This is a genomic window from Parablautia sp. Marseille-Q6255 (assembly GCF_951230155.1).
Lineage (GTDB): Bacteria > Bacillota > Clostridia > Lachnospirales > Lachnospiraceae > Choladousia.
In genome coordinates this window covers 56,902-114,572 of sequence record NZ_CATNVD010000012.1, presented here as the reverse complement: position 1 = coordinate 114,572, position 57,671 = coordinate 56,902, and the positions used below count along the sequence as shown (strand labels likewise).

42 protein-coding genes, 1 riboswitch and 1 other annotated feature (2 of these 44 only partly in view) are annotated in these 57,671 nt (G+C 50.4%); of the genes, 37 read left to right on the top strand and 5 right to left on the bottom strand.

Annotation, left to right across the window (positions count from 1 at the left end; genetic code table 11):
• Positions 1-95, top strand: partial view of an MBL fold metallo-hydrolase gene (locus tag QOX44_RS10760; protein ID WP_283683138.1) — the final stretch only. Its footprint begins 706 nt before the window's first position; the window shows 95 of its 801 coding nt (coding positions 707-801); the start codon falls outside the window, past its left edge; it ends in the stop codon at positions 93-95.
• A 5-nt stretch (positions 96-100) separates the two neighbouring features.
• On the opposite strand, the gene QOX44_RS10755 is transcribed toward QOX44_RS10760, so the two are convergent.
• Together QOX44_RS10755 and QOX44_RS10750 are read right to left on the bottom strand one after the other, a co-directional pair.
• Entirely contained in the window at positions 101-1,123 is a 1,023-nt protein-coding gene (locus QOX44_RS10755; protein ID WP_283683137.1) for a calcium/sodium antiporter, read from the bottom strand.
• A 49-nt stretch (positions 1,124-1,172) separates the two neighbouring features.
• The gene (locus QOX44_RS10750) at positions 1,173-2,726 is read right to left on the bottom strand and encodes an ABC-F family ATP-binding cassette domain-containing protein (RefSeq protein ID WP_283683136.1); all 1,554 of its coding nucleotides are present in this window, start codon (positions 2,724-2,726) and stop codon (positions 1,173-1,175) included.
• Between the two features lie 207 nt (positions 2,727-2,933).
• Positions 2,934-3,040, top strand: a riboswitch (TPP riboswitch).
• A gap of 109 nt (positions 3,041-3,149) precedes the next feature.
• Here QOX44_RS10750 and QOX44_RS10745 point away from each other — a divergent pair.
• The 7 genes from QOX44_RS10745 to QOX44_RS10715 all read left to right on the top strand — a co-directional run bounded on the left by QOX44_RS10745 (position 3,150) and on the right by QOX44_RS10715 (position 10,368).
• The gene (locus tag QOX44_RS10745; protein WP_283683135.1) at positions 3,150-3,914 is read left to right on the top strand and encodes an ABC transporter permease; all 765 of its coding nucleotides are present in this window, start codon (positions 3,150-3,152) and stop codon (positions 3,912-3,914) included.
• 106 nt (positions 3,915-4,020) lie between these two features.
• Positions 4,021-5,019 (top strand): ABC transporter substrate-binding protein, encoded by a 999-nt coding sequence (locus QOX44_RS10740; protein ID WP_283683134.1) that lies wholly within the window; start codon positions 4,021-4,023, stop codon positions 5,017-5,019.
• Positions 5,020-5,087: 68 nt separating this feature from the next.
• Positions 5,088-5,825: an ABC transporter ATP-binding protein gene (locus tag QOX44_RS10735; protein WP_283683133.1), complete on the top strand. Its 738-nt coding sequence runs from the start codon at positions 5,088-5,090 to the stop codon at positions 5,823-5,825.
• Between the two features lie 4 nt (positions 5,826-5,829).
• Positions 5,830-6,690 (top strand): TatD family hydrolase, encoded by an 861-nt coding sequence (locus QOX44_RS10730; protein ID WP_283683131.1) that lies wholly within the window; start codon positions 5,830-5,832, stop codon positions 6,688-6,690.
• Positions 6,687-8,624 (top strand): SUV3 family DEAD/DEAH box RNA helicase, encoded by a 1,938-nt coding sequence (locus QOX44_RS10725; RefSeq protein ID WP_283683130.1) that lies wholly within the window; start codon positions 6,687-6,689, stop codon positions 8,622-8,624. Before QOX44_RS10730 ends, QOX44_RS10725 begins: the two co-directional genes overlap by 4 nt.
• A gap of 3 nt (positions 8,625-8,627) precedes the next feature.
• On the top strand, positions 8,628-8,891 hold the full coding sequence (locus tag QOX44_RS10720; protein ID WP_283683129.1) for a hypothetical protein: 264 nt from the start codon (positions 8,628-8,630) through the stop codon (positions 8,889-8,891).
• A gap of 127 nt (positions 8,892-9,018) precedes the next feature.
• Positions 9,019-10,368 carry an MATE family efflux transporter gene (locus QOX44_RS10715; RefSeq protein ID WP_283683128.1) on the top strand — a complete coding sequence of 450 codons (1,350 nt, stop codon included), beginning with the start codon at positions 9,019-9,021 and terminating at the stop codon, positions 10,366-10,368.
• An 8-nt stretch (positions 10,369-10,376) separates the two neighbouring features.
• Here QOX44_RS10715 and QOX44_RS10710 read toward each other — a convergent pair whose 3' ends face one another.
• The gene (locus tag QOX44_RS10710) at positions 10,377-10,886 is read right to left on the bottom strand and encodes an NADH-quinone oxidoreductase subunit NuoE family protein (RefSeq protein ID WP_283683127.1); all 510 of its coding nucleotides are present in this window, start codon (positions 10,884-10,886) and stop codon (positions 10,377-10,379) included.
• 235 nt (positions 10,887-11,121) lie between these two features.
• Positions 11,122-11,371, top strand: a binding site (T-box leader).
• 267 nt (positions 11,372-11,638) lie between these two features.
• On the opposite strand from QOX44_RS10710, the gene QOX44_RS10705 reads away from it, so the two are divergent.
• The 6 genes from QOX44_RS10705 to QOX44_RS10680 all read left to right on the top strand — a co-directional run bounded on the left by QOX44_RS10705 (position 11,639) and on the right by QOX44_RS10680 (position 20,821).
• Entirely contained in the window at positions 11,639-14,287 is a 2,649-nt protein-coding gene (locus QOX44_RS10705; protein WP_283683179.1) for a valine--tRNA ligase, read from the top strand.
• 79 nt (positions 14,288-14,366) lie between these two features.
• Complete coding sequence (locus QOX44_RS10700; RefSeq protein WP_283683126.1) at positions 14,367-14,804, top strand: GatB/YqeY domain-containing protein; 438 nt, start codon at positions 14,367-14,369, stop codon at positions 14,802-14,804.
• 43 nt (positions 14,805-14,847) lie between these two features.
• Entirely contained in the window at positions 14,848-16,032 is a 1,185-nt protein-coding gene (locus tag QOX44_RS10695; RefSeq protein WP_283683124.1) for a pyridoxal phosphate-dependent aminotransferase, read from the top strand.
• Positions 16,033-16,048: 16 nt separating this feature from the next.
• Complete coding sequence (gene trkA, locus QOX44_RS10690) at positions 16,049-17,407, top strand: Trk system potassium transporter TrkA (RefSeq protein WP_283683123.1); 1,359 nt, start codon at positions 16,049-16,051, stop codon at positions 17,405-17,407.
• A gap of 10 nt (positions 17,408-17,417) precedes the next feature.
• On the top strand, positions 17,418-18,854 hold the full coding sequence (locus tag QOX44_RS10685) for a TrkH family potassium uptake protein (RefSeq protein WP_283683122.1): 1,437 nt from the start codon (positions 17,418-17,420) through the stop codon (positions 18,852-18,854).
• A 206-nt stretch (positions 18,855-19,060) separates the two neighbouring features.
• The gene (locus tag QOX44_RS10680) at positions 19,061-20,821 is read left to right on the top strand and encodes an NlpC/P60 family protein (protein WP_283683121.1); all 1,761 of its coding nucleotides are present in this window, start codon (positions 19,061-19,063) and stop codon (positions 20,819-20,821) included.
• Between the two features lie 109 nt (positions 20,822-20,930).
• On the opposite strand, the gene QOX44_RS10675 is transcribed toward QOX44_RS10680, so the two are convergent.
• Positions 20,931-22,226: an HlyC/CorC family transporter gene (locus QOX44_RS10675; RefSeq protein ID WP_283683119.1), complete on the bottom strand. Its 1,296-nt coding sequence runs from the start codon at positions 22,224-22,226 to the stop codon at positions 20,931-20,933.
• 163 nt (positions 22,227-22,389) lie between these two features.
• Here QOX44_RS10675 and QOX44_RS10670 point away from each other — a divergent pair, with 163 nt between their 5' ends.
• The 20 genes from QOX44_RS10670 to QOX44_RS10575 all read left to right on the top strand — a co-directional run bounded on the left by QOX44_RS10670 (position 22,390) and on the right by QOX44_RS10575 (position 54,654).
• Positions 22,390-22,767: a TIGR04086 family membrane protein gene (locus QOX44_RS10670; RefSeq protein WP_283683118.1), complete on the top strand. Its 378-nt coding sequence runs from the start codon at positions 22,390-22,392 to the stop codon at positions 22,765-22,767.
• Between the two features lie 231 nt (positions 22,768-22,998).
• Entirely contained in the window at positions 22,999-24,753 is a 1,755-nt protein-coding gene (rho, locus tag QOX44_RS10665; RefSeq protein ID WP_283683117.1) for a transcription termination factor Rho, read from the top strand.
• A gap of 189 nt (positions 24,754-24,942) precedes the next feature.
• Positions 24,943-25,149 carry a 50S ribosomal protein L31 gene (gene rpmE, locus QOX44_RS10660; protein WP_283683116.1) on the top strand — a complete coding sequence of 69 codons (207 nt, stop codon included), beginning with the start codon at positions 24,943-24,945 and terminating at the stop codon, positions 25,147-25,149.
• A gap of 87 nt (positions 25,150-25,236) precedes the next feature.
• Complete coding sequence (locus QOX44_RS10655; RefSeq protein WP_283683115.1) at positions 25,237-26,394, top strand: DUF1385 domain-containing protein; 1,158 nt, start codon at positions 25,237-25,239, stop codon at positions 26,392-26,394.
• On the top strand, positions 26,391-27,332 hold the full coding sequence (gene prmC / locus QOX44_RS10650) for a peptide chain release factor N(5)-glutamine methyltransferase (protein ID WP_283683114.1): 942 nt from the start codon (positions 26,391-26,393) through the stop codon (positions 27,330-27,332). The genes QOX44_RS10655 and prmC overlap by 4 nt, the downstream gene beginning before the upstream one ends.
• A complete protein-coding gene (gene prfA, locus QOX44_RS10645; protein WP_283683113.1) occupies positions 27,317-28,387 on the top strand; it encodes a peptide chain release factor 1 in 1,071 nt (356 codons plus the stop codon). The genes prmC and prfA overlap by 16 nt, the downstream gene beginning before the upstream one ends.
• Before the next feature lie 251 nt (positions 28,388-28,638).
• A complete protein-coding gene (locus QOX44_RS10640; RefSeq protein ID WP_283683112.1) occupies positions 28,639-29,277 on the top strand; it encodes a hypothetical protein in 639 nt (212 codons plus the stop codon).
• Between the two features lie 46 nt (positions 29,278-29,323).
• Positions 29,324-30,592 (top strand): Gfo/Idh/MocA family protein, encoded by a 1,269-nt coding sequence (locus tag QOX44_RS10635; RefSeq protein ID WP_283683111.1) that lies wholly within the window; start codon positions 29,324-29,326, stop codon positions 30,590-30,592.
• A 356-nt stretch (positions 30,593-30,948) separates the two neighbouring features.
• The gene (locus QOX44_RS10630) at positions 30,949-36,372 is read left to right on the top strand and encodes a DUF4430 domain-containing protein (protein WP_283683110.1); all 5,424 of its coding nucleotides are present in this window, start codon (positions 30,949-30,951) and stop codon (positions 36,370-36,372) included.
• Between the two features lie 473 nt (positions 36,373-36,845).
• The gene (locus QOX44_RS10625) at positions 36,846-41,276 is read left to right on the top strand and encodes a DUF4430 domain-containing protein (protein ID WP_283683109.1); all 4,431 of its coding nucleotides are present in this window, start codon (positions 36,846-36,848) and stop codon (positions 41,274-41,276) included.
• A gap of 462 nt (positions 41,277-41,738) precedes the next feature.
• Complete coding sequence (locus QOX44_RS10620; RefSeq protein WP_283683108.1) at positions 41,739-43,100, top strand: DUF4430 domain-containing protein; 1,362 nt, start codon at positions 41,739-41,741, stop codon at positions 43,098-43,100.
• Positions 43,101-43,128: 28 nt separating this feature from the next.
• On the top strand, positions 43,129-46,662 hold the full coding sequence (locus QOX44_RS10615; protein WP_283683107.1) for a prenyltransferase/squalene oxidase repeat-containing protein: 3,534 nt from the start codon (positions 43,129-43,131) through the stop codon (positions 46,660-46,662).
• Positions 46,659-47,555, top strand: coding sequence for an energy-coupling factor transporter transmembrane component T (locus QOX44_RS10610; protein WP_283683105.1), 897 nt, complete (start codon positions 46,659-46,661; stop codon positions 47,553-47,555). Before QOX44_RS10615 ends, QOX44_RS10610 begins: the two co-directional genes overlap by 4 nt.
• Positions 47,528-49,222, top strand: coding sequence for an ABC transporter ATP-binding protein (locus tag QOX44_RS10605; RefSeq protein ID WP_283683104.1), 1,695 nt, complete (start codon positions 47,528-47,530; stop codon positions 49,220-49,222). Before QOX44_RS10610 ends, QOX44_RS10605 begins: the two co-directional genes overlap by 28 nt.
• Complete coding sequence (locus QOX44_RS10600; RefSeq protein ID WP_283683102.1) at positions 49,195-49,938, top strand: ECF transporter S component; 744 nt, start codon at positions 49,195-49,197, stop codon at positions 49,936-49,938. The genes QOX44_RS10605 and QOX44_RS10600 overlap by 28 nt, the downstream gene beginning before the upstream one ends.
• Positions 49,916-50,815 carry an energy-coupling factor transporter transmembrane component T gene (locus tag QOX44_RS10595; protein ID WP_283683101.1) on the top strand — a complete coding sequence of 300 codons (900 nt, stop codon included), beginning with the start codon at positions 49,916-49,918 and terminating at the stop codon, positions 50,813-50,815. The genes QOX44_RS10600 and QOX44_RS10595 overlap by 23 nt, the downstream gene beginning before the upstream one ends.
• Before the next feature lie 212 nt (positions 50,816-51,027).
• The gene (locus QOX44_RS10590) at positions 51,028-52,221 is read left to right on the top strand and encodes a COG1470 family protein (RefSeq protein ID WP_283683100.1); all 1,194 of its coding nucleotides are present in this window, start codon (positions 51,028-51,030) and stop codon (positions 52,219-52,221) included.
• A 2-nt stretch (positions 52,222-52,223) separates the two neighbouring features.
• Positions 52,224-53,234 carry an ABC transporter ATP-binding protein gene (locus QOX44_RS10585; RefSeq protein ID WP_283683099.1) on the top strand — a complete coding sequence of 337 codons (1,011 nt, stop codon included), beginning with the start codon at positions 52,224-52,226 and terminating at the stop codon, positions 53,232-53,234.
• Entirely contained in the window at positions 53,167-54,180 is a 1,014-nt protein-coding gene (locus tag QOX44_RS10580; RefSeq protein WP_283683098.1) for an ABC transporter permease, read from the top strand. Before QOX44_RS10585 ends, QOX44_RS10580 begins: the two co-directional genes overlap by 68 nt.
• Before the next feature lie 150 nt (positions 54,181-54,330).
• Positions 54,331-54,654, top strand: coding sequence for a DUF1540 domain-containing protein (locus QOX44_RS10575; RefSeq protein WP_283683097.1), 324 nt, complete (start codon positions 54,331-54,333; stop codon positions 54,652-54,654).
• Between the two features lie 293 nt (positions 54,655-54,947).
• Here the strand turns inward: QOX44_RS10575 and QOX44_RS10570 are convergent, their stop codons facing one another.
• Complete coding sequence (locus tag QOX44_RS10570; RefSeq protein WP_283682841.1) at positions 54,948-56,195, bottom strand: IS30 family transposase; 1,248 nt, start codon at positions 56,193-56,195, stop codon at positions 54,948-54,950.
• Positions 56,196-56,583: 388 nt separating this feature from the next.
• Here QOX44_RS10570 and infC point away from each other — a divergent pair, with 388 nt between their 5' ends.
• The 3 genes in view from infC to rplT are tightly spaced (at most 33 nt apart) and all read left to right on the top strand, a layout consistent with a single transcriptional unit that may run on beyond the window.
• Positions 56,584-57,078 (top strand): translation initiation factor IF-3, encoded by a 495-nt coding sequence (gene infC, locus QOX44_RS10565; RefSeq protein WP_283683096.1) that lies wholly within the window; start codon positions 56,584-56,586, stop codon positions 57,076-57,078.
• Between the two features lie 33 nt (positions 57,079-57,111).
• A complete protein-coding gene (gene rpmI / locus QOX44_RS10560) occupies positions 57,112-57,309 on the top strand; it encodes a 50S ribosomal protein L35 (protein WP_176850595.1) in 198 nt (65 codons plus the stop codon).
• Between the two features lie 25 nt (positions 57,310-57,334).
• Positions 57,335-57,671 carry the 5' portion of a 50S ribosomal protein L20 gene (rplT, locus tag QOX44_RS10555; RefSeq protein ID WP_176850596.1) on the top strand. It continues 20 nt past the right edge of the window, so only the first 337 of its 357 coding nucleotides appear in the window; its start codon is at positions 57,335-57,337; its stop codon lies off the right edge, out of view.

Below are 57,671 nucleotides of genomic sequence, written 5' to 3'. Positions count from 1 at the left end.
GAAGCGCGCGCAGGGAACGCTACTGCGCAGAGGGCAGGGCGTATTACCATGGCAATCTGTATGTGCCGGAGGATCTGGAAACATTTGAAATTTGAGAACATCACATCGTAAACTGAAACATGCAGTAGGCTCCATAGACCGCAAGCAGTACAATACCCTGTATGCGGGAGAGCCTGTTGCGGATAAAGACCGGAACGGTCAGCACGAGCATCACAAAGAACATCAGCGGGATGTCAAGCACGAGCGAAGCGTTATGCCCGGCGATCACGGAGCTTTGCGGAATGTCAAACGGAGCGAGGGTGATCGAGATACCGCTTACAAACACCAGATTGAACAGGTTGGCTCCAATGATATTGCCAAGCGAAAGGGAGCTGTGTCCCTTGATCAGTGAGGTGATCGCTGTTACGAGCTCCGGCAGCGAGGTGCCGAGTGCTACGAAGGTAAGCGCGATCACGGATTCCGGTACGCCGATCGCCTGTGCGATCAGAGTGCCGTTGTCTACGAGCAGGTCAGCGCCGATTGCGATCATCACAGCGCCGACTGCGAGAGAGAGAAGATCCACGGTAAGAGAACGTGCCTGTACACCGCCGGCAGGCGCCTGCTTTGCACAGGTCTGGTCTGCGGCTGCCTGTGTCTGCGTCTGTGGGGAAGTGTGCAGATGCTCTGTGCGTTTTGGCAGGCTGTTCCTGATCGTGCAGATCATGTAGACGGCAAAGATCGTCAGCAGTATCACACCGGAGATACGGCTGAAATGCCCGAAATGGTAGGCATAAAAAGAATAGAATACAGCAGCTGCAAAGAAAAAGAGCACTGGTATTTTCAACGAGCTGCGTTCTGCCTTTCCGGGACGGACCGCGATCGTGATGGCTGCGATCAGCGCAGTGTTGCAGATGATCGAGCCGATCGCGTTGCCGTAGGCGATCTCGCCGTGCCCCTGCAGCGCAGAGGTTGCCGATACCATGACCTCAGGCAGGGTTGTGCCGATGGATACGATCGTTGCTCCGACGATCAGCTCCGGTATGTGAAAGCGGTAAGCGATACCGGTTGCGCCATCGACAAACCGGTTGCCGCCGACGATCAGCAGCAGCAGTCCCAAAGCAAAAAGTAATACAGGAACAAACATAAATAAGCCTCCTTTTTAAAACGTTATGATGTCAGGATCGAAAAGAGCGTCAGGGGATTTTTGTCGACCATTCCTGGCAGTTCCAGACCTCGTCCACTACGTCCTGGTAAAATTCAGACTCATGGCAGATGAGCAGGATACTGCCCTTGTATTCCTGAAGCGCGCGTTTTAATTCTTCCTTGGCATCTACGTCCAGATGGTTGGTCGGCTCGTCAAGCAGCAGGATGTTGGTCTCTGTGTTGATGATCTTGCACAGACGTACCTTTGCCTGCTCTCCCCCGCTGAGGACGCGCACCTGACTTTCTATGTGCTTCGTGGTAAGCCCGCATTTGGCAAGGGCGGAACGCACTTCATACTGTGTCAGAGACGGAAATTCCTGCCAGATCTCTTCGATACAGGTCATGGTGTTGTCCGGCGCAGCCTCCTGTTCAAAATATCCAATATACTGGTAATCGCCTCTTTGGACCGTTCCGGAATACGGCGGGATCAGTCCGAGGAGACTCTTTAAAAGAGTAGTCTTTCCGATACCGTTTGCTCCCGTAAGCGCGATCCTCTGCCCGCGTTCCATGCGGATATTTAACGGCTTTGAGAGCGGTTCTCCGTAGCCGATCACGAGATCGGACGTCTCAAAGATCACCTTTGCGCAGGCGCGGGCAGTGCGGAAATGGAACTCCGGCTTTGGTTTTTCCTTTGCCAGCTCGATCATATCCATTTTGTCTAATTTTTTCTGTCTTGCCATTGCCATGTTGCGTGTAGCGACGCGCGCCTTATTTCTTGCGACAAAATCTTTCAGCTCGCTGATCTCCTGCTGCTGGCGGTTGTAGGCTGCCTCAAGCTGCGCTTTTTTCATGGCATAGACTTCCTGAAATTTATCGTAGTCCCCCGGGTAGCGGTCGAGCTTCTGATTTTCCATATGGTAGATCAGGTTGACGACGCTGTTCAGAAACGGAATGTCGTGCGAGATCAGGATAAAGGCATTTTCATATTCATTGAGATAGCGTTTGAGCCACTCGATGTGCTGCTCATCCAAATAGTTTGTCGGCTCGTCGAGCAGGAGGATATCGGGCTTCTCCAGAAGGAGCTTTGCCATTAGCACCTTGGTGCGCTGACCGCCGGAGAGCTCTGTGACGTCACGCTCCAGTCCGATATCGGAAAGCCCAAGTGCGCGCGCGACTTCATCGACTTTTGCATCGATCATATAAAAATCATGGTGCTCCAGCATTTCCTGACAGGTACCTGTCTCTTCGAGCAGACGCTCCATTTCCTCCGGAGACGCTTCTCCCATCTGATCGAACATCTGATTCATAGACGCTTCGATGTCAAAGAGAAAGGCAAAAGCAGACTTGAGTACATCGCGGATCGTCATTCCCTTTTCCAGGACCGCGTGCTGGTCAAGGTAGCCGACGCGGACATTTTTTGCCCATTCGACCGTACCCTCATCAGGCATGAGCTTTCCTGTGATAATATTCATAAAAGTAGATTTTCCTTCACCGTTCGCGCCGATCAGTCCGATATGCTCTCCCTTTAACAGACGGAAGGACACATCTTCAAAGATCGCGCGGTCACCGAAGCCGTGGCTTAAATTTTTTACGTTTAAAATCATGAGAACTCCTTTTCTAAAAAAATGTATAAAAAAAGAATACACTTTCGTGTTTTGCGCGTGTACAGCTGATCGCGCCAATGTGGAAACATTATAACAGAGTATATGGAAGGAAACGGGAAATGTCAATTGGGTATTTGCCGGGAAGCAGTATCCCGTAAGAAAGATAAAAATTATGCTTGCTGTACAAAATATTTTGTAGTATACTGAAAAACGAAAACGGGGAGGTCGTGGAGACCTGAGAGTAAACCGCACGGTTTTGACCCTTAGAACCTGATACAGATAATGCTGGCGAAGGAAAATACGTTTTCAGATGCATGCCTGGGGTATGCGCTGGTATTCTTTTTGTGTCGGCATTTTGGATTGTCGGCTTTTTTTGTGATATAAAACATTTAGCTGTTAGGAAGAATCGAGGAAGATAGGATTATGAAGAAATGGTCAAAGGCTGCTCCGGTGCTGGTGATCGCGGCGCTGCTTTTACTTTGGGAGGCAGTAGTGCAGCTGGCACAGATCCCGCTTTATGTACTGCCAGCGCCAAGCGATATGTTCCGTACTTTTTGTTCAGAGTTTCAGACGCTTTCCGGGCATGCGCTGGTGACTGTCATGGAGGCGCTTGTGGGGATGGCGATCTCCTTTGCAGCCGGGATAATGATTGGGATCCTGATGGATGCGATGCCGGTTTTTCACAGGTGTATTTATCCGATCCTTGTTGTGACACAGACAGTTCCGGTCATTGTGCTTGCGCCTATCTTCATTATATATATGGGCTTTGGATATGCGCCGAAGATCCTGACGGTTGTACTGATGTGCTTTTTCCCGATCGTTGTCAGTTTCAGCGACGGGCTGGGGGAGATGGACGCCGGATATTTGAACCTCGTGCGCACGTACGGTGGTTCCCGCGCACAGCTTTATCGTATTGTGAAAATTCCATCGGCAATGATATCGCTGCTGTCAGGGCTGAAGGTGGCAGCTACCTACAGCATCAGCGGCGCTGTCGTCGGAGAGTGGATCGCGTCGCAGAGCGGGCTGGGGTACTATCTGATCCGGGCAAAAAACGGATATATGCTGGACAAGGTCTTTGCCTGTGTGCTGATGATCATTTTACTGAGTCTACTGATGAATGCTCTTGTGAAGCTGCTCGGGTACGCAGTGCTGCCGTCGCTGCGCCGCAGGAGGAGCATACAAAGCTGAGAAAGTTTTGAACAGAAAACTGATAAAAAAGATATCTCCCGGAGCGGCAGCAGGCCGTGTCCGCACCGGCGGAATATAAAAAACGAAAAGGAAGAAGGATAAGGATATGAATCATGTATGGAAAAAGAGTATGGCCGTAGCTGCTGCTGCGGCGATGCTGGCAGGAATGCCTGCAGCCTCACAGGCGCAGGAGACAGAAACGGAATTAAAAAAGGTGACCGTGATCCTTGACTATGTGCCGAATACGAACCACACGGGAATGTATGTGGCGCTTGACAACGGCTATTACGAAGAAGAGGGACTGGATGTGGAGATCATAGAGCCGACAGACGGAGCGACAGCGACTCTGATCGCGCAGCAGAAGGGAACCTTTGGTATCAGCTATCAGGAGGATGTCACGATCGCCCTGACTTCGGAGGATCCGCTCCCGATCAAAGCAGTCGCAGCGCTGATCCAGCACAATACATCCGGGTTTGTCAGCCTTGCTGACAGCGGGATTGAATCACCGGCTGATTTTGAAGGAAAAACGTATGCAGGCTGGGGCGGACCGGGAGAGTCGGCCGTGCTGGAGGCGTGCATGACACAGGCCGGGAAGGATTTTTCTAAATTGAATATGGTGATCTCGGATGGAAGCGGCTTTGAAGCGCTTGGAACGAGCTGTGACCTGATGTGGTTTTTTGAAGGGTGGGACTGCATTATTTCTGAAATGAACGGTGTAGAGCTCAACTACATGGAATGCCGCGAGCTGGATGAACGTCTGGACTACTATACTCCGGTGATCATTGCAAGTGACGCAGTTCTGGAGTCGGATCCGGAGATGGTGGAAGCGTTTTTGCGTGCGACCAGAAGAGGGTATGAGGACGCGATCGCAGATCCGGATGCGGCAGCCAAAGTGCTTTCGGCACATGCGCCGGATTATGATATCGAGCTGCTGAAGCGTTCACAGGAGTATCTGGCAGATAAATATATGGAAGATGCACAGGTCTGGGGAGAGATGAAGGACGAGGTATGGGACAATTACTCTGCATTTCTCAAGGAGTATGGCGTGATCGAAGAGACGATACCGGCAGACCAGTGCTATACGAATGAATTTCTTCCGCAGTGATCGAAGCATGCGGCAGTGACCGGGAGATCAGAAAGCGCGCGGGCGCGGACGGGAGCAGGGATAGAATAATGAGATTGCAGGTTGAAAAATTGAATTTTTCTTATGGAACAAACAGAATTCTGAAGGATCTTTCCTTTCAGATCAAAGATGGAGAGTTTGTCAGTATCCTTGGGCCGTCCGGCTGCGGAAAGTCGACGCTTTTGAATGTACTTGCAGGTATATTAAAGCCGGATGGCGGAAAGCTTCTGATCGACGGGAGGGCGGTGCAGGAGCCCTGCGGCACATTTGCCTATATGCCGCAGGAGGATCTGCTGTTTCCGTGGCGCACGATCCTTGATAACGTCTGCCTTTACGGTGAGATCCATCACTGTAAAGAAGCCATGAGGGCAGAAGCGCTGCAAAAGCTGGAGCAGTTCGGACTGGCCGGCTGTGAGGACAAATATCCAGATGAGCTCTCCGGCGGGATGCGCCAGAGAGCGGCATTTTTGCGTACAACGCTGTGCGAGGCAGGGATTTATCTGCTGGATGAACCGTTTGGCGCGCTTGATGTGATCACGCGGGGGGATATGCAGGACTGGCTGCAGAGCCTTTGCAGTGACCTGAAAAAAACAATACTTCTCGTGACGCACGACACGGACGAAGCGATCTATTTATCCGATCGGATACTGATCCTTGGAGAGCCGGGGGAGGGGATCCGAAAGGAGATCCAGATTCAGGAGAAGGATCGCACGAGAGAATGGCTGTATGCGCAGGGAGAACTGCGCGCTGAGATACACAGGATCATCAAAGAAAAGGAGACCAGGTGAGGGTATGACGGAAGGGAAGGAACAAAGAGAGCGGAAGGAGGGAGTGCGCATGCTGGATATGCATGCGCATTTTTGCTGTGTGGAAAAGGAGCAGTCGATGACGGAGGAGCTGCAGCTGCGTAAGGAAGCAGGGCTTCGGACGTTTTTTAGCTGCGGGACGCCGGAGGAATGGGAAGCAACAAAGAAATTTCACAGCCGCAGGGAGGTGCTGTTTAGCTTTGGGATCCATCCGTGGTATGCAGACCGGTATGACGCAGAAGCATACGTGGAATTATTCCGGGCGTGCGATGCAGTAGGCGAGATCGGGATGGACAGTGTCTGGTGCGATGTACCGCATCCGGTGCAGCGCAGACAGCTGGAGGCGCAGCTGGATATCGCAGCCAGGCTTGGAAAGCCGATCGTGCTGCACACAAAGGGACAGGAGAGAGAGATCGCACAGATGATCCGGGATTTTCCCAATCCGGTGTGCGTACACTGGTATTCGGGAGACAGGCAGACACTGGAGCTGTTTTTGGAAAAGGACTGTTACTTTACACTCGGCCCGGATTTTGCCAGGCTGTGTCAATGCGCACAGGCACAGACGCAGCTCTGTCGGTACATGGCGCGGGAGATCCGGGCGGAGCGGCTTTTTCTGGAGACAGACGGGATTTCAGCAGTTGCGTGGGCGCTCGGTTCAGAGTATACTGGTCTGGAACGGATTTCGGAGGTACTCTGGGAAAATGCCGGGTATCTTGCCGGGATCAGAAATATAAAGGAAGAAGAGCTTTGCCGGAGAATGGAGCAGAACCTGAGAGAATTTCTGATGCTGCCAAAAGAGAAGCAAGGGGGCAGCGGCTGTTTTCGGGAAAGTCGGAAAAGAATATGATACAGACGAAAAAGTTAGTACAGTTTTATATTGCGCAGTATGAGCAGCAGATGAAAAAGAAGCAGAAAAAGATGGTAAGCTGCAGTGACTTTGGCGGGAAAATGGAACGGCTGCGCCGTCAGATAAGAAGTGCACGGGCATCGCGCGTCAACAGCTCTGTGCTGGAGGACTACCACCGTCAGGTCAAAAACCTGGCTGTGCTTGCATACCGCCGGAATCAGGGAAAAGCGCTGGAGGTCATCCGGGAGGAGCTTCTTCCAAAGCTTGTACAGCTTGATATGGGATTTTTGCTGCCGGACCAGAGGGAAGGGATAGACGGAGCCTTTCTGGCATGGCTTGGCCGCCAGATGCCGGGAGCGATCTGCACTAGGACGCTGTTTACGCTGTATCCGCTGTACCATCAGTATCAGATTAAAAACAAGATCCTGGAGCTTGTGCCGACAAGACCAGAGTTGGAATTTCCGGAAGCGCTTGATATGCACCGCAGATTTATCCTGCATATCGGACCGACAAACAGCGGAAAGACCTTTCAGGCGCTGGAGCGGCTGAAGACAGCGCAAAGGGGAGTCTACCTCGGACCGCTGCGCCTGCTCGCACTGGAGGTGTACGAGCGCATGAACGAGGCCGGCGTGCCGTGTACGATGCTGACCGGGCAGGAGTGCATCGAGGAGCCGGGGAGCCGCATTACAGCCTCAACGGTTGAGATGGCAGACTACGATGAGCTGTATGAGGTAGCTGTGCTGGATGAGGCGCAGCTTATGGCAGATGCGGACCGCGGACATTCGTGGACGAAGGCGGTGCTGGGACTGAAGGCGCGGGAGATCCATGTCTGCACAAGTCCAGCAGCAGTAGAGGTCCTGAAGCACCTGATCACGCTGTGCCAGGATACGTGGGAGGAGCATTATTACGAGAGAAAGACAGCTCTGGTGTGCGAGGATGAGTCATTTCGTTTCCCGCAGGATGTGCAGGAGGGGGATGCGCTGATCGTCTTTTCTAAAAAATCAGTCCTCGATGCCGCGGGGCGTCTGGAGGAGCAGGGGATCAATGCAAGCGTGATCTACGGAAGCCTCCCGCCGGAGATCCGGCGCCGCCAGGTGCAGCTGTTTGCAGGCGGACGCACGAAGGTTGTTGTTTCGACGGATGCGATCGGTATGGGGCTGAATCTCCCTGTGCGCAGGATCGTATTTTTACAGACAGAAAAATTCGACGGTACAGGCAGAAGATCTCTGCAGGTATCTGAAATCCGGCAGATCGCAGGGCGGGCCGGAAGGTTCGGCATCTATGATACGGGCTATGTGACTGCGATGGGAGAGGAGGCGCTTGCTTATATCCGGGCAAATTATGAGCTCGCGGAGCAGCCGCTTACCAGGGTAAATCTCGGTTTTTCGCAGGTACTGCTCGACATTGACGAGCCTCTGGATGAGATCCTGCGGGTATGGCATGATGTGGAGCCCTCGCAGCCGTTTGAGAAAGAAAATGTAGACGAGGCGCTCTTCCTTTATGATAAGGCATATAAGGTGCGCAACAGCATTGACGGTTTTACGAACAAGCGGCTTCTCTACCGGATGATCACCTGTCCGATCGATATCAAGGACCGGCGCGTCGTGGCGCTGTGGCTGGAATACTGTCAGACCTATTCGGCAGATATATCGCTGAAAAAGCCGCAGCTTGACCGGAGGGACCGCGGCGGTATTATGAAGTACGAGACGTATTACAAGCAGCTGGATCTGTATTATCAGTTTTCTCACCGCATGGGAAAGGTGGTTGACGAGGCGTGGCTGCAAAGGGAGCGGGAGCATACAGAGTCAAATATCATGCGATACCTGACGAAGGGAAAGACCAGCTACATCGCCCGCTGCCAGTACTGCGGAAAGCTTTTGCCGCTGACGGGCGTATACCGGATCTGCGATGACTGCTATGACAGGAGAGGATAGGAAATGGATGAGATTTCTCTGCAGGGAATGTTTTCCCTGGAGCTTGTGAAAAAGGAGCGTTTTTGCGGTTCTCATGGAAAGATGCGCTATATGCTGTGCAAGTCAGAGGACAGGCTGCAGGCTTTCGTATACCCGGAACCGTTTTGCTGGGAAGCGACTCCGGACGACCAGAAACAGTCCGAATACTTTGAACTGAGCAACGAGGGGATCGCGCAGGCGGTCGCATGGATCAACCGGAAATATTCTGAGACAACAGAAAAAAATTAGGGCTTGACAGTTTGACATCTCTGGATAAAATGGAACGTGGCATTACATGATATCGGGTGCGTGATCCCGGATAGCCGGTGTGTGCCGTGCAGGAAAATGATTTGTGAGAGTATGACAGAGGTGTGAGATGGCAAAACAATACGTATGCGACATGACGAGTGGGAATGAACTGTCGCTTCTGCTGAAATTTTCTGTACCGATGCTGATCGGAAATATTTTTCAGCAGTTTTATAACATGGTGGATTCTATTATCGTAGGAAATTATGTGGGAAAAAACGCGCTTGCAGCGGTCGGTATGACCTCATCGCTGAACTTTTTATACTTTTCTCTGTGCAACGGCTTTGCGACCGGAGCCGGTGTGCTGATGGCACAGTATTTTGGGATGAAAAATGAAAAGCGTGTAAAAGACTGTATCGGAAACTCCGTGTATCTGCTGTTTGGTATGGGGCTGCTTGTGAGTGTGATATCATTTCTGCTGGCAGATCCCGTCCTGCATATGTTACATACGCCGGAGGCAATCTTTGCGGATGCACGCGCATATCTGCAGATCGTCTGCGCAGGGCTGATCTCCGTTGTGTTTTATAACGGGATCGCGGCATTGCTGCGCGCGCTCGGAGACTCAAAAACGCCGCTTATTTTTCTTGTGGTGGCGAGTATCCTGAATGTGATCGGAGATCTGCTTTTTGTGCTGGTCTTCCATATGGGCGTAGCCGGAGTCGCATGGGCAACGATACTGGCGCAGGCACTTTCTGCGGTTGGATGTATGGTTTATGCGGTCGCAAAGAATCCGTATTTTCGTCTGACAAAGGAAAATTTCCGCCCGGACCGCATCATCATAGAGCGCTGCCTAAAGCTGGGGATACCTTTTGGAGCGCAGGGCACACTGATCGCGATTTCCTGCGTGGCGCTGCAGGGTGTGATCAACCGTTTCGGGGAGGATGTGATCGCGGCATTTGCGGCGACCTCCCGTATCGAGCAGCTTGTCCAGCAGCCGTTTAACTCACTGAGTATGGCGCTTGCGACCTTCACAGGACAGAATCTTGGCGCAGGCAACGTGGAGCGTGTAAAGAAGGGCTATCGCAGCTCCGTAAAACTCATTATCGCCTTCAGCGTGGTGATGCTGGTGGCAATGTATGTGTGGGGCAACGATTTTGTGCGTCTTTTCGTAGCGGATGAGACTGTTATCGCGATCGGCGGACGCGCAGTGCAGATCCTGTCGTGGTTCTTCCTGCCGCTTGGTTTTATTTACATAGCGCGAAGCGTACTAAATGGCGCGGGTGATTCTGTTTTTGCATTTATCAGCGGGCTGGTGGAAGTCATTGGCAGGATCGGCTTTTCCGTTGTGCTTGCCGCAATACCGGTGATCGGATACTGGGCGGTCTGGTATACGACCGGGCTTACCTGGCTGATCACTGCAGCCGTGTGCGTGGCGCGGTATGCGCAGGGAAAATGGAAAAAGATCACGCTCGGAGAGTGAGACGCGCTCTATTTCTGTGCGGACAGAGCCTGTTTTAAAATATCGGGCACCTGCTCCGGCTTTATGTTGGAATAGAGGACGTCATCAATGATAAAATTCGCAGAAGTCCGGCACTGCTTCAGACAGTTTTGTGTCTTCAGCAGGCAGGTGCCATCAGCAGAGAGGTTATTTTTGCCGATGCGAAGCTCCCTGCGGACGATCTCGGCGATCTGACGGCCGTTCTTTTTCGCACAGCGTTCACCGGAGCAAACGGTGATCACATGGGTGTAGGCGGCTTCTTTCAGACTTGGATACGTCCGGATCAGAAGGCTGATCAGCGAGAGCGGGACTTCGGCAGTCTGCGCCGCCTGTTCTTTTAGCTCCGGTGTCAGAAAGCCATTGACCTCCTGGAGCTCTTTTAACATCTGGACGATGACGTCCTGATCCTTTTTGTCGCGCTGACCGGCGTAATACGCAAAGATCTCTTTGAGCTCTGCGGCAGCGGCGCCTGATGGATCGCAGATTGTACTGGGATTCATAAAGTCAGTATCCTCCTTTTATAAAAGTAAAACGATTGAAAAGTAAGATGATTCCGGTTGCTGTTACAGGGGACAGTATAACACAGATTTTTGCCGGATTCATCTATTATTCTATCAGGTTTTCGCAGCCTGGTTTTCGCGGCGGCTGATCCCGGAGGAGGGCGGGACGGCCCGTTTTTTAAATCGGGAAATTCATCTTGACAAATATACCTGCATTCGCTAAGATACTAATCATAAAAAGGTAATGAGAAAGAGGAGTACGCATGGTGCGCCGCAAGAGAGGACGGCTCGTAGGCTGGGAGGCTGTCCGGGAAAGCAGATGCGGAAGGTAGCTTTTGAACCGAATAGCTGAAGCGCAGGACGTGTGTAGGCTGTTCCGGGGCTTCCCGTTACAGAAGAAAGAGATACGGATGCCAGATGTCACAGTTTGCCGGCGAGAGGCTGTCCGTAAGAAAAGGTGGTACCGCGAGACATTCGCCCTTTGTATATCTTCCAAGAGGATATACAAAGGGCTTTTTTGCGCGAAAGCAATGAGCCGTGCAAAATCGAGAATGGCGGCGGGGCTGCTTGCAGCCGCGGTAGCCAGACGAAGATTTTATAGGGCGAATGCCCGCGACCGAGGAGAAGCGAAGCGGATGCGAGGTGCAGCACGGCGTATCACAGGCAAAATCGAGAATGGCGGCGGGGCTGCTTGCAGCCGCGGCAGCCAGGTTGTCTGCATTCACAGAATGAATACCTACAAGGAGGAGTATATGAGTAAAGAGCTTGCAAAAACGTATGATCCAAAAGGGATCGAGGACAGACTGTATCAGAAATGGCTGGACAATAAATATTTCCATGCCGAACCGAACCCGGACAAGAAACCGTTTACGATCGTGATGCCGCCGCCAAACGTTACGGGGCAGCTTCATATGGGACATGCACTGGATGAAACGATGCAGGATATCCTGATCCGTTTTAAGCGGATGCAGGGATATGAGGCGCTGTGGCAGCCGGGAACGGACCACGCGGCGATCGCGACAGAGGTGAAGGTTATCGAAAAGCTCAGGGAGCAGGGCATTGATAAGGATGAGATCGGCCGTGAAGAATTTCTGAAGCACGCATGGGCGTGGAAGGAAGAGTACGGCGGAAAGATCATCAACCAGCTGAAAAAGCTTGGCGCTTCTGCCGACTGGGACAGGGAGCGCTTCACAATGGACGAGGGATGTTCCAGAGCTGTCCAGGAAGTATTTATCCGGCTGTATGAAAAGGGCTATATCTATAAAGGCTCCAGGATCATCAATTGGTGTCCGGTCTGCCATACGTCTATTTCCGACGCAGAGGTGGAGCATGAGGATCAGGATGGATTTTTCTGGCATATCAACTATCCGGTAGTCGGAGAAGAAGGAAACTTCGTCGAGATCGCAACGACCCGTCCGGAGACGCTGCTTGGAGATACGGCTGTCGCAGTCAATCCGGAGGATGAGCGGTATGCCCACCTCGTAGGCAAGATGCTGGAGCTTCCGCTTACAGGCAGACAGATCCCGGTCATTGCAGATGCCTATGTGGATAAAGAATTCGGAACAGGCTGTGTGAAGATCACGCCGGCGCACGACCCGAATGACTTTGAGGTAGGAAAGCGTCATAACCTGCCGGAGATCACGATCATGAATGATGATGCGACGATCAATGAGCTGGGCGGTAAGTACGCAGGCATGGAGCGGTATGAGGCTAGAAAGGCGATCGTGAAGGATCTTGAGGAGCTTGGCCTGCTGGTAAAGGTTGTGCCGCACAGTCACAGTGTCGGTACGCATGACCGCTGCAAGACAACGGTTGAGCCGATGATCAAGCCGCAGTGGTTTGTAAAGATGGATGAGATGGCAAAGCCTGCGATCGAGGCATTAAAGAATAAAACACTGCAGTTTGTACCGGATCGTTTTGATAAGACGTATCTGCACTGGCTGGAAAACATCCGCGACTGGTGTATCTCCAGACAGCTGTGGTGGGGACACCGGATCCCGGCGTACTACTGCGACGAGTGTGGTGAGACGATCGTCGCACGTGAGATGCCGTCCGTATGTCCAAAGTGCGGCTGCACTCATCTGACACAGGATGAGGATACGCTTGATACATGGTTTTCGTCCGCGCTGTGGCCGTTTTCGACGCTTGGCTGGCCGGACAGGACGCCGGAGCTGGAATACTTCTATCCGACGGATGTACTTGTGACGGGATACGACATCATTTTCTTCTGGGTCATCCGCATGGTATTTTCCGCACTGGAGCAGACGGGAGAGGTACCGTTCCACCACGTGCTGATCCACGGACTTGTAAGAGATTCCCAGGGCCGCAAAATGAGCAAGTCTCTTGGAAATGGTATCGATCCGCTTGAGATCATCGACCAGTATGGTGCAGATGCGCTGCGGCTGACGCTGATGACAGGAAACGCGCCGGGCAACGACATGCGTTTCTATATGGAGCGCGTGGAGGCTTCGAGAAACTTTGCAAATAAGGTATGGAATGCATCGCGGTTCATTATGATGAACCTGGAAAAGGCACAGGTGCCGGAGACGATCGACCCTGCCGCGCTGACCGGGGCAGACAGGTGGATCCTCTCCAAGGTCAACACGCTTGCAAAAGACGTGACGGACAATATGGAAAAATACGAGCTTGGCATTGCTGTGCAGAAGGTATATGATTTTATCTGGGAGGAATTCTGCGACTGGTATATCGAGATGGTGAAGCCGCGTCTGTACAATGATGCGGACACAACGAAGGCGGCTGCTCTGTGGACGTTAAGGACAGTGCTCACGAATGCGCTGAAGCTTCTGCATCCGTATATGCCGTTTATCACAGAGGAGATCTTCTGTACGCTCTGGCCGCAGGAGGAGTCGATCATGATCTCCGCATGGCCGGAGTTTGATCCGGCATGGGATTTTGCGAAGGAGGAGCAGGCTGTAGAGACGATCAAGGAGGCAGTCCGCGGCATCCGTAATGTGCGTACCGGCATGAATGTTCCGCCAAGCAAGAAGGCGCAGGTATTTGTCGTATCAGAGAACGCGCAGGTACGCAGCATTTTCGAGGACGGCAGGGTATTTTTTGCCACACTCGGCTATGCAAGCGAGGTGCACGTACAGTCAGATAAGAACGGTATCAGTGAGGACGCTGTATCTGCGGTGATCCCGGAGGCAGTTGTTTATATGCCGTTTGCAGAGCTTGTAGATATTGATAAGGAGATCGAGCGCTTAAAGAAAGAGGAGGAGCGTCTGACCAAGGAGCTTGCCCGCGTCAATGGGATGCTGGGCAATGAGCGTTTTGTCAGCAAGGCGCCGCAGGCAAAGATCGATGAGGAAAAGGCAAAGCTTGAAAAGTATACGCAGATGATGGATCAGGTGAAGGAGCGTCTGGCCAGCCTGACAAAATAAAAAACGGCAGACGAAAGTCTGCCAGGATCCATGCAGGAGACAAAAGGAATACGGAAACCGGATAAGGAGGAAAGACGGTATGGATATTGAATTACTGAGAAAAGATATGGTAGCAGCGATGAAGGCAAAGGATAAGCCGCGCAAGGAGGCGATCTCTTCTCTGATTTCTGCAGTAAAGAAGGCTGCGATCGACGAGGGCTGCAGGGATGATATCCCGGAGGCGCTTACAGACCGCGTGATCTTAAAGGAGCTCAAGACCGTCCGGGAGCAGATCGATACGTGTCCGCAGGAGCGTTCGGACCTCAGGGAGGAGTATCAGTTCCGCTATGATGTGATTTCCGAGTATGCTCCGAAGCTGCTCTCAGAGGCGGAAGTGCGGGCTGTCATCGAGGAGAAATTTGCCGATGTACTGGCGACAAAGAATAAAGGCCAGATCATGAAGGCTGTGATGGGAGAACTGAAAGGGAAGGCTGACGGAAAGGTGATCAATCAGGTCGTTGCAGATCTTTGTAAATAATACGGGGCGGTGACCGTGTGACACAGGACAGGGGGGAGACCGTATGATAGCGGAGAAGATGAAACCGTATCTGCAGAATAATTCTGCGATCCGGGCAATGTTTGAGGAAGGAAAAAAGATGGCGGAGACGTTCGGGGCGGACAGGGTCTATGATTTCAGCCTTGGCAATCCGAACGTGCCTGCCCCGCAGAGGATCAAAGAGGCGATCCGGGAAATATTAGATGAGGAGGATCCCGTATTTGTTCATGGCTATATGAGCAATGCGGGGTTTCCCCATGTGAGAGAGACGATTGCGGACGATCTTAACAGGCGGTTCGGGACGGCCTTTCGGGCAGAGAATCTGATCATGACAGTCGGAGCAGGGAGCGGGCTGAATGTGTGTCTGAAGACGCTGCTTGATCCGGGGGATGAAGTGATCGTGTTTGCGCCGTATTTTGTAGAGTACGGTTCTTATGTGCGCAATTATGACGGAGTGCTTGTTGAGGTCGCCCCGGATAAGGAGTCCTTTGGACTCAATCTCAGGGATCTTGAGACAAGGCTTTCAGAAAAGACGAAGGCAGTCATTATCAATAATCCGCATAATCCGACCGGCGTCATCTACACGCAGGAGGCGATACAGCAGCTGGCCGGGCTTCTCGAAGAAAAGCAGAGAGAGTACGGTCATGCCATTTATCTGATTTCTGATGAGCCGTATCGGGAGCTGGCGTTTGACGGTGTGGCCGTGCCGTTTCTCACAAAGTATTATGCGAATACGATGGTCGTATATTCCTACAGCAAATCGCTGTCTCTTCCGGGAGAGCGGATTGGTTATGTGGTGATCCCGGATGAAGTCGAGGACAGTGCGCGGACGATCACAGCTGCGACGATCGCGAACCGGATCATCGGCTGTGTGAACGCGCCGTCTCTGATGCAGCTTGCCGTAGCAAGGTGTGTGGACGAGCGGGTGGATCTGGATTTTTATGACCGCAACCGCAAAACGCTGTACGAGGGACTGACTGCATGCGGGTTTACGTGCATCAGGCCGCAGGGCGCATTTTATCTGTGGATGAAATCGCCGACAGAGAAGGAACAGGAGTTTGTAGAAGCAGCAAAAAAATATCATATTCTGATGGTGCCTGGATCTTCCTTCGCATGTCCGGGGTACGTGCGTCTGGCGTACTGCGTCTCTTATGAGACGATCTGCCGGGCGCTTCCAGAATTTGAAAAGCTCGCAAAAGAATACTTTTAGAGGAGACGTACATATCATGAAGATAATTATTGTTGGGCTTGGAAAGGTGGGACAGTCTCTGGCGCTGGAGCTTGGCAATGAAGATAATGAGATTACAGTAATAGACTGCCGGGAGGAGATCGTGCAGGAGATTACGAGCCAGAATGATTTTATGGGAGTAGTCGGCAATGGATCGACGTATTCCATCCAGATGGAGGCGGGGATTGAGTCTGCGGATCTGATGATCGCAGTCACCGGCTCAGATGAACTGAACCTGCTCTGCTGTCTGATCGCAAAAAAGGCAGGAAACTGCCATACGATCGCGCGTGTGCGTAATCCGGAATACAGTACGGAGCTTGACTTTATCAAGGAAGAGCTCGGCCTTGCAATGGTGATCAATCCAGAGCTGGCCGCAGCCGGAGAGGTAGCGCAGGCGCTGCAGTTTCCGTCCGCCATCGAAGTCAATTCTTTTGTGAGAAACCGTGTTCGCCTTCTGAAGTTCCGCGTGCCTGAAAGGTCAGCGCTTGCCAATATGCGGATCGCAGATCTGCCGTCGAAGCTGCGCAGCCACGTGCTGATCTGCGCCGTGGAGCGCGGGGAAGAGGTCATTATCCCAAACGGAAATACGATGCTTTATGCAAGAGATGTGGTATCCGTGATCGGAAAGGCCTCTGATGCGAATGAGTTTTTCCGACAGGCAGGGATCGTGACGAATCAGGTGAAAAATCTGATGATCGTCGGAGGCAGTCCGATCGCCTATTATCTGGCAAAAATCATGATAAACAGCGGTGTGCGTGTCAAGATCGTAGAAAAAAGTATGAAGCGCTGTGAAGAACTCAGCGACCTTCTGCCAAAGGCCACGATCGTTTATGGGGACGGGACAGATAAGGATCTTCTGCTTGAGGAAGGGATCGACCGATATGAAAGCTTTGCAGCTCTGACAAACATAGATGAGGAGAACATCCTTCTGTCGCTTTATGCGCGCAAGACGGGAGAGAAAAAGCTGATCACGAAGATCAACCGCATTGCTTTTGATGAGGTCATCCGGGAGCTTGATCTGGATACGGTAGTTTATCCAAAGAATATTACAGCGGAGCATATTATCCGTTATGTCCGCTCTATGAAAAATTCACTTGGAAGCAATGTGGAAACACTCCACAAGATCCTTGGCGGAAAAGCGGAGGCGCTGGAGTTTGTGATCAGAGGAAATTCCAGAGTCACAGGGGTTGCGCTGCACGAGCTCGCGATAAAAGACGGAGTCCTTATCGCAGGTATTGCGCGTGACGGAAAGGTGCTGATCCCGCGCGGGTCGGATAAGATCATGCAGGGGGACAGTGTGATCGTGATCACCCGTTACCGGGGACTGAATGACGTAGAAGATATATTGGCAAAGTAGGATAAGAGAAATGAACTATGGGATTATTATACATATTATCGGGTGGGTGCTGAACTTTGAAGCGGCTTTTATGATCCCGGCTCTGATCACAGCGCTTCTCTACAAAGAAAAGGCAGGGTATGCGCTGCTGATCACGATCTTGCTGTGTCTTGGCAGCGGCATGCTGCTGATACGCAAAAAGGTAAAAAATAAATGTATTTATGCGAGGGAGGGCTTTGTGGCGGTGGCGCTTTGCTGGATCGCTTTAAGTGCGTTCGGCGCACTGCCATTTGTGATCGCGGGAAGTATCCCCTCGTATATTGACGCGCTGTTTGAGGTGGTTTCCGGTTTTACGACGACGGGCTCGAGTATCCTTCCTGAGGTAGAGTCGATGCCAAAGTGCCTGCTGTTTTGGAGGAGCTTTACACACTGGATCGGCGGCATGGGTGTGCTTGTACTCGTAATGGCGATCCTTCCGCTTGCGGGAGGCAGTACGATGTATCTGATGAAGGCGGAAAGTCCGGGACCGTCGGTGGGAAAGCTTGTGCCAAAGGTAAAGAGTACGGCGCTTCTGCTGTATAAGATGTACGTGGGGCTGTCAGTGCTCCAGCTTGTTCTGCTTTTGCTGGGCGGTATGCCGGTGTTTGATTCTCTGACTACCATGTTCGGTACCGCCGGTACAGGAGGCTTCGGGATCAAAAATGACAGCATAGGAAGCTATTCTGTCTACCTGCAGGTTGTAGTTACGGTTTTTATGATCCTGTTTGGAGTTAATTTTAACTTTTATTACCTGCTGCTCCGAAAAAAGTGGAAAGAGGCAGCCAGATCAAGTGAAGTGTGGACGTATCTGGCGATCATTCTGGCGTCCATTATTCTGATCACAATAAACGTGGCAGGCATGTTCCCGAGCGGTGTGAAGGCCTTTCAGCAGGCGGCCTTTCAGGTCGGATCTATCATTACCACGACCGGATTTGCGACAACAGATTTTGAGCTGTGGCCGCAGTTTTCAAAAATGATCCTGGTCCTTCTGATGCTGATCGGGGCATGTGCGGGGAGCACAGGCGGAGGTATCAAGGTATCGCGCATCATCCTGCTGTTTAAGTCTATCCTGAAAGAGCTTGATTACATCGTGCACCCGCATAATGTCAGAAAAGTCAAAATGGACGGGAGACTCGTAGAGCACACAGTCATGCGCGCGGTCAACGTATTTCTGGTTTTGTATCTGTTTATTTTTGCGGGGTCTGTGCTGCTGATCTCACTTGACAATTTTGATTTTACTACAAACTTTACGGCAGTGGCGGCAACGCTCAACAATATCGGTCCAGGACTCGGGATGGTAGGACCGACAGGGAACTTCGGCATGTATTCTGATTTTTCCAAGCTGGTGCTGACCTTTGATATGCTGGTGGGAAGACTGGAGCTGTTTCCGATTTTGATCCTGTTTTCCAAAAATACGTGGACAAAGTAGTCATGCGCGCGGGGGCGGCATCCCGGGCAGGGAAAGGGCAGAAGGAAATGTGAACGATTCGTGAAAGTTCTGTAACCTGACTTTACAATAAAAATATGGTATGCTATCATAAAAGATAAATTTTAAACATGATAGCGTCAGTCTGCGAGGGACAGGACATGTCGCTTACCGCAGACTGGCGCTATACTGATATACGGGAGAAAACTATGCGAAGAAAGAGATTACTGACTGCCGCATTGTGTATGACGCTGCTCCTCGCGTCATGCACAGTCAGTAGTGCTGTAGACGAGAGCGCGGTGAGACGGGAAAAGCAGGAGGCCGTCTTATCGCCTGCATCAGCAGCAGAAAAGAAAAAGAAACCCGAAAAGCCAGCTCAGACGGAAAATGTGTCAAAGGAGACAGAAAAGCCGGCTCAGACAGAAAAGCCGGCTCAGACAGAGAAACCGGCTCAGACAGAGACGCAGCCGCCGCAGACGGAGAAACCGGCTCAGACAGAGACACAGCCGCCGCAGACGGAGACGCCGGGACAGACAGAGACGCAGCCCGCTCAGACGGAGACGCCGGGACAGACAGAGACACAGCCGCCGCAGACGGAGACGCCGGGACAGACAGAGACACAGCCGCCGCAGACGGAGACGCCGGGACAGACAGAGACGCAGCCCGCTCAGACGGAGACGCCGGGACAGACGGAGACGCAGCCAGCCCAGACGGAGACGCCGGGGCAGACAGAGACGCAGCCAGCCCAGACAGAGACGCCGGGGCAGACAGAGACGCAGCCAGCCCAGACGGAGACGCTGCCGGGAGAGACGGAGACAGAATCCGGATCGGATGAGGAGACGGAGACCGAGACAGAAGAGGAATCAGAGTCAGAAACCTCGGAGTTTGATTCCAATGAGGAGCTGATCGCGCATCAGAAGATCATCGTTCCTCCGGATATAGAGCTTGAGTTCCGGTTCACACAGGTGGAGGAAGAGCCTGCGATCGTAAAGGTCAGAGAAGGTGCGTCTGTGTATGAGGAAAAAGACAGCAGCGCCAGTGAAACGGGAAGTCTGCCGTACTATGGCTTATGCTACATCCTTGAGGATCAGGAGGATGGCTGGTACTATGTAGAGTCAGGAAATGTGCGCGGATTCGTGCAGGCAGAGGCTGTTGTGACCGGAGAAACAGCAAAGCGGATCCGGAAGATCAAGGGGGATGAAGAGCTGCCGACTGCCCGCCTGCTTATGGCAAGGACGGAAAACGCGGCATTTGCACATACACATACCACAACCGGGGAGGTACTGGCAGATAAGGTGTACGCGCTGGCTTCCGGTGAGGTGTCGATCCGTGAGCAGCGTAAAGAGTCTGCACGCGCGACAGGCGTGCTTGGGGACGGAGCGCTGTGCTACATACTGGAGGATGCAGGAGCAGACTGGCTGTTCGTAGAGTCGGGAAATGCGAGGGGATTTGTCAGAAAAGACAGTCTCATTACAGGAAATACGGCAGAAAGCGCTGTCTCCGAAAAAGGTGAGAACAATATGCCGCTGGCGCAGGTGCTGGTGGAGCCGCAGGACAATGCGGCGTGTTATTTTACCCTGACTTCTGTAAAGAAGGCATCGCAGGCGGCGATGACAAGAGAGGCGATCGTGAACTTTGCGCTCCAGTTTGTCGGCAACCCATACGTATGGGGCGGCACGAGTCTGACGACTGGTGCGGACTGCTCCGGGTTTGTACAGAGCATTTATGCAAATTTCGGATATTCTCTTCCGAGAGTGGCGGAGGACCAGTCTCAGTATGGCATGCAGATCCCGGTAGAATCGGCGCAGCCAGGTGATCTGATCTTTTATGCGCGCAACGGCTATGTCTACCATGTCAGCATGTACATCGGAGACGGACAGGTCATCCATGCAGCCGGGCGAAAGGTCGGGACGATCGTATCCGGCATCAACGGAAATGCTGTGTGGGCGACGCGCATTATCCAGGACTGATACAGGAGAAATAAAAATTCAGGAAAAATAAAAATTCCCACAGAGATCAGGTATTTAAAATACCGGTCCCTGTGGGAGTTTTTTTGCTGTTGTTTATGGTTTTTCTGGTTTATTCCTCTGTGTCGGAAGTCTCATCCTCATTCGGAGTCTCAGGAAGAACGAGACGGACGGATTCGATACGTGTTTTATCCATTTTTTCTACCGTAAGCCGTATGTTTTCCGTGGTGACGACTGATTCCTGTTCCGCAGGCAGATGATCGAGTTTTTCAATGATGAGTCCGCCGACAGAGTCGTATTCATCAGAGTGGAGCGTAAGCTCCAGGGCATCATTGATGTCATCAAGCTTTACAGAGCCTTCGATCAGATATTCCCGGTCGCTGATCTTCTGGATCAGATCCTCCTCGTCCTCATCGTATTCATCGCGGATCTCTCCGACGATCTCCTCCAGAAGGTCCTCAAGTGAGATCATACCGACTGCAGCGCCGTATTCATCAAGCACGATAGCGATGCTTACGGAATTGTTCTGCATCTCAATAAGAAGCTCAGAGGTTTTCTTAAACTCATACGTATAATACGGTTCGTACATGACGTTTTTTACATCAAAATCCTGTGTATCACAGAAGAAGAAATCCTTTATGTTCAGAATTCCGATAATGTTGTCGCGGTCATTCTGGAAAACAGGAAGCCGCGTATATTTCTCAGCGTGAAAGACGTCCTTGATCTCCTCATAGGAGGCACTTTCACTGATCGCTACCATATCGGCGCGCGGTACCATGACGTCTTTTGCCTGTGAATCGCCAAAATCAACGACGTTATAGATCATCTGGCGTTCTTCTTTTTCAATGACTCCATCCTTATGGCTGACATCCACGATCGTGCGCAGCTCCATCTCTGTCATGGTATTGAGCGAGCTGTCTGCCTCGACATGCAGAAGCTTCAAAATGGAGCGGCAGATGAAATTGATGATCACAATGACCGGAGTCAGAAGCTTCATCAGAAGCAGGATAAAGGTCGCGTACGCAAGAGAAAGTCTCTCAGAATTGACCGTAGCGAAGGTCTTTGGTGTAATCTCACCAAAGATCAGGACAAGGATCGTCACAATACCTGTCACAAAGCCAACGGAGCCATTTCCCATAAACTTGATCGCGAGGGCAGTGGCGATAGCCGTGATAAAGTTGTTGACCAGATTGTTGCCGATCAGGATCGCGCTGAGCATTTTTGAAGAATTCTCAATAGTTTTCAGTACCTTTGTCGCAGCCTTGCTTCCATCCTCCGCCATAGCCTGCAGCTTGATTCGGTTGACCGTGGTCAGAGCTGTCTCAGCAGAAGAGAAAAATGCGGATAATGCGACAAGAATGACGAGCGCCAGAAATTGTATGGCGTCTTCAGGGGCCAAAAAAATCATCTCCTTTATAAAATATTTTAATGAGAATCATACAATATTTTCAGATAAAAAGCAACATAAACTTGAACCAAAACTATAAAATTAAAATAAAAACCCAAAAGAGAGGGCGCTAGGATAAAAGAAACGGACGGAGCATATATATGAACAAAGGAGGGGATAAAGGATGGAACAGATCAGAGGCAATATGGGAGCCGCGTGGACGGTTTTAAAAAGCCTCATACTGGCAGCGCTTGTCACAGTCGTGCTTTTGCTGCTTCTGGCATTTGGTATGCTGAAGCTTCAGCCGGAGGCAGGGATCATGCAGGTGGGGATCTTTGCGACGTACGTGCTTTCCTGCTTTGCAGGGGGGATGTACTGCGGCGGAAAGTCACAGAGACGGAAATTTGTATGGGGAATGATCAGCGGCATTTTGTATTTTCTTTTGCTGTTTGTGATCTCGCGCATGAGTGGTGTGGCCGGTGCATTTGATGCTGCAGGGGCCGTCGGTGCGCTGCTGATGTGTGCGGCAGGAGGAATGGCCGGCGGCATGCTCGCGCGCTGACAAAAGGAGTACGGACTGCAGGATACCGGCGGGATGTTCGTGAAAACGGCGTCTGTGTTTTTGCAGTCCGAAAATTTTTCTTTTCTTTTTTTATGTGATATGATATGATAATAAAAATCAGCAGCAATCAGAAACGCTGCTTTCGTTTCAGTCGGTTCAGACAGTTATCCCGGTAAATGATAATTCAGGATTTAGCAGACAGACAAAACAGGAAAGTTTTATGAGGTGAATATGAGAGAAAAATATGAATCATTGTCTTTGGCAGTGTTAAAGGAGCTGGCAAAAGCCAGGGGCATGCGGGGGATTTCCACGATGAAAAAGAGTGATCTCATCGGGGCGATGCTTGCGCAGGATGAGAAGGACAGGCAGAGTGAGACAGCAGAAGCCTCTGGTCAGGCAGCACCGGATCAAAGTGACACGGCGCACGAGAACGGGACTGCGCGGCGCAGGAGTCAGACCGCAAGGACTGAGACGGAAGCAGGGCATCAGAGCGGTCCTGTGCACAGAACCGAGACAGCAGCCAGAGAAAAAAATGAAAACAGCTACGGGCACAGTTCCCGCAGAGAAAACAATGAGAATGGCTACGGGAATGGATACCGCAGAGAAAATAATGAGAATAACTACGGGAACAGCCCCCGCAGAGAAAATAATGAGAACAGCTACGGGAACGGGTACCGCAGGGAGAATAATGAGAATGGTTACGGGAACAGCTCCCGCAGAGAGAACAATGAGAACAGCTACGGGAACGGGTACCGCAGGGAGAACAATGAAAATAGCTACGGGAACGGATACCGCAGAGAGAACAATGAGAGCAGCGAGGCGCGCACGGACAGGCCGCCGACAGAGCTGTCTCAGCTTGACAGCGGGATTGTGGCAAAGGGAATCCTGGAAGTTATGCCGGATGGTTTTGGCTTTATCCGCAGCGACAATTATATGCCAGGGGAGAATGATGTGTATGTTTCACCGTCCCAGATCCGCAGATTTAACCTGAAAACAGGGGATATTATCTCCGGAAATATGCGGATACGGGCACAGCAGGAGAAGTTCGGCGCTTTGCTGTATCTGAAGACTATTAACGGGAAGACGCCTGCGGAGGCCATGCGGAGGCACAACTTCGAAGATATGACGCCGATTTTTCCGAATGAGAGGCTTCGGATGGAGCGCGGTACAAGGGCGACTGCGATGCGTATTGTTGATCTGTTTTCACCGATCGGAAAAGGGCAGAGAGGAATGATCGTATCGCCTCCGAAGGCAGGAAAAACGACTCTTTTGAAAGATGTGGCGCATTCTATTCTGGAGAACGATCCGAAGATGCGGCTGCTGATCCTGCTGATCGATGAACGCCCGGAGGAAGTTACGGATATTAAGGAGGCAATCTGCGGAGAAAACGTAGAGGTCATCTATTCCACGTTTGATGAGCTTCCAGAGCATCACAAGCGTGTGTCGGAGATGGTGATCGAGCGCGCAAAGCGTCTTGTGGAGCAAAATGAGGATGTGACGATCCTGCTCGACAGCATCACGCGTCTGGCGCGTGCGTATAACATGACGGTACCGCCAAGCGGACGTACACTCTCCGGCGGTCTTGATCCGGCAGCTTTGCATATGCCGAAGCGTTTCTTTGGCGCAGCCAGAAATATGCGCGAGGGAGGCAGCCTTACGATCCTGGCAACTGCTCTGGTCGATACGGGAAGCAAAATGGATGATGTGGTCTATGAGGAGTTTAAGGGGACTGGAAATATGGAGCTTGTGCTCGACAGAAAGCTTTCAGAAAAGCGTGTGTTCCCTGCGATCGATTTCCCGAAATCGGGTACGCGGCGCGATGATCTTTTGCTTGACCGTGAGGAGCAGGAGGCAGTCTATATTATGCGGCGTGCATTAAACGGAATGAAGTCTGATGAGGCAGTCGAGAATATCCTGAATATGTTCGTCCACACAAGGGATAACCGGGAGCTTGTACAGAAGGTCAGAAGGCAAAAATTCATTTAAAACCAGTTGATTTTTGGCGAAAACTATGCTATCATTCTCATGTTGCTCGTTTGAGCGAAACTGCAGGGACTTGCAGGGATAGTCTGGGGTATCTTGCTGTGGTAACATTTGAGCAGCATTGACCAGAAACGCAGGCTGGCATTGTGCCAGATGCAGCAGTTCACAAAATAAGAAGAAGAGGTGAAAGAAATGAAAGCAGGAATCCATCCGGAGTATTATCAGGCGACAGTTACATGCAACTGCGGAAACACATTCGTAACAGGATCCACAAAGAAGGATATCCACGTGGAAATCTGTTCCAAATGCCATTCCTTCTATACAGGACAGCAGAAGGCGGCAGCAGCTCGCGGTCGTATTGAGCGATTCAATAAGAAGTATGGTATTGAGGCAAAATAAGAGTATGAGTAAAACAAGGGTTGAGGTTGAAAAATCTCAGCCCGTTTTCGTATATTGGATAAATGAAATATGAAATGAGGTGGGGATATGAAACCATCCGGTATTGGCGGTCAGGCTGTGATCGAAGGCGTTATGATGCGAAACGGTGAAAAGTATGCAGTTGCCGTGCGCACAGCGGACGGACAGATTGTGGTAGATTCGCAGACGATCAGCAGCAGCCGGTTTCAGAAAAGCAGGTTTATAAAGCTCCCGATCATCCGGGGCGTTGTTAATTTTTTTGATTCCATGGTACTTGGTATGAAGACGCTTATGTACTCGGCCTCTCTGTTCGCAGAGGAGACGCAGGAGGAGCGGGAAGAGCGGGAAGGAAAGGCGCGCAAAAAGGCGGCGGTAAAGGCAGACAGGCTCAGAAAGCATGGAAAAGAGGCACAGGCGCAGGCAGTTCTGCAGTCGTGTGAAGAAAAGCTTGAGAAGGAAGCGGCCTGCGGCGGCGCAGGGGCAGAAAAAGACAGTACAGATCTGATGATGACAGTGACAGTCATTGTATCTCTGATTTTTTCTATTGCTTTGTTTATGATGCTTCCTTACTTTTTATCGCGGTTTTTAAAACAGATCATTTCTTCTGAGACCGTGATACTTGTAGCGGAAGGTATCGTAAAGCTTGTGATCTTTACAGGATATCTGCTTTTGATCTCGCGGATGAAGGATATCCAGCGCACGTTTATGTATCATGGTGCGGAGCATAAGTGCATCAACTGTATCGAGCATGGCCTGGAGCTCAATGTGGAAAATGTCCGGGCAAGTTCCCGCGAGCATAAGCGCTGCGGAACGAGCTTTTTGTTTATTGTTATGTTTATCAGTATTGTATTTATTATGGTCGTCAGCATCCCGCTGTTTGCGGTCATCCATGTAAATACAGCATTCTGGCGGATTGTTTTAAGGCTTGCGCTTCTTCCGTTGATCGCAGGCGTATCGTATGAGTTTATCCGGCTGGCAGGCTCTTCCGACAGCAAGCTTGTCAATCTTTTGAGCCGACCGGGTATGGCGATGCAGCATCTGACGACCAAGGAGCCGGATGATTCCATGATCGAGGTAGCGATCGCATCGGTTGAGGCAGTCTTTGACTGGAAACGCTTTGAGAATGAACAGTTCGGAACGCACTATGAGCTGGAGGATGAGGCGGACGCTTCAGAGAAGGCGGCAGAGTATGAACCGGGTGCTCTGGATGGGGCAGATCCGACATGAGGCGGTGTGACATGCAGGGCAGTCCGGGGGAAGCGGTGAAAGAGCAGCAAAATACGCAGTCCGGGGAACCTGTGCTGCGGGAGCAAAGTCTGGGTGGTATCCTGAGGGAAGGAGAGGCATATCTGCGCAGCTGCGGGATTGCGGATGCGTCAGTAGACGCGTGGCTGCTGATGGAATATGTGACCGGGATCAGCCGTGCGATCTTTCTTGCGCAGCGAAGCAGCCGGATGTCAGAGGCAGACTGCGGCCGCTATCGCAGCCTGTTGCGCAAACGGGGCAGCCATATTCCTTTGCAGCATCTGACCGGCGAGCAGGAATTTATGGGATTTTCCTTTGCCGTCAATGAGCACGTACTGATCCCGCGGCAGGATACGGAGCTCCTTGCAGAAGAAGCGCTTCGTTATCTGCGTCCGGGCATGCGGGTGCTGGATCTTTGCACCGGGTCCGGGTGCATTGCGGTCAGCCTTGCGAAGCTGTGTCCGGGAATCCATGTGGATGCGGCAGATATTTCGCAGGAAGCGCTTGCCGTAGCACGGGAAAATGCTTCCCGTCTGGGAGCGGATGTCTGCTTTGTACAAAGCGATCTCTTTCGCGCATTATCCGGGACATACGATATGATTGTTTCAAATCCGCCGTATATCCGCACGGAGGTGATCGGGACGCTTTCGGAGGAGGTCCGGCTGCATGAGCCGCACCTGGCACTGGATGGAATGGAGGATGGACTGTATTTTTACAGGAGGATCATAGATCAGAGTCCGGTATATCTAAGATCTGGAGGCCGTCTTCTTTTTGAGATCGGATATGATCAGGGAAAACAGGTCCTTGACCTTTTTGAGACGGCAGGATACAGGGAAAACAGGGTGCTGCGTGATCTGGCAGGGCTGGACCGTGTAGTTTTAGGAAAAAGAGCAGGAGGAGATATATGTTCGATAAATTAGAAGATTTACTGATACGTTTTGAAGAGATACTGAATATGCTCAATGATCCGTCTGTTATCGCGGATCAGCAGCGGTTTCAGAAACTTTTAAAGGAGCAGGGCAGCCTGCAGCCGCTGGTCGATACGTACAGAGAATATAAAAAATGCCGGCAGACGATAGAGGACAGTCTGGCGATGCTGGAGGAAGAGTCGGATGAAGAAATGCGGGAGATGCTCAAAGAAGAGCTGTCTGACGCAAAGAAGGAAGTGGAGGAGCTGGAAAAACAGCTGAAGATCCTGCTGCTTCCCAAGGACCCGAATGATGACAAAAATGTTATCGTAGAAATCCGTGCCGGTGCAGGCGGAGATGAGGCGGCGCTGTTCGCAGCAGAGGTGTATCGGATGTATGTGCATTATGCAGAGAGCCAGCGCTGGAGAGTCGAGACGATGGATGTTGAGGAGATCGGTATCGGAGGAATGAAGTACGTAAGCTTTATGATCACCGGTCAGGGCGCGTACTCCAAGCTGAAGTATGAGTCCGGCGTACACCGCGTGCAGCGGGTGCCGGAGACAGAGTCCGGCGGCCGTATCCACACCTCGACGATCACGGTAGCGATCATGCCGGAGGCGGAGGAAGTAGACGTCAAGCTTGATCTGAATGACTGCAAGTTCGATGTGTTCCGCGCATCAGGAAATGGCGGACAGTGTGTCAATACGACGGACTCAGCCGTTCGTCTGACTCATATTCCGACAGGGATCGTGATCTCCTGTCAGGATGAGAAATCACAGCTGAAGAATAAGGACAAGGCGCTGAAAGTATTAAGGGCGAAGCTGTACGATCTCGAGATGCAGAAGGCACATGATGCAGAGGCGGAGGCGCGCAGGAGTCAGGTCGGTACCGGAGACCGTTCGGAAAAAATACGGACCTATAATTTTCCGCAGGGCCGTGTGACGGATCACCGCATCAATCTGACACTCTATAAGTTGGAAAAGATCATGAACGGAGATATCCAGGAGATCATCGACAGCTGCATCGCAGCCGACCAGGCGGCGAAGCTTGCAAAGATGAATGAATAGGTAACAGACACGAAATAAATGCTTATAATAGATTCTCTGACAAAGAGGGGGAAGGGCCTGCAGGATGGTCCTTCCCCCTCACTTTGTTATGCGGTCAAAGCACGTAGTTGCGAAATTTAGAAAATTAGATTATATTTAAAATATCGGGAGCAATGCAAAACAGGATATCTGGATGCTGCCATTGTAAAATTGATATGCAGAAAGAAGAGGGTGCTTTATAGGAAACACTTTGAGACAGGAGGATACAGAAAATGAGAAAAAGGAAATTTGAGCTTCCGAATATGTATGTGGAGCTGGCGGATGGGACATTGGACTGGTATATCGGACTGCATTTTGAAGAGGATATATGTGAATCATACGACGTAGAAAATCTGCTCCGGGAGGGCGGCGTATTTCGGGGGAATTGCCCGTATTTCATCCATTATCCAGATGGAACGGTCTATAAACCTCTGGAACAAAAGGAAAATGTATACTACGAAACTCCGGTGTGGGATCGGGATCGTTTTGGGATCCTGTCCGTTGATTTTGGACAGAAGCAGATCATCCTGTATACGTATGTTCCGGGCGGGAAACCGGAGATCCTGCACAGCCTTCCTCTTGACCAGGTAAAGGACTGCTATAATTTAAAGCTGGAAATGTCGCCGTGGACGCTGGGCAGGCAGACAGAGGGAGTATATGAGATGATCTGGCCTTTGAAGAAGGAGTTTCCGATCGGTGAAAATGAAAGTCTGATCTGCAGGGATGGAGATGTGCTGTATTTTTCGCGCTGGATCGAGGATCCCTGTTATCAGGAATACGTTGTCACAGTGGATATTGCCACGGGGAAAGAGCTGTGTGTGGAAAAGGGAAGCTTATATCTGATGCCGGACGGAAGCGTCTGGAACATATAAATATTCGAAGTGCTGGCCGGAAGGTGACAGCAGGAAAGGAACTGATATGAAGGAAAAATTAAAAATTGCTATTTTGGGGCTGGGCAGCCGCGGACTGGATGTTTATGCGGCCAATATACCGAAGTTTGCAGATAAAATGGAGCTTGTGGCGGTGGCGGATCTGCGCCGGGAGCGCGTGGAGGAGGCGCGCAGGCTGTACGGGATCGCCGGGGAGAATTGTTTTTCGAGCGCTGAAGAGATGCTGGAGGCAGAGCGCATGGCGGACGCGATGTTTATCTGCACGCAGGACCGCGACCATGTAAAGCATGCGCAGGCTGCGCTGGAAAAAGGATACCATTTGCTGCTTGAAAAGCCGGTTTCTGCTGACGCAGAAGAGTGCCGCGCGCTTCTGGAGACGGCCAGACGGTGCAAGCGCAGGGTCTGCGTCTGTCATGTGCTGCGCTACACGCCGTTTTATGGGAAAATAAAAGAAATGATCGAGCAGGGCGCGGTGGGGCGCGTATTGTCCCTGCAGGCGAGGGAGGATGTCGGATATTTTCATCAGGCACATTCATTTGTGCGCGGAAACTGGAGAAATTCTGACGAGACAAGTCCGATGATCCTGGCGAAATGCTGTCATGATATGGATCTGATCGTCTGGCTGACCGGCGCCTCCTGCAAAAGTCTGTCCTCCTTTGGCACGCTTTCGCATTTTACAAAGGAGCATGCGCCTCAGGGAGCGGCTGCGCGCTGCACGGAGGGGTGTGCGGCAAAAAAAGAATGCCCTTATGATGCGGAGAAGATTTATATTTCAGATCATAAAACTGGTGTGCGTTTCACAGATGGATGGCCGGTCAATACGGTAGTGGGACATCCGACAGAGGAAAGTGTCAGAGAGGCTCTGGAAAATGGGCCGTATGGCAGATGTGTCTATCACTGTGACAACAATGTTGTGGATCATCAGGTGGTCAATATGCAGCTTGAGCAGGATATCACAGTGACATTTTCCATGTGTGCGTTCAGCGCAAGGTGTGACCGGTACATAAAGGTGATGGGCACGCTCGGAGAGCTGGAGGGGTATCTGTCTGAAAATAAGATTGCGTATACGTCGTTCGGAGGGGAAAAGCAGATCATCGATCTGACAAAACAGACGGCGGACTTCGGCGGTCACGCAGGAGGAGATACAAGAATGCTGGGGCAGTTTGCGGATTATATCCTGACGGGGGCGCGCAGCAGCTCGATCACAGATCTGGAGATGTCGCTTGAGAGTCATTATATGGCTCTGGCTGCGGAGGAGTCTCGAAAAAACGGGGGAGTGGCAGTTCATCTCGTATAGCGCTGTAGCCTTGTCGTAAAGGAACTAAGCACTTTTGCTGCCTTGACAAACTCACATATTGCATTTACAATGAAAACAGATGAAGTCGCAGGATTTTGGGCAGTGAATAAGAAAACTGCTCAGGAAGTCGGGTGAGAATCCCGCACAGGAACGCTACTGTGTGCAGGGCTTTTATGTAGATGAGGATTAGATCAGCTACAGAACAGGCGCTGCGAGTCAGATCTATCCTGCGATGGATGCACAACTCTTCGGACTCAGGAGGTGCAGTGATCTGTTTTTTTGGTCATGCTGATAAGTTCGGCATGGCTTTTTTTGTGCTATAGAAAAGTTTTGTACAACAGGAAAGGAAAAGAAAAATGAGAAAACAGGGGAAGAAACAAGCAGGGCGCTTTCTCAGCTTTTTGATGGCGGGAATGCTTGTTTTTACAAGCGTTCCAACACCGGTGGGAGCTGAGAGGCTGACAGTCGAAGATTTTGTTTCAGCAGATGCAGGGCTGGATGTCTTAGACGGAACCGACGAAAACAGCGGAGAGTCTGACAGATTCGTGGAGCAGGACGCAGGAGTTCCTGAAGAAGAAACGGCGGCTGCGGATGTGGGAGCAGTGCAGCCGGAGAGTATCCCGGCAGAAACACAGGAGACGCATCTGGAGGACATTCCGGCAGATACAGAAGGTGCAGAGCTGGAAATGGTTCCAGGAGAGACAGAAGTGATTGAGCCTGAGACGGACGTGCCTGGTATGGATGTGATAGAGGGCGAGACAGAGACTCTGAGTACAGAAATACTGGAACTGGAGACAGATGATTTCATCGAGGCGATTGTGCCGGTAGAAGAGGAGACGGGGGAATCAGAATCTGAGCTTCTGAAAGAGAATCAGAATCCGGGAACGTATATGATCAGCTCTGCCGCGGAGATTCCGGAACATATTTATGCGGGACAGACGTATGAGCTGACAGCGGATATTACGTTGGATGCAGGACAGCAGATCGCATCGATCGCGGGTGTGCTGGATGGAAAGGGACATGTGATTACACTGGCAGATAAACCGCTGGCAAAGGATGTGACCGGTACAATCCAGAATCTTGGCGTCACAGGTGCAATCACGGTGACAAGCCAGGTCGGATCAATTTGTGAGAGCTTGACAGGGGGGACGTTACAGAACAGCTATTCCAGTGTTGATATGGCGATTAGTGGTTGGAGCGATCCGGGCGGACTGGCAGGTATTGCAAAGGCTGCCACTATACGAAATTCTTATTATGCAGGCACTGTCAGCGGCAATTATCCGATGCCGGGTGGACTTACTTCATATGCAGAAGCTGGCAGCACATTCGCAAATTGTTATTATACTCCGTCTGCAATTACGGCAATGGGATCAGAGGGTTCCGGATATACGAAAACGAATTGTGCTCAGAAGTCACTCGATGAGTTCAGATCTGGTGCAGTAACAGAACTTTTGAATGCAGAAATGACGCTGACAGGATATCATTTTGCATCTGCGCAAAGCGGACTTCCAACGCTGGCAGCAGGAAATCCTGAGGTGCCGGAAGGTACGGTGGACTGGACTGCGCTGGATGCTGCGATCAAAAAGGCAGAGGAGCTTTCACAGAAGGACTATACGGCACAGTCATGGGAACAGCTTGCAAATGCCGTAGCTGCAGGAAAAGAGCTGAAAAAAACGGGTACGGATGATCAGACGGAGGTGGAAGCTGCGGTCAGAGCAATCGAAGAAGCTCTGAGCGCGCTTAAGGAGAAGGATCCTTATAAGCCAGTGGCGATTCCGGAGAATGCAGTCAAGATTTCCTCGCAGGCAGATTTTACACAGATGATGTCTTCTGCGGGAAAGTATTATGTCCTGACACAGGATATTACGATTGACGTAAGCTATGATATGGGTTGGATGCCGTTTTACGGAGTCCTGGATGGACAGGGACACACAATTCGGTTTGATGGCGGCGGTCAGCTCTTTGCCAGAGTCGAAGCAGGGGCTGTGGTTCAGAATGTAAATTTTGCCGGAGAGGTCAGAAACTCCAGAACCGAAGAAAGCGCTCCGTTGGGAGCAAACCTGTACGGTTCGATCCTGAACTGCCGTTCTGATGTGACCGGCGAGTACGTATCCGGTTTTGTCCAGAAGCTTGCTTGTAATCAATATGAGGATGCCAGAGGAATTATCGCAAACAGTATCTTTGTAGGAGATACGGGGAAGGGCGCATTCTATGCGGCAGATGGAGGCGGCGAGCTTCACAATTCCTGGGCGGTCGGCATCAACAGTGAAGAAGAGATGACTTCTAAAGGGCTTGTATCGAAGCTGAATGAAGGCAAAGGAGAGTATGGAACACAGTGGGGGCAGGGTAGGGACGGATATCCATATTTTGGTCCGGATCAGGAATATGACGGCAGTGTAAGCTGGCCGGAGCTTCCGCAGGATGCGAACAAATACCCGATTGCATTTACCGCATATAACACTTCGGATAAAGTAGTATTAGAAGACAGGCAGCTCCAGATCTCACCGGATGTGTGCGGATCCAATCATGAGTCGGGTCAGTTTTCTCTCGAGGGATATACCATTCCAGAAGGCTCTCATATTGAGTGGGAGCTGACATATGCAAGACCGGAGGCATCGTTCGGACGAAATCTTGATACGGGTATGCTGTACATATATGGGACCGGAAAAGCAGTTATGGAAGCCAGACAGGTGAATGAGGATGGCAGCAGTGAGTTCCTTGCGGCAGCGGCAATCCTTGCCACAAAGCGGCAGATGACAGAGATACGACTGCTGATCGACGGACAGGATGTGACGAACGGAGCATTTACCGTGCAGGGTTCGCAGCAAAAGTCCATTCAGGTGCAGGCCCGCTATGCAGGCTCAGAAGTCTGGAATGAGGTTTCAAGGTTTGGTTTTGACTACGTGACAGATGAAGCCGGGAAAGAATATCTGAGCAATTATACGGATTCTTACAGCAGCTTTTATTTTAAGAAGCCGGGAACAGCGACTATTACCGTGGCGTCGAAGGATCAGCCGGAGCTGTCCGGAACTGTTACTGTTACGTCAGAATACGTACCGGTGGAGTCGGTAAAACCGGCGAATCCTCAGGCAGCCGAGCTTCATGCCAGAAATGCAAACAGTGACGGACAGGAGTCAGACGGCAGAGTAGCGTTCAATCGGATCCTGGGGAATGCGATCGTGACTCCGGTTCATGCATCTAATGCAGATAAGGTAGAAATCACATCAAGTGATGAAACGATCGCATACTTTGCAGGAGGTGAAAAGGCGTTTGTGCCGAAACAGGCAGGCACGGTGACATTTACGGCAAAGATTGAAGATACAGACCCGGCAACGGGAAAGACGAAGACAGTTACAGGCAGTACGGACACTGTTTTTACGTACCTGAATCCGGTAGAGTCGATAGCGCTTGCGGAAGAATACAAAGAGCAGACTGTGGCAGCCGGAGAGGAGACGGCAGAATTTGAGGTAGAGGTAACAGGAGCCCGCACGGACGAGGGCTATGAGGTGACGGAGCCTGCACTGAAATGGACGTACAGCAAGAATGGCATTGCGCAGGTTGTGCGCGTCGGGAGTGGTTACTGGAAAAAGGATCCGCAGGAAGTAAATGATCCGGATTACGGAGATTATCTGGCCGCAGCGGCCTATCAGATCAGAGGACTTTCTGAGGGAACGGTCGTAGCTACCGGAACGCCGATCGATAAGACAAACCCGGTAGAGCCGGTGCAGATTACGATAACAGTAACAAAGGGCAGTGAGGAAAATAAGAATCTGGATCAGATCGCAGCTGCAGGTGCAAATGGTGCGCTGGACTATATTGAACATGCGTACAGCCAGAGCGGGTATGCATATGGAAATGAGTGGATCATCTACGGTATGCTGCAGGCTGGTCGGGAGGTCGACGGAGGCGTTCTTGACGCATATTATCAGTCTGTAGCGGAAACGGCAGGATCATGGACGCAGAATCAGAAGCCGACAGACATCGCGCGTACAATACTTGCGCTTGCGCGGATGGGTAAGGATGTGACGAATGTAGGGGGCGTCGATCTGGCAGCGATGCTTTACAATCACCCATCCCTGAATGCAGGATCGAATGAGCTGACCTATGCGCTGCTGGCGCTTGACGCAGCGGATATTACGATCCCGTCCGAGGCAAAGTGGACGAGAGATGCGATGATCACAGCGCTTTTGACCTTCCGGAGCACGGACGGCGGCTTCGGGCTGTATGACAGCAGCTCTTCCGGTGTGGATACGACTGCGATGGCGCTGCAGGGACTGGCGAATTACAGAAATCGTCCGGCTGTGAAAACAGCGATTGACAAAGCGCTTGATTATCTGCGCGGACAGATGAGAGATGATTTTGGCTATGGTACTTCAGAAGCAACGGCTCAGGTACTGCTCGCACTTGTCGGGCTTGGGATCGATCCGACCTCACAGGAGTCGGGGTTCGGCTCTCCGAATTTCAATATGATCACAAATCTGATGCAGTATCAGAAGGGTGACGGAGGTTTTTCACATCTGGTAAGTATTGATAAATCTCAGGAGATGTCCACCGTGCAGGCGCTTCAGGCGCTGGATGCATACCGCAGCAGAAAAGAGGGGTCTTACTGGAACATCAGTACAGTCAAAGCGGCAGTGACCTTCTCGATGTACGGGGATGATGTCCATGAGAGTGATAAGGATGGACACGTACATACTTTACTTGAAGGTAATCTGCAGCAGTGGATTGCTGACACAGAGTATCGTGTAGCAGACGGCGGCACGGTCGCAGATGTGATCGACATGGCTCTTGCGGCAAATGGCATGACGTGCGAAAAGAAGTACGGCGGGGCGTATATTGCATCTGTAACGCGAAATGGAGTAAAACTTGCTGAATTTTCCAATGGCAGAAAGTCAGGATGGATGTATGCGTTAAATGGCGTACATCCAGAGACTGGCATAGCAGAGCAGACATTGAAGGACGGAGATAAGATCATTTTCCATTATACGGATGATTTTGAGCGGGAAAAGAACGGCACAGATCCGGAGCAGCCGGAGAAACCGCACACACATACGTGGGACGCAGGAAAGGTGACAAAGCCTGCGACCTGTACGGCAGACGGCGTAAAGACGTATACGTGTACTTCCTGCGGCAAGACAAAGACGGAGAACATAAAAGCGGCAGGACATCAGTTTGGCGCATGGAAAAAGACGTCTGATGCGACTGTATTTGCAGCAGAGAAGCAGACGCGCACCTGTTCCGTCTGCAAGGCGCAGGAGACGAGAGAGTCCGGCAGTAAATTAAAGCCGACAATGAAAGTAACGGCGAACAAGATCACGCTGAAAGTAAAGCAGTCTACGAAGGGCTTTAAGGTGACGGGGCTTGCAAATGGTGATTCTGTGAAGTCCTACAAGTCGAGCAATACGAAGATCTTCAGGGTATCGAAGAACGGAAAGATCACTGCCGGTAAGAAAACCGGAAAGGCGAAGCTGACGATCACACTGGAAAGCGGTCTGAAGAAAAAGGTGACGGTTAAGGTGCAGAAATCAGACGTTCGGACGACGAAGATCGAAGGTCTTGATAAGAAGCTGACACTTGCGAAGGGAAAGAAGACAACTCTGAGACCGCAGGTAAAGCCGTTCACTTCAAAAGAGAAGATCACATATGCATCTTCGAATAAGAAGATCGTGACGGTAAACTCCAGGGGCGTGGTGAAAGCGGTGAAGCCGGGAAAGGCGAAGATCACGGTGAAGTCAGGCAGTAAAAAGTTTGTCGTGACAGTAAAGGTAACAAAGAAATAAAAAGCAGTCTGCAGGAATTGACAGGCAGAGAAAGACGGGGGCTGCTGCAAAATAGATCAGTATTTTGCAACACCCCCTGTAGCATCAGCTAATTCGGGCGGATGTCTGAATTGTTAAAATTTTATAAAGATAAAATAGTATTTTTATTGACAATAATAAATAAGAGGACTATAATTTAGACAGATGAAATCGTATGGATTTTGGGGAGAGAAAAAACAATCTTCTCAGGAAGCAGGTGAGAATCCTGCACAGGAACGCTACTGTATTCAGTGTGGTCAGAGGTTTGCGGACTTCGGATGCGCTGTAAGTCAGGTCTATCCTGCGATGGATGCACGACCTTTCGGACTCAGGGGGAGTGTGGCGATCTGTTTGTAAGCTGTAATAAGTTATGTCGAGGAGTCCGGCATGGCTTTTTTTATTGCAGTAGATTGACAGATCCATCCTTCATCAAGCAAAAAGGAAGGAGAAGAAACATGCGAAAAAAGAAATTATGGAACACAGTGATGAGCTCACTGCTGGCAGGTCTGATGCTCGTAAATGCACCGCTTAGTGCTTTGGCAACAGACGTAAGTGCAGAATCCTATGTGCTGGAAGAACCGGCGGATGTGATTGCAGAAGAGTTTGTGGAAGAGCCTGACGCGATGGTCGTAGAAGAAGAGGATCTGTCTTTGGAGATGGTGCAGTCAGAGCCTGTATCGGAGGATGGTCTGGCGGACGCACAGACAAAGGAGACAGAAGGAGCCTTCTCCATAGAGGGCGTGGAGGTCGTAGGCGGCTCTGCGGCAGACGCTGCGCCGGATACAGATATGGCTTTGACAGTACAAAACGGCGAAGAAGCTGTGACTGTTGAGACATATACAGTAACTTTTGCACTGGTATCTGCGGCAGATAAACAGGCGATTAAGGATGCGGTCGTGAATATATCTTACGAGGATGACTGGGGAGATGTGATCAGTCTTGAGCAAAATAAGGACGGATCATATTCTATGGATCCGTATACCAGCTATACATACAATATTACAGCTGCCGGCTATAAAGAGGTATCCGGTACGTTTACTCCGTCAGGAGAAGCATCTGTTTTCACGAAAACAATAGAAATGATGCCGGATGTGGAGGTCGATCCTGTGGATCAGGCAAAGGTGGATGCGGTAAAGAAAGAATTTGACAAAACGCTTGGTGCACTCCGCCCGGATTACAGTACGGATAAAAATATTATCACATTTGTGCAGGACAAGCTGAAAGGCTATGCATTTGATACGTCAGGCGTTACCGTTTCTTTAAAGGAAACAGATGATATGGCATATATTTCCGGTGACGGTACGATCCTCTATAATAAAGGTACGCTGAATACATACGGGAATAATACAAAGAATGTCAGATGTACGTTCGTGTTCCGCTGCAACAGCGCAGAATCCGTCTCCGCTGCAACCACGGTGACCGTCGGATGGGACAGAGAGTATTTTAAAGGAAAAATGCAGGAGGAGGCAGATACGCTGACGGAAGAGACGATCAAAGGAAATAATACTTCTCTTGCGGAAGTGACTGCAGATCTGACGCTTCCTCAGATTACAGGGACGAAGGCATTTGACGCATGGTCCAAGATTACCTGGGAGTCATCCGACCCGTCTGTCATTTCTGTTGAGGCAACAGGCTATGACGGTGTGACAGATCCGAAAAAGGGAAAGGTGATACAGCCGGAGAAGGATACGCAGGTAACTTTGACAGCATCATTTCATGCAAACGATTCGGTGCTGAATTCCAATGTTGAAGCAGTGGATGACTTTGGAGTGATCCAAAAGACTTTTACCGTCACCGTAAAAGGAAACGGGCAGAGCGCTCCGGATGAAAAGGATCTTCTGGCGATCCTTGATAAATATTATCCGAATGATCTGCTGCTCGCATATGGTACAGAAGCACCGGTGGATCTGAATAACTGTCAGAGTGATATTCAGCTTCCGCGTTATACGAGGATTAAAGATGAAAAAGGCAAGCTGGTATTCGCGAATAAAGAAATTACAGTGACTTCAGATAATCCGATCATCACGATCAATGGTTATCGTGCATCGGTCGATCTGTTCCATGACAATGACACAACGGTTAATCTGACGATTTCCTTTACCAGAGAAGGGGTAACAGTAAAACGTGAAGTTCCGGTCATGGTGCGGATGATCAGTGACGCGGCGCTTGATGCGGAGCTTAAAAAAATGGAGACTGCAAAGGCGCATTACTTTGACGGCCTGAATGATGGCGTATATGCAGACAAAGATTCGATTACAGGAAACCTTCACACGTTTATAGAAATGACTGTAGATGAGAGCGGTGCGCCTGTATGGATATATGACCGGGCACAGGCAACCGGAGAGGGCATCATTGCAGATGATATGTTTGATGATCCCTGGGAGATGGAGAGCGCCGGGTATAATCACTTTAAATCTTCACAGCCTGCGATCTTAAAGCATGAGAATCTGGTGCTTGCACAGCAGCCGCAGACGGATACGCAGGTGACAATCACCTCGATGCTCAGCAGTGAGAAGTACGGAAAATTTGCAAAAGATCATCCGGAGAATGAAAAGCTTCAGAAGCTCTATCGTCAGGAAGTTTCCGTAACGGTGACAGTAAAGGGTACTCAGAACGACGCAGATGCTCTGGCAAAGCAGATCAAAGAAGCACAAGCACTGCTGGCTTTGATGACAGAGGGAGAGAAGCCGGGCGAGTATCCGGCAGGTACGAAGGCAAAGCTGGAAGCAGCGATCGCACAGGCGCAGTCGGTTCTGGATGCAGAGGGGGCAACGGCACAGCAGTATAAGGAAGCCCTTCAGACACTGCAGGGAGTGGTGGACGAATGCAGAGCTTCGGTAATCGCCAGGACAGCTTCTGTGAGAGTGGTGTTGAGCAACACAGACGGACTGGAAACGCAGCTTCCGCCAACGCTTGCGGTATCTGCTGGAGCGGCGGCAAAGTATGGATACAGCAAGGATGCAGATCTGGAGAAGGAGGTCACCGTTCTGGATGCACTCGCGGCGATCCACGCGGAAATTTTCGGTGAGGATTACGCGGCAGCTCCGACTGCGTATTTGAATGTAAATGACAGCGGCTGGATCACGACGATATTTGGCGAAGAAACAAATGCGGTAGGCTTCATGGTCAATCATAAGATGCCGCTCGAGGGCGGAGTCGGAGCCACCTGCAGCAGAGCAGTCTTAAACAGCGCAGATCAGCTGAATGTATTCCTTTATAAGGATCTGATCGGTTATTCAGACCGATACCTGTACTTTGATGCGATTCCGGAAGTAAAGGCCGGAGAAACAGTTTCATTAAAGGTATTCAGCCCGGATATGATGGGCACAGGAGAGCCAAAGGCAGAGTCCTTTGTAAGCATTGAGGTAAAAGATCCAAAGGGCGTGGTTTCCCAGCTGCAGACGGATATGAACGGTGCGGCAGAGTTTACACCGGAAATGGCAGGTACGTATACGCTGAAAATCACCGGCTCTCTGATGTGGACAGACATTATTGCAGCAGACGGGGAGAAAACAGTTGAGGTGCTTTCCGGAGAAGAGCAGGTAAAGGGCGCTAAGGTAAGCTTTACATTGATGGGCGATCATGAGCACAACAGTAATCAGGATGGTATCGTTCATACACTGGCAGCAGGCAATCTTGAGACATGGGTACCTGAGACGATTTATTATATGGACCCCGATGCTACAGTTCACGATGTTTTGGTAAAGGCTGCGGAAGAATATGGCTTTACTATTCTGAGCAGAGGCAGTGAGTACGACATTTATATAGAAGGAATCGAGTGGAAAGAACAGAGTCTTAAAGAATTTGACAACGGACCGAAATCCGGCTGGATGTTCACAGTGAATGGTGTTCATCCAGATCTTGGCGTTGGAATGATGAATGTAAAAGACGGGGATAGAGTTGTATTCCATTATACAGATGACTATACGAAAGAAGAAAGCCAGATGTTTGACAAACAGCAGGCAGAGGCAGTTGAGGAATTCATCGCATCTATTCCGGCAGTGGATAAGCTGACAGAAGCAGACCGGGAGACCGTGGAGACGGCGAGAGCAATGTATGACGCACTCACGGATGCACAGAAGGCGCTCGTCTGCGCAGAGGCTTTGCAGAAGCTTAAAGAGGCAGAGGCAGCACTTGCGGGAATGCAGCATATCCATACGTGGGACACAGGAAAGGTGACAAAGCCTGCGACCTGTACGGCAGACGGCGTAAAGACGTATACGTGTACCTCCTGCGGCAAGACAAAGACGGAGAACATAAAAGCGGCAGGACATCAGTTTGGCGCATGGAAAAAGGCGTCTGATGCGACTGTATTTGCAGCAGAGAAGCAGACGCGCACCTGTTCCGTCTGCAAGGCGCAGGAGACGAGAGAGTCCGGCAGTAAGCTAAAGCCGACAATGAAAGTAACGGCGAACAAGATCACGCTGAAAGTAAAGCAGTCTACGAAGGGCTTTAAGGTGACGGGGCTTGCAAATGGTGATTCTGTGAAGTCCTACAAGTCGAGCAACACGAAGATCTTCAGGGTATCGAAGAACGGAAAGATCACTGCCGGCAAGAAAACCGGAAAGGCGAAGCTGACGATCACACTGGAAAGCGGTCTGAAGAAAAAGGTGACGGTTAAGGTGCAGAAATCAGACGTTCGGACGACGAAGATCGAAGGTCTTGATAAGAAGCTGACACTTGCGAAGGGAAAGAAGACAACTCTGAGACCGCAGGTAAAGCCGTTTACTTCAAAACAGAAGATCACATATGCATCTTCGAATAAGAAGATCGTGACGGTAAACTCCAGGGGCGTGGTGAAAGCGGTGAAGCCAGGAAAGGCGAAGATCACGGTGAAGTCAGGCAGTAAAAAGTTTGTCGTGACAGTAAAAGTAACAAAAAAGTAAGCTGGTAAAAGAACAATATGATCCAGCGACCGTAAGAACCAGGGAAAACAAAGAGAGATGAGACAGGCTGCCGTATCGGACATAACCGGTCGGCAGCCTGTTTTATACGCAGCTGCAGCTTCTTTTAAAATTGACAGTGTATTGAAAGTACAGTATAATAAAGCATATAAATCACAGGGATTTTATGTAAGGGACAATCCTTGCATAGGAAGTCGGGTGAGAATCCCGCACAGGAACGCTACTGTATGAGACTGTTGCCTGGAAGCGATGTCTTTAAGTCAGATCTATCTTTGTGATTGGTGTACATCATTCTTCGGACTCAAGAAGGTACAGCAATTTTTACTACTGTATTTGTCATGCCAGAAGAAAAGGCATGACTTTCTTAGTATGGGAAAGTTTTCGCTTTCTTAATATTATAGCATTATAAAAATGTGATGTGTACAGATACAAACGGAGGAGAAAATGGAGACAAAAAGAAAGAAACGCCTGCTGAATGGACTGATGGCAGTATTGATCGTGATCATTGCAGTCTGTGCGGTGCTGGCGGTCGGCAGCCTGAAAGGATGGTTTGGCGCAGGCGGAAAATCTTTGATGAACAGTGAAACGGTATCAGGTGTTGTTAATATCGAGCGTAAGGGTGTCGCTTATAGCCTGAAATCCGGAGTAGAGCTGATGACCGGAGATGTGGTTGAGACGAAGCAGGGGTCCTCTGTGGAGCTTGCAGTCGGTGACGGCAGTATACTTGTGCTTGATGAAAATACAGAGCTTACGATTGGGGAGGATTCCGAAGGCAGCCTGCAGATATGTGTGAAAAAGGGCGGAGCTTTTGCGGATCTGCTGAATATGGGCGAGAACGTTGTATTGCAATTTGGAGACAATCAGCTTTCTGCGTCGGGAAATGTTTTATTTGCAGATATACAAAGCGGCTCTGATACGTTGTATATGTTTGGCGGCGAGACAGATGTGACTGCAGGAGACGGCACACAGGAGACGGTATCTGCTGGAGAGACGATGCAGATCCTTACGCAGGAGGACGGGGAAAAAGAAGTTTCTGTCAGTGAATTGCAGGCGCAGACGCTGAGTGAGTTTGTGCTCATACAGGCGCAGAAATGTGACAGCAAAAATGAACTTTGCTTTTCGGCGGCACAGCTTCAGAAAGTCATTGACGACCGGGAAGCAGAAAAGATGGCTGCATTGGAGGAAAGCCTCAATGCAGAGCGCATCGCTCTGGAAGAGGCGAAGCGGCAGGATGAGTCTCAGGCTGGAGCGGGAGAGACAGAAATGACAGACGGAAGTGAAACCGATCTGACGCAGGATACGCAGGCAGTGCTCTCCGGTGAGGAGGATGCTGCAGATGAAAACTATGTGGAAGAATATGTGCCGCAGCAGGAAGGCAGCGGGGAGCAATATGAGGATATTCTGGAATGTACGATTGAGATTCGCTGTGATACGATTCTCGACAATATGAAAGATCTCTCCAGGGGCAAAGAGGCGTACGTTCCGGCAAACGGATGTATCCTGAGTACGAGTACAGTAGAGTTTAACGAGGGTGACACGGTGTTTGATGTACTGGAGCGTGTCTGCAATTATGCAGGTATTCAGCTTGAGTATGCCTGGACTCCGCTTTACAACAGTTATTACATAGAAGGAATCAATCATCTTTACGAGTTCGACTGCGGAAATGAATCCGGCTGGATGTACAAGGTCAATGGCTGGTTTCCGAATTATGGCTGTTCCTCTTATGAACTTGAAGATGGAGATGTGATCGTCTGGACTTATACATGTAAAGGGCTTGGCGCGGATGTTGGCGGCGGCGTAGGCTGAGCAGGAAGAGACTCAAAATGGAGGAAACATGAAGCGATATACTCAATTACATAAATTACTACATTTGACTACAGGAGTTTCACTGGCAGTCTGCCTTTGCTTACAGCCGATTGCAGCAGCAGCCGGAGAAAAACAGCAAAAACAACCCGAAACAGTAATGCAGACAGAGGCACCGGGACAGACAGAAGAGTCGGAAGCATCTGGAACGATGGCACAGACAGAAACACAGGAACAGTCAGAGACATCGGGACAGACAGAGATACCGGCACAGACAGAAGGAGCGGGACAGTCGGAAACCCCGGCACAGACAGAAGGAGCGGGGCAGTCGGAAACCCCGGCACAGACAGAAGGAGCGGGGCAGTCGGAAACCCCGGCACAGACAGAAGGAACGGGGCAGTCGGAGACTCCAGGACAGACAGAAGGAGCGGGGCAGTCGGAGACTCCAGGACAGACAGAAGGAGCGGGGCAGTCGGAGACTCCAGGACAGACAGAAGGAGCGGGGCAGTCGGAAACCCCGGCACAGACAGAAGGAGCGGGACAGACAGAGATACCGACTCAGACAGAAGGAGCAGGGCAGTCGGAGACATCGGATCCGGCAGAAGGACAGGAAGAATCAGAGATACAGACAGAAGCCCAGGAGCAATCTGAGATGGAAAAGGCTTCGTCTGATCGAGCAAAGCTGACGGCGGTGATCCGTACCGAAGAGGGTGCGGCTGTGAGCGTTACTGCAAAGCAGACGCCAGCTTCTGTTTCCTGTGAGGGCGTGACGCGGGCAGTAGATTATGCGGACGGCGTTTTTGAAGTGACCGTGCCGGAAGATACAGAAACCCTTATGATACAGCTTGGACAGACGGGGAACAGTGACAGAAGGAGCATTGCTGATAAAGTATTTTTTGCACGGTGGAACGGCTATTTTATACAGCAGGGAGAAAAATGGGCGCTGTGTCCGGATCTGCTTGACGCAGATACGGCGTTGTACAGTGCGGCGGACGTCTCCGGCGTGACAGTATATCCTCTGGAATTTACAGATGGCGCGTTTGTCCTGCCGCTTGAAAAGTTCAGACTGAAGGGCGCAGATATGACGCTTGAACAGAGGACGGTTTATGGAGAGCCGGATGCAGACAGAGAATATGCGGAGATCTGCATCGGCACGTTTGCTGTAGACGGAAGCCTTCAGGAAAATCTGGTGCTTCTGGTGAACTTTGAGGAGAACGAAACGGAAAACGAAACAGAGACGGTGTCAGAAGCAGAAAATGAGCCTTTTACAGAGTCTGAGGACGAAACCGAACTGCATACAGAAGCTGAGGACGAAACCGAACTGCTCACAGAGACAGAAAGCGGGACGGAATTGCTTACGGAGTCTGAGTGTGAGACAGAGCTTCCGACGATCTCCCTGTTTGCGAGTCCGACAGAGATTGAGGATGCATATAAGGAGACAGGAAAGGATCTTGCATCGTCGGCGCAGACGAGTATTCCCCAGGTTGGCTCAATCAACGGAGAGTGGCATATCCTTGGTCTTGTAAGAAGCGGGCAGAAGGTCGATCCTGCAGTCATTGAGGGCTATAAGGCAAATGTATTAAAAATCCTGCAGGAGAACAACGGAGTCCTGCATGATAAGAAGTATACAGAATATTCACGTGTTGTGCTGGCGCTGACTGCGCTTGGTGAGGATGTGACGAATGTAGGCGGATATAATCTGCTCGAGCCGCTGGCGGATTTTGACCAGACCTGCTGGCAGGGCGTAAACGGCGCTGTGTTTGCGCTGATCGCATTTGACAGTCATGATTATGAGATTCCGCCTGTGTCATCAGGAAAGACACAGACGACGAGGGAAGGTCTGATCGATCATATTCTGGAGCAGCGGACGCCAGACGGGGGCTGGGCGATGTATGGAGCAAAGGCGGATCCTGATCTGACCGGGATGGCGCTGCAGGCGCTGGCTCCGTATTATGGCAGTAATGCACAGGTGACGGCAGCTGTAGATAAGGCGCTTCGCACACTTTCCAGAATGCAGAAGCCGGATGGCACGTTTTCTGGCACAGAGGGGAAAAATGTGGAGAGCAGCGCGCAGGTAATCGTTGCGCTGACGGCACTTGGTATTGATCCGAATACGGATCCACGTTTTGTAAAGAATGGAAAGTCTGCGATGGACGGGCTGCTTTCCTTCTGTGTCAGCGGGGGCGGATTCAGCCATACTGCTTCAGGGCAGAAAAACCAGATGGCATCTGAGCAGGGGTACTATGCGCTTGTGGCGTATGAGCGGTTTCTGGAAGGGAAAAAATCTCTGTATGACATGTCGGATGTGGAAATCAAAGCGTTATCGGATAAGGAGAAGGTAAAGCGTGCGCAGGAGCTGATCTCGGCGATTGGTGCAGTGACGCTGGAAAAGGAGGGCGCGATCGTTTCTGCAAGAGCAGCTTATAATGCGCTTACGCCCGAGTTGCAAAAGCAGATCACAAATTATGATGTGCTGACGGAAGCAGAAAAGACACTCGCAAAGCTGAAAGCAGAAAGCGGAAGCGGTTCCGGGCAGAACGGCTCAGAAAACGGAGCGGGCGGCGGAAAGAAGCCGTCCGGCAGCGGAAGCGGCGGGAAAAAACCATCGGGAAATAAAAATCAGGGCGGGAACAGAAAACCGGGCGGCACCACACATTCGGTAAATCTGACCTCCGGGAAGCAAGGCGGTACGACAGGCGGTACAAAGTTCTTCGGCTATTCAGAAAAGAAGGATGACGAGACAGCGGAGAAAAAAAAGACAGTAAAAACAGCAGATAAAAAGAGCGGCGGTACGCAGGCAGAAAAAGCAGAAAAGCAGGCGGTTGCATCGGTGATTCAGCATCTGACAGAGATATTTTGCGGTACGCGTACGGTAGAAAAGCTTCCGGAAAACGCGCAGGATTATTCAGCGGAGCAGATCAATATGCTGCTTTCCGTATATCAGGATTACAGTGCGCTCTCTGATGCAGGTAAGAAGCAGGTAGAGGTGAGCGTCCGCTATCCTCAGTTTGAGCAGGCACTTGCATCTTTGGGTGAACGAAATCATTATGATGAGATGACGGGTACAGATCTGAGAAAAAATAAGGAAGAGGTACTGCCATGGTATGTGCAGCTTATGGTCAGCTCACAGATGCCTGACGAGGAGCGGCTGCAGGAGATCCGGTCTGCGCTCGGAGAGAAGAGCGAAGTGTTTTTTATGAATGAAATCAGCTTCATTAATACCTTAAACGGCGAAGTATGGGAACCGGAGGCACTCATAAGAGTGCGGCTTCCCATGGCAGAGCTTGGCGAATATGAGAGTGCCGTAGTGCTGCATTGCACCGATGTGGGGGATTTGGAATTTATCGAAGGCGATATTTCCGGTGAGGCGATCGAGTTTGATGCGGCCGGATTCTCTGAGTATGGTGTTGCCGGGATCATGGGTACCGTCGAGGATCTGCTTACCGGGCGAAAAAAGAATCCGATACTTCCCTGGGCAGCCGGAGGAGGCGCGGCGTCATTTTTGCTGTTTTTGCTGCTTCTGGTGCGGAGATGTTCGGATAAGGGAAAAGGTACGACAACATGACAAGAGAAACAGATGCGTTTTCTGCGTATCATCCAATGATCAATTTTACATTTTTTTTTGGAGCATTTGTGTGCGGGATGTTTTTTATGCATCCCGTCTTTCTCGTGTGCTCCGTCGTGTTTGCGGCATTGTATTATCTGAGTATAAGGGGCAGGAGGGGATGGAGGTATCTGTTTGGAATGGTTCCGCTGTTTGTATTCCTCTCTATCATCAATCCGCTGTTTAATACGTATGGCGCGCACGTTCTGTTTACGTATTTTCATGGCAGACCATACACGGTGGAGGCGCTCGGCTACGGAATGACGATCGCCGCCATGGTGGTGACGATTTTTCTCTGGTTCGCTTCATATAACGCAGTGATGACAAGTGATAAATTTATGTATCTGTTCGGGCGTTTTGTGCCCTCCGTATCTCTGATTTTTACGATGGTGCTGCGCCTGATTCCAAGCTACCACAAAAAAACGGAGCAGATACGCGGTGCACGGCGCGGTATCGGGATGGCGGCAGATACCGGGACAACGCAGGAGAAGGTCCGGCAGGGGATGACGATTCTTTCTGCTATGATGTCATGGGCGCTGGAGGGCGGTATCGTCATGGCAGACAGTATGAAAAGCCGCGGTTACGGATGCAGCAAAAAGAGAACGAACTATGCGCTGTATCGTTTTGCGGCGCGCGATAAGGTAATGCTGGGGGTGATGGCGGCGCTGCTTGCTGTGATCGCATGGTGCGGGATGAGAGGAGGCGCAGCGGCGGCTTATACGCCTGTATTTTTTATGGCAGGCAATTTTCATACCGTGATCGGGGTGACGGCGTATGCGCTGTTTCTGGCAATCCCTGCAGTGATTAATTTTACGGAGGATATCATATGGCACATTTTGAGATCAAAAATCTGAGTTTTTCTTATCCGGCAGCGAGGGAAAAGAAAACACTGCAGGATATTAATCTGACAATTGGGCATGGGCAGTACGTTACTGTCTGCGGACGTTCCGGAAGTGGCAAGACAACGCTTCTTCGTCAGTTAAAAAGCGCGCTTGCGCCGCATGGAAAACTGACGGGTGAGATTCTGTTTGAAGGGCGGTCGTTAAAAGAAGTCGGGCTGCGGGAGCAGTCGGGAAGCATCGGGTATGTGATGCAAAATCCGGACAATCAGATCGTCACGGACAAGGTCTGGCATGAGCTGGCATTTGGACTGGAGAGCCTTGGGATGGATCAGAAGACGATACGGCTTCGGGTAGCGGAGATGGCGAGCTATTTTGGGATTCAGGGATGGTTTCACAAGAATGTGACGGAGCTTTCCGGGGGTCAGAAGCAGCTGCTGAATCTCGCGTCAATTATGGCAATGCAGCCAAGTGTGCTGATTCTGGATGAGCCGACAAGCCAGCTTGACCCGATCGCGGCGTCTGATTTTTTGAATACAGTCCGCAAGATCAACCGGGAGCTGCGCACAACTATCATCATCACGGAGCATCGTCTGGAAGATATTTTCCATGCCTCGGATAAGGTTGTGGTGATGGAAAACGGAAGGATCATCGCAGACGATGAGCCCAGAAAGATTGGAGAGTTTCTAAAGATGGGCGGCAACCATATGTTCACGGCAATGCCGACACCGGTACAGATCTTTTACGGTGTGGAAAATTCTCTTACGTGTCCGCTTACGGTGCGGGAGGGCGGCGACTGGCTCAGCCAGCTTTTTGAAGGGAAAGAGGTGCGCGAGCGTCAGGTACCGGAAATTCAGGAGGGAAGGTCTGTACCGGAGCCGGATGAGGTAAAGGATCCGGCTGTGTTCGTAAAAGAGGTATGGTTCCGCTATGAAAAGGATGCGCCGGATATTTTGAAGGGCGTGACGATGCGCGTTCCGAAACAGTCCCTGTTTGCAATCGTAGGCGGCAACGGGACAGGAAAGTCGACAACGCTCAAGACGATCTGTGATATCTGCCGTCCGTACCGGGGCAAGGTGTATATAGATGGGAAGCCGGTACAAAAATATAAAGGCGGCGAGCTGTTTCGCGGAAATCTCGCAATGCTTCCGCAGGATCCTCAAAGTCTGTTTGTGAAGAAAACAGTGCGGGAGGATCTGCAGGAGATGCTGCGGGGGTCGCAGAAGGAACAGGCAGAGCAGATAGAAGCGATCGCGCAAACGTGCGAGATCACCCCGCTGCTTGATTCGCACCCGTATGATCTGTCCGGCGGAGAACAGCAGAGGGCGGCGCTTGCGAAGGTGCTTTTGACGAATCCCAGAATCCTCTTGCTGGATGAACCGACCAAGGGGATCGACAGCTTTTTTAAGCAGCAATTTGCGCAGATACTAAAAAGGCTGAAGACGCAGGGCGTGACGGTCATCATGGTATCTCACGATGTAGAATTCTGTGCGAAGTATGCTGATTATGTGAGTATGTTTTTTGACGGGAGCATTGTTACAACGAATACTCCGAACCGCTTTTTTTCCAGAAACAGCTTTTATACAACAGCGGCAAATCGCATGAGCCGTCATATATTTGAAAATGCAGTAACGAATGAGGATGTGATTGAATTATGTCGAAAGAATCTGAAAAAAAATTAAAATGGAATACGAAATTTGCAGTAAGTATGTTGGTCGTACTTTTTGTGGTTCCCGGGACGCTCGTTGCAACGTGGCGGTTTGGCGGCACAAATTACTATCTTTGCAGCCTTTTGCTGATTCTATATGCAATGGTTCCGTTTTTTATAAGCTTTGAGAGGCGCAAACCTCAGGCACGCGAGCTGGTGACGATTGCAGTGATGAGCGCGATTGCTGTGGCGTCGAGAGCGGCATTTATCATGGTTCCGTTTTTTAAGCCGATGACCGGTATCATTATGATAACAGGCATAGCATTTGGATCTGAAGCAGGATTTTTAACAGGAGCGGTCAGTGCGTTTGCCAGCAACTTTATTTTCGGGCAGGGTCCGTGGACACCGTGGCAGATGTTTGCCTATGGAGTAGCAGGTTTTTTGGCAGGAGTTCTCGGTAAAAAAGGAATTATCAGTGGGAAGGAGCGCCTTGTGACAGCGATAGTCGGAACGATCACGGTATTGCTTATCGTGGGACCGATCCTTGACACCTGTACATTTTTTACGGTTGGAACAGGCATGAGCACACCGTCTGTACTTGCTGTATATATGGCGGGGCTTCCGGTGAATGCAGTACATGCGGCAGCGACATTTCTGACGCTGTTTTTGCTTGGCAGGCCGATGCTTGAGAAGCTTGATCGTATCAAGGTAAAATATGGCATGATGGATGGAGAAGAAGATGCGGTTTGACAGTTATCATCCGATGATCAATTTTATTTACTTTACAGCGGCACTCGTCGGAGCGGTGTGTTTTGACCATCCTGCTTTTCTGGCAGTCTCTTATGTGTGCGCATTCCTTTACTCTGTAAAATTAAATGGAAAGCGTTCGCTTATTTTTAATGTCTGTCTGATGCCGCTTATCCCTGTGTATGCAGGGATCTATTCGTACTACAACCACTATGGGGTGACGAATTTGCATGTAAATTTTATCGGCAACCAGATCACACTGGAAGCCGTTGCTTTCGGGCTTGTTATAGGGGTGAAAATCGTGACGGTGCTTATGATTCTGTCCTGTGTTTTTGCCGTCATTTCATCGGACAAGGTGATCTATCTGTTCGGGCGGATATCACCGAAGCTGTCCCTGTTTTTGTCCATTTTGCTGCGCAGTGTTCCACGCATCAGGGCGCGCGCGCGCCGCATCGGGATCTCAAGACGAGGGATTGGAAAGGGCTGTGCGCAGGGCAATGTATTTGAGCGAATCCGGCATGTATGTGCGCTTTTTTCTATCCTGATCACATGGACTCTGGAGGATTTTTTCGAGAGTGCAGCTTCCATGAAGTGTAGGGGCTATTCTCTTCGTGGCCGGACTGCATTTTCTATTTATCGCTTTGACAATCGCGATCGAGGATTTGTGATCGCAGCATTTTCCGGTATTCTTCTGATGGCGGCTGCAGCTGCGCTTGACCAGACACATATTTATTATAATCCGGAAATCATTATGAATCGCATTACGGCAGTATCTTTTGTTTTTTATGCAGGATATGCGTTTTTTCTGCTGCTTCCGATGCTTTTACAGATTGTTGGGGAAGCGTCATTTCGGCATGCTGTTCATGCAAATCACAGATGAAAAAACAGAAATCTGGAAACACAGATTCTTCACATTTCCACCACACATCAAACACATTTCTTTCAAAAACAAAACACAAATGACTGATAAAATTTCCCATAAATAAAGTCAATATTAATAAAAGAATAACGTACGGCAGGGGATGCGCAGGCATCCTGCCTGCCGCGCTGTTCGGGAAAGGGGCACGTTTATTTATGGGACGCGTTAGGATTTTGAACAGAAAAACAGGAGCAGGGGCAGCAGCAGCTCTGATGGCAATGTCCATGTGTCTGGCAGCTCCGGTATATGCGGCAGAGGATACCGGGCTGGGGGTTGACATGAGCACAGCTTATCCGGGGATCACAGTGAGAGCAGGAGAGACGGTCAGCTTTCCGCTTGACTTTCTGAGTCTGGACGGGGATGGATATGATGTACAGCTGAGTGCACAGTCGCTTCCGGAAAATTGGACCGGGTATTTTAAGGGCGACAGCAGCCAGATCACGAAGGTTCATGTAGACGGCGCGAAAAAGAATGAAGAGAGCGAAGGCTCGGTAGCAGACTTTAGTCTGAGCGTACCGGCAGAGGCAGAGGATGGCGTGTATGAGGTAGAGCTTCTGGCAGATGCCGGATCCGGTAAGACAGATAAGCTCCAGCTTGAGGTGACGGTCAGTGCAGAACAGACCGGAGAGAGTAATTTTACTTCAGAATATCCGGAGCAGCAGGGGGCTTCCGGCACCTCCTTCAGCTTTGATACCACGCTTGTCAACAACCGTGGTACAAATCAGTCCTACAGTCTCTCGGCCGAGACTCCGGAGGGATGGCAGGCGACATTTACACCGTCGGGAGAGACAAATGCAGTGGCAAGTCTTTCTGTTGATGCCGGAGCGAGCCAGGGGCTTACCGTGGCGATCACACCTCCGGAAAACGTAGAGAAGGGAGATTACGAGATCCCTGTTACAGCCGTATCTGCGGATGATACGCTGAAAACAACGCTGACTGTGAGCATTACAGGTACATATGCAATGACGCTTTCCACACCGGATCAGCGACTGAGCTTTGACGCGTATGAGAATAAAGAGTCTGCTGTGACGCTTAGCATCACGAATACGGGAAATGTAGACCTGAACAATCTGAATCTGACCTCTTCTGCGCCGACAGACTGGGAGGTGCGGTTTAGTGAATCTACGATCGATACACTGGAGGCCGGAGCGACAAAAGAGGTAACTGCTTATGTAAAGCCGGGGAAAAATGCCGTTACAGGAGACTACGTGACCAATATCAGCATCAGCAATGAGCAGACATCGGCAAGTGCAGATTTCCGTGTATCTGTCAAGACCTCGACGACCTGGGGGCTCGCAGCGGTCGCAGTCATCGTTGTGCTGGCTGGCGGACTTGCGCTGATCTTTAAAAAGTATGGGAGACGGTAGGTATGGCAGAGCATGTAATTGAGATTTCTCATCTCACAAAGCAGTATGGAAGCAAGACTGCGGTGAATGACCTGAGCCTTTCCATCAGGAAGGGCGAGGTGTTCGGGCTGCTGGGACCAAACGGCGCCGGTAAGACGACGACGATCCTGATGCTTTTGGGGCTTACTGAGCCGACGTCGGGGACTGCGCAGATCTGCGGGAAAAACTGTGCAAGAGATCCGCTCGCAGTAAAATCAATGGTGGGTTATCTGCCGGATAATACGGGATTTTATGCAGACATGACGGGAAGACAGAATCTGCGCTTTACCGGACAGCTGAACGGGCTGCCAAAGGATGTGATCGAGGAGCGGATCGATACGCTTCTGGCGCGTGTCGGGATGACGAAGGCGGCAGACCAGAAAGCAGGGACGTATTCCAAGGGTATGCGTCAGAGGCTGGGGATCGCGGACGTTCTGATGAAGGATCCGCAGATCATCGTGATGGATGAGCCGACGCTTGGTATTGACCCGGAAGGAATGAGAGAGCTTCTGGAGCTGATCCGACAGCTTTCAGATGAGGATGGCAGAACGCTTCTGATCTCATCGCATCAGCTGCAGCAGATCCAGCAGGTATGTGATCGTGTCGGGATTTTTGTAGAAGGAAGCCTGATCGCGAGCGGCACATTAAAAGAGCTGGAGGAACAGATCCGAAAGGACGGAGGCTATCTGCTTGAGCTGGAGGTTTTGCCGTGTGATGACAAAATACTGGGTATGCTGTATCAGCAGCCGGGAGTACAGAAGATTACCAAGGAGGGAGACTGCTTTATGATCTCCTCTGCACTCGATATCCGTAGCGCGCTGACAAAGTTCCTTGGAGAAAACGGATATTCGATCCTCCATCTTCACCAGCGCGGAGGCGATCTGGATGAGATTTACAGACGTTATTTTGAAAAGGCAGGGCAAAGTGATGAAAGAAATAAGTTTGAAACAAAGAAAAAGCATAGCTGGAAGGGCAGAAAAAAGCAGGGGGATTAGTGGAAGAACCGGACTGGCAGCGCTGTTTCGCAAAGAGCTTGCCGATCATCTGAGGAGCAAACGTTTCCTGATCCTGCTGCTTCTGGTAGGAGCAACCAGCTTTGCCAGTCTGTATGGCGCGATATCCGGACTGGGAGAGGCGATGGAGAGCGACAGCAATTTCGTATTTTTGAAGCTGTATTCGACCAGCGGCAACTCCATCCCGTCTTTTATGGCGATCATCGCGCTTTTGGGGCCGATCATCGGTCTGGCGCTTGGATTTGATGCGGTAAACAGCGAGCGCACCAGCGGGACCCTGAATCGCCTTGTTTCGCAGCCGATCTACAGAGATTCTATTATTATAGGAAAGTTTCTGGCAGGTACAGCGCTGATCGCTATGATCATTTACTCGATTGGGATCGGGATGGGAGCGTTTGGCGTGATTGCCACAGGACTGAAGCCAGAGACGGAAGAAGTGCTGCGTATTCTGATATTTTTGACCTTTACGGTGATCTACGTGTCGTTCTGGCTGGCTCTGTCGATCTTTTTCTCTGTTGTCTGCCGCCATGCGGCGACGTCGGCTCTGGCTTCGATCGCAGTGTGGATGTTCTTTGCGATTTTTATGAGTTTGCTGGCTACGATTATTGCAGGTGCGGTCTATCCGGTGAATAATGACTACAATGCAATGGTCAATGCACTGGATAATTACAATCTGGAGCTTGGACTGAACCGTATTTCTCCTTCCTATTTATATAGCGAGGCGGTCTCGACGATCATGAATCCGAGTGTGCGCACCGTAAACATCGTAACAGTTGATCAGCTCGTCGGAGCGATCTCGGGATACCTGAGTCTGGGACAGAGTCTGCTGCTCGTATGGCCGCATCTGACCGGTCTTGCAGCGCTGCTTCTTGTGGCGTTTGGTGCTTCCTATATCGGATTTATGCGTCAGGAGGTACGGTCGAACTAAAAAGACGGCGCATGATGCAATATTTTTAAAAACGCAAAGACATTACGCGTGAAACGGAAAGCTTCTGATGGCTATGCAGGCTGATGTATACTTGATCTCAAAATGGGAAGACTATCTTCTGAAATAAAATAAAATTCAGGAGGTAGGATTATGCCGGCATTAGTATGTTCCGCACAGAACTGTGTGTATAACAATGCAATGTATTGCAGCAGAGATGACATCCAGATAGACGGAGAGAGCGCGAAGGTGTGTCAGGATACGTGCTGCAAAAGCTTCGAGGAGCGTAGGCGCGACAATATGAGAAGCTCTATGGGAAGCCCGAGTGTAGAGACGGGGATCAAGTGTGAGGCAGTGCATTGCAGATACAATGACGAGTGCTGCTGCCATGCAGAGCATGTAGATATTTCCGGAGCTGCGGCAAAACGCTGCGGTGAGACGGAATGTGTGACGTTCGATAAAGAAGACAAAAGATAATCGCTGCCAGGAGGTGAATTATAAAAGTAACTTCCGGTTGTAAAAGTAACGTCCGGATGAAAGAGAAACTTCTGTTTTCAGGCAGGAAAACGGAAGTTTTTCTTGCCTAAAAGACTTTTTTTGTGTAAACTTTAAGTACAGTTCCGCTTTTTTGCGCATGCAAAGCGGAGCAAAGGGAGCTTTTTCTTTTTTTGTGAAAGACAAAGTTCCGTTGCCCAGAAGAATACATATGGGACGTGTGTTCATAGGGGCAAAATTAATGGTGTAAGGATAAGTCAGCGGTTGTGGCTGGCTTATTCTATTTTCAGCAGATACGGCTGAAGCGTTACGGAATCCGGTTCGATCCGTCTGACACCCAGCTTATGCAGCAGCGTTTCCCCATAAAAGAAGGAAAAGACCTCATAAGGAGTTCTTCCGCCTAATACCTTTCGTGGAACGGAATTGATATGATCGAACATAAGATTCAGATCTTTCTGCGTCAGGTGTTCGAGATTCCGCTGGTTCGGAAGGATATTCCGGACATAGTTGTGGTTATTTTCTACATGAGGTTTCTGGCTTGGTGTCTGTGGGTCGCAATAAAAGATATTTGTCCGTATCTGTCCGCTCTTTGGATTCTGTTCAAAGAGGGAGACTTTTTCAAACTCTGTCCCACGGTCAGTGAGGATCAGGGAAAAGAGGCGGAAATAGTCGATGCCGAGAAGCTCCTGAAGGAAATCTAAGGCAGAAGCCATGGATTCCGAAGTTTTTTCCTGATGGAGGAATCCGATCATAAGTCCGGTATTCTGAAAAGAAAAGGTCTGGATATAAGGTCCTTGCGGTTGGTTGTACAGAGTATCCATCTCCGTTGTCGGGATGGAAGGATTGTCGGCAAGAAACGCGAGATAGTCTGAAAACTTATGCCCCTCATAGTTGACCGGCTCTCTGCGTTTTTTCAGCTTTTTGCGTTCGCGCATGGAAACCTGTCTGCGCAGAGAGAAGTTATCAACGCCAAAGTCTTTAAAAACGCCGCCTTCGATGTAGGTGTAGAGGGATTTTACCGAAAGGGAGAGTTCCGGATGGTTAGCAAGGATCTGATAAAGGGACTGCCCTTTTTTGAGGAGCGGGGCAATGGTTTGTGCAATGAGTAGACGTTGCGGCTCTGAAAGATTAACGCCCTGTCTGGAATCGGACAGGTGAAAGAGATAATCTTCGTGAGCATGACTGGCGTTGTAGAAGTAATGATCCAGCCGGCAGTGTTTGATGTCCGGACAATGGTTGCAGGCGCCGACGGAGCGGTCACGCAGGGAACAGGACTGTTCGGCATAGGACGGGCAGGCTTCAGAACAGTATTTACGGGGTTTGCTGCACTGTTTAAAGTTTGAACAGATGACAGGTGAATTGAAGCGGTTGCGTGGTTTTAAGGTTCTATGCTTTTTGATTTCTTTTGCAATGGTAGTCGGATCTTTGTGGAGGGAACGGGCAATGGCTGTTTTGGACAAGCGCTTTTCGATGCCCTCCTGGATTATTTTTCTTTCTTCTAAGGTTAAATGTTTTGCTCTCATTATGTACATCCTTTCTCCCATGAACATCACAGGAAAAGGATAACCGGAAATAAGTCTTTCATAAAGCCTTAATGAAAAACAAGCTTCCGGAAGTGTGAAGAAGAACCGGAAGTTACTTTTACATTTCTCGATCGCTGCCAGGAAGGCAAAAACAGAAAAAAACAGTTGACACCGACTGCCTGATGTGATAACCTGATAAAGGTTATGTTGACAGGAAAGCAGAGTATCCACTCTCACCCCGGCACATCAGGTGACCGGTGGTTCATATCGAAAACAGAGCTGCTGTATGTATATGGCAGGTTTTGTGGTGAGGATTATGAGTGGATGACGATGTTGTCCACTCTTATTTTATATCAGTGTGTGGAGGTGCAGTACCATTAGCGAATTAATGATTAACGAACAAATCAGGGACCGTGAAGTCCGCGTAATCGGCGAGAACGGCGATCAGCTCGGAATTATGTCATCCAAGGATGCGCTTAAGCTTGCAAGGGAAGCGGAGCTTGACCTTGTGAAAATCGCCCCGACGGCAAAACCGCCAGTATGTAAGATTATTGATTACGGCAAGTATCGTTATGAACTGGCGCGCAAGGAAAAAGAAGCCAGAAAGAAACAGAAAACAGTTGAGATCAAAGAGGTACGGTTGTCACCAAATATTGATGTAAACGACCTGAATACCAAGATGAATAATGCAAAGAAGTTCATCGCAAAGGGGAATAAGGTAAAAGTCACTCTTCGCTTCCGCGGACGTGAGATGGCGCATATGCAGGCGCACCGTTATATCCTGGAGGATTTTGCGAAGGCTATGGCGGAGGTCGCTGTCATCGACAAGCCGATCAAGCAGGAAGGCAGAAGCCTGACACTTTTCCTGTCGGAAAAACGTTAGTTCACATATTTAAATATAAGGAGGAATATTAAGATGCCAAAAATGAAGACCAGCAGAGCAGCTGCAAAACGTTTCAAAAAAACAGGTACAGGATTATTAAAGAGAAGCAAAGCTTATAAGAGCCATATCTTAACAAAGAAGTCCACCAAGAGAAAGAGAAATCTGAGACAGGCAGCTATCACAGATGCTACAAATGCTCAGAACATGAAGAAGATTTTACCGTATTTATAAGATCAGGCGAAGGAGGAGATAAGACATGGCAAGAATTAAAGGCGGTATGAACGCTAAGAAAAAACATAACAGAGTATTAAAGCTGGCTAAGGGATACAGAGGTGCACGTTCCAAACAGTACAGAATTGCAAAGCAGTCTGTAATGCGTGCCCTGACAAGCGCATATGCAGGACGTAAGCAGAGAAAGCGTCAGTACAGACAGCTCTGGATCGCACGTATCAATGCAGGTGCTCGTCTGAACGGTCTTTCCTACAGCAAGTTTATGTATGGACTGAAGCTGGCAGGCGTTGAGCTGAACAGAAAGGTTCTGGCTGACATGGCAGTGAACGATGCAGCAGGATTTGCTTCACTCGTAGAGCTTG

Coding starts and splice junctions, on each gene's coding strand:
- QOX44_RS10615 (WP_283683107.1), top strand. CDS start 43,129: ATGAAGCGATATACTCAATTACATAAATTACTACATTTGACTACAGGA.
- QOX44_RS10635 (WP_283683111.1), top strand. CDS start 29,324: ATGAAGGAAAAATTAAAAATTGCTATTTTGGGGCTGGGCAGCCGCGGA.
- rho (WP_283683117.1), top strand. CDS start 22,999: ATGAGAGAAAAATATGAATCATTGTCTTTGGCAGTGTTAAAGGAGCTG.
- QOX44_RS10655 (WP_283683115.1), top strand. CDS start 25,237: ATGAAACCATCCGGTATTGGCGGTCAGGCTGTGATCGAAGGCGTTATG.
- QOX44_RS10685 (WP_283683122.1), top strand. CDS start 17,418: ATGAACTATGGGATTATTATACATATTATCGGGTGGGTGCTGAACTTT.
- QOX44_RS10680 (WP_283683121.1), top strand. CDS start 19,061: ATGCGAAGAAAGAGATTACTGACTGCCGCATTGTGTATGACGCTGCTC.
- QOX44_RS10580 (WP_283683098.1), top strand. CDS start 53,167: ATGAAAGAAATAAGTTTGAAACAAAGAAAAAGCATAGCTGGAAGGGCA.
- QOX44_RS10700 (WP_283683126.1), top strand. CDS start 14,367: ATGGATATTGAATTACTGAGAAAAGATATGGTAGCAGCGATGAAGGCA.
- QOX44_RS10575 (WP_283683097.1), top strand. CDS start 54,331: ATGCCGGCATTAGTATGTTCCGCACAGAACTGTGTGTATAACAATGCA.
- QOX44_RS10570 (WP_283682841.1), bottom strand. CDS start 56,195: ATGAGAGCAAAACATTTAACCTTAGAAGAAAGAAAAATAATCCAGGAG.
- QOX44_RS10730 (WP_283683131.1), top strand. CDS start 5,830: ATGACGGAAGGGAAGGAACAAAGAGAGCGGAAGGAGGGAGTGCGCATG.
- QOX44_RS10600 (WP_283683102.1), top strand. CDS start 49,195: ATGTCGAAAGAATCTGAAAAAAAATTAAAATGGAATACGAAATTTGCA.
- QOX44_RS10750 (WP_283683136.1), bottom strand. CDS start 2,726: ATGATTTTAAACGTAAAAAATTTAAGCCACGGCTTCGGTGACCGCGCG.
- QOX44_RS10715 (WP_283683128.1), top strand. CDS start 9,019: ATGGCAAAACAATACGTATGCGACATGACGAGTGGGAATGAACTGTCG.
- QOX44_RS10710 (WP_283683127.1), bottom strand. CDS start 10,886: ATGAATCCCAGTACAATCTGCGATCCATCAGGCGCCGCTGCCGCAGAG.
- infC (WP_283683096.1), top strand. CDS start 56,584: ATGATTAACGAACAAATCAGGGACCGTGAAGTCCGCGTAATCGGCGAG.
- QOX44_RS10725 (WP_283683130.1), top strand. CDS start 6,687: ATGATACAGACGAAAAAGTTAGTACAGTTTTATATTGCGCAGTATGAG.
- QOX44_RS10740 (WP_283683134.1), top strand. CDS start 4,021: ATGAATCATGTATGGAAAAAGAGTATGGCCGTAGCTGCTGCTGCGGCG.
- QOX44_RS10720 (WP_283683129.1), top strand. CDS start 8,628: ATGGATGAGATTTCTCTGCAGGGAATGTTTTCCCTGGAGCTTGTGAAA.
- trkA (WP_283683123.1), top strand. CDS start 16,049: ATGAAGATAATTATTGTTGGGCTTGGAAAGGTGGGACAGTCTCTGGCG.
- QOX44_RS10670 (WP_283683118.1), top strand. CDS start 22,390: ATGGAACAGATCAGAGGCAATATGGGAGCCGCGTGGACGGTTTTAAAA.
- QOX44_RS10605 (WP_283683104.1), top strand. CDS start 47,528: ATGGCACATTTTGAGATCAAAAATCTGAGTTTTTCTTATCCGGCAGCG.
- QOX44_RS10630 (WP_283683110.1), top strand. CDS start 30,949: ATGAGAAAACAGGGGAAGAAACAAGCAGGGCGCTTTCTCAGCTTTTTG.
- QOX44_RS10585 (WP_283683099.1), top strand. CDS start 52,224: ATGGCAGAGCATGTAATTGAGATTTCTCATCTCACAAAGCAGTATGGA.
- QOX44_RS10755 (WP_283683137.1), bottom strand. CDS start 1,123: ATGTTTGTTCCTGTATTACTTTTTGCTTTGGGACTGCTGCTGCTGATC.
- QOX44_RS10640 (WP_283683112.1), top strand. CDS start 28,639: ATGAGAAAAAGGAAATTTGAGCTTCCGAATATGTATGTGGAGCTGGCG.
- QOX44_RS10675 (WP_283683119.1), bottom strand. CDS start 22,226: ATGATTTTTTTGGCCCCTGAAGACGCCATACAATTTCTGGCGCTCGTC.
- QOX44_RS10625 (WP_283683109.1), top strand. CDS start 36,846: ATGCGAAAAAAGAAATTATGGAACACAGTGATGAGCTCACTGCTGGCA.
- prfA (WP_283683113.1), top strand. CDS start 27,317: ATGTTCGATAAATTAGAAGATTTACTGATACGTTTTGAAGAGATACTG.
- prmC (WP_283683114.1), top strand. CDS start 26,391: ATGAGGCGGTGTGACATGCAGGGCAGTCCGGGGGAAGCGGTGAAAGAG.
- QOX44_RS10610 (WP_283683105.1), top strand. CDS start 46,659: ATGACAAGAGAAACAGATGCGTTTTCTGCGTATCATCCAATGATCAAT.
- rpmI (WP_176850595.1), top strand. CDS start 57,112: ATGCCAAAAATGAAGACCAGCAGAGCAGCTGCAAAACGTTTCAAAAAA.
- QOX44_RS10705 (WP_283683179.1), top strand. CDS start 11,639: ATGAGTAAAGAGCTTGCAAAAACGTATGATCCAAAAGGGATCGAGGAC.
- QOX44_RS10595 (WP_283683101.1), top strand. CDS start 49,916: ATGGAGAAGAAGATGCGGTTTGACAGTTATCATCCGATGATCAATTTT.
- QOX44_RS10735 (WP_283683133.1), top strand. CDS start 5,088: ATGAGATTGCAGGTTGAAAAATTGAATTTTTCTTATGGAACAAACAGA.
- QOX44_RS10620 (WP_283683108.1), top strand. CDS start 41,739: ATGGAGACAAAAAGAAAGAAACGCCTGCTGAATGGACTGATGGCAGTA.
- rpmE (WP_283683116.1), top strand. CDS start 24,943: ATGAAAGCAGGAATCCATCCGGAGTATTATCAGGCGACAGTTACATGC.
- QOX44_RS10745 (WP_283683135.1), top strand. CDS start 3,150: ATGAAGAAATGGTCAAAGGCTGCTCCGGTGCTGGTGATCGCGGCGCTG.
- QOX44_RS10695 (WP_283683124.1), top strand. CDS start 14,848: ATGATAGCGGAGAAGATGAAACCGTATCTGCAGAATAATTCTGCGATC.